Here is a 57,671-nt window from a genome sequence, read left to right as displayed (position 1 = left end):
GGGTGAGTTCCACAACCCAGCATCTCGACGCGCAACTCGCTCAGCTTCAGTCCTTTGGGTGCGAGAAAATTTATCAGGAGAAGACCTCGGGTCGGACGCTCACGCATCGCACCCAACTCGCCGCCTTGTTGGACACCGTTGGCTCGGGCGATGTGCTGGTGGTGACCAAGCTCGACCGTTTTGCCCGCAGTACCCAGGATGCCCTCACCACCATCGGCCAGCTCACCGACAAGGGAGTATCATTGGTGGTGTTGAACATGGGCGGTGACGTCGTGGACACGCGGACAGCGGTGGGAAAACTCCTCATTACGCTGCTGGCCGGCATCGCCGAATTTGAAGCCGACATGATCAAGGAACGCCAAATCGAGGGCATCGCGGCGGCGAAAGCCCGCGGGGTGTACCAAGGGCGCCCGCGGACTTATACCCGCCATCATAAAGGGCTCGCGCATGCCCTGGAGCTCTTTGAAGCCCGCGACACCAACCATTTGACTGTTAACGACATCTGTGCCATGACGCAGATTAGCCGGGCTACGTTATATCGAGCCGCACGCCAGACGGTTCACGATACCCACGAACCGATCCGTTGATCCGTTAACCGTTAGGGCTGGTGTCTCAGGCGATACCATTTGCGGAAGGCAATCCCACTCCATACCGTCTCCACCACGCCGAAAGGCCACGTGCCAGCCATAAGCCCATAACTGGCCGATCCTAAACACGCGATGCCGAACGCGAAAGTAAACCACAACGAACGGGATTCCAGGGCGTAAAATATCATCATCAGGGTGACAATCAGGGCTCCGTAGGCAGTCAGCATCGCATGCCCGGGCCTATCGACATGGGTACCGGCGGGCGCCCGGCCAACAATCCTGGTCGGGGGGCCGCTCCACGTGACGAAGCGCCATGCGTCGCCGATCGGTGGACGCCTGCCCGTCGATCATCCCCAAAGCGTCTTCCGTGCTGACGAGGTCCTGGACGATCTGGTCAAATTCCGGTTTCGCGATGAGACCCTGGGCATACCGTTCGCGGGCCACGGCCAACGGATCGGGGGACGGAGTATTCGAGGACACGTGCAGATGTCCCCGGAACGCGCGAGGAAGTACGACCCCGCCCACGAAGGCCATCATGACCATCAACGATAGCGGAAACATCCACCAGAGACCAAATCCGAACATCATCGGCATATGACCCACGTCCCTTCTTTAATGGGCTTGCATCGCTCCGTGATCCTGTATGCCTGCGAGGCGGCCGTTCCCGTCGTTCCATCCGGGACGTATTCACAATGCCGCCCCTGAACATCTGATGCACTCTTTGGTATGATAGCGAGGGAATGGTCAGCTCCCTCACCGATGATACGGACTATCCGTGATTCTCAGGATGCGCCTGAATCCGCCGTTCCAACTCCGCCAGTTGGTCCTCCAGGTCAGCTTTTTGCACTTCCAAATGCCGTCGAGTCCGTCGTAACGCCAACAGGCTGGCACCCTCGACCGGCAAGTCGACCGCAGGCCAGCCACCTTTGGGGGTGGCGGCCGATTCGGCCTCTCCGGACGCCGGAGCCGTCCTTCCGCCGTGACAACCACAAGCCTGATTCATCATCATCTGTTCCCTCATCATGGGGATGGCCTCCTTCAAAGAATCCGAGCCGTTCCACGGCTCCTCGGGACCGGGATACACCTGCTGTTCGAGCGCCGTTAAACCCTCCCAGCTTAACACCGTCCCCGGCGGCATGGCCCCGGTCTCGGTGAGGTATCGAGCCGACAATCCCAGGTATTGGGCCGCCATCTCGACCGTAATCGGTACCGTGCGATCCCACGCCGGTTCGTCCGCCACATAACGGCCCGTTCGGGTAGCGACGTGCTGGAGGTCCGGATACCGAAATCGCCGATGGGCGACCTGTCCACGCCCCACCCGGTAGGTGGGCAACCAGCCTTGCAGCGAATACCAGCGGATCGTGGCTGGGGATACCCCCAAGAGCGCCGACTCTTCTTGGACCCGCACATAATGGCCGATCATCGCGCTCACCTCACACGCATCGTACTAGCTAGTCAATATTGTGCTCACGTTCTTTTATCGTGGCTGGGCCGCTTCGGTGGCCGGTGGACTGAGCTGGGCTGCTCAGGTGGACACGCGCGGCCCGAGCGTCGCCCATTCATCCGCCGTCATCAACAGGGTGGCCATCGGCAGGACCAGGGTGTCGCCACGCCGATGCAAGGCGGAGACGACCCAATCGGGCGTGCACCCGCGGGGGTCATTTTGGGCGATCTCCAATGCGGGCAACCCCACCGCCTCCCGCAATGACAACTGGCGCCAAGGCCGTCGTTGCCAGGTCGCCAACAATGCCCGCCTTTCGGGCGTGATGCCCATCGCTCCCACCTCCAACGAATTCGGGGACGACGCAACTGCCGCCATTAACAACAGCCTCCACCTGACCCCCACCAGCCCTCTAAGAGGGCCTCCTGCCAGGCGGCGGGATCCGCGCCCGATCCCACCCAAATCGCGGTGTCGTCCCACCAGAGCGCCCACGGTCCGGACGTCGGCGAGGCCAGATCAAACCAGGCGTCTAAGCCCGTGGCGGCCAGCGCGGCGGTGAGCTGGGTTTGCGCGACCGCGGTGGCTTCCACCGGGACCGACAGGCGCAAGCGAAACGGACGTTCGGGTTTAGCCGGGGGTCGCATCGTATCCGGCTGCCTGCACCGCCTGGCGCAAGTGATCGACCACGATGGTCGGATTCTCCACGGTGACCTGCGCCCGTCGCTTCAAATAGTGTACATGGGCGGCCGTGACGCCCGGCACCGCCTGGAGCGCGGCTTCGACCTTGTGCGCGCAATCCACACAGTGCATCCCCGTAATTTTGAGATCATACGTCAACATGCTATCCGCCTCCTCGATTCATCCTGACCCGGGCAGGGCGGTGTCCGCCGCCCGCCCGATAGACTTTTACTTGCCGTGTCCGCAGCACTCGCCATAGGGCTCCCCCGATCCGCAGGGGCACGGGTCGGTCGGCTTCGGCTGCGCCGGATCGAGCGCTGCACCGCCTCGACAGGTCATGACATCACCTCCTTTCCTCGGTGTCACGGTTTGAGGAATGCTGAAGGAGCGATGAAGCGCCCCGCAGCGGAGCTGCGTCGGCGTGGGGCCGGTGTCGGCCGGCGGGGGCGATCCCCGTCCCCGGAGCTAACCATCCCGCCAATCCCACAAACCAGGCCGCGCGCACCCCCATCCCCCACGCGAGGGACCCATGCCAGGTCAGGATTGCCGCCGCCAGAGCGCCGCCGGCGAGCACCCAGACTCGGGCCGCGGCGAGCGTTCCCGCCATGTAGAGCAAAATGAGGATCGAGAACGCCCACGGCACCCGCAATGAAATCTCGAAACCCATGGTGGCTAACGTGAGCACCAGACCCTTGCCGATCATGAGTCCGAGGCAGAGCGGCCCGCTCCACTGTCCTGGCTGTCGTGCGATCAGTCCCAGCCCGGTGGCCATGAGCGCCCCGTCGACGAATCCCACACCGAGCCCTCGGGTGAAGAGCCCGGGCGACAGATTCCATGCGGCCAACCCGAGCGCCCCGACGGCGCCGACAACCCGCCACGCCCTTTGCGGCGCCATCGCCCGGGCCTCGCTAACTGCCGGCGCAGCAGGAGAGCTTGCTCACGTCCTTATGAAACGTGATGGCGGCCAACTTGATCCCTTCCACCATGGTGAGATAGGGGAAGAAGAGACTCGTCACGTCCGCCAGGCTCATTTCATACTTGACGGCCAGCGTACCCACCTGAATGATCTCGCCCGCGTCGGGCGCCACCACATGCATCCCGACAATCCGTTCCGTGCCCTGTTCCACGACCAGCTTAATGAAGCCTCGCGTATCCCGGTTGGCGAGCGCCCGCGGCACATAGGCCCGATTCCGCCCCCCAAATTTGGACATTTGCGATCTCTTTCACGCGGATACGCATTGGGACATCATATCAGCCCTACGGGCTGGGACTGGGGGACAGGGGGCCAGGGCGTCACCTCGCCCCTGTCCCCCCGTGCAAAAGTCGCTAGCTTTTCTACACTGTGACGGGCATCCCGGTCGCTTGCCCTCCCGCGACGCGTTGTCGCATCGTCGCCGGGGACCAAAATTCTCAGCTCCCATGCAGCCGATCTGGGTTATAAAAGGCAATCCATCGCGTTATGGCCGCATAGGCCTCGCCATATGTGGCCAATGCTTGAGTGAGACACTCGCGCTCCCACGGAGCATGCCACGACTCAATAAAGGCGTTTTTATTCGGCGTGGCCACCGGAATGCGTTCATGTTCCAGACCATAGGCGGCACAAGCCGTTTCGAATGCCTCGGCGATAAACTGGGGGCCATTGTCGGTCCGCAGAACGGGAGGCGTCTGCCATTCCGATTGACGCTGCATCACCGCGTGTTTTAAGGTTCGCACAACATCCGTCGCCTGACAATGGAGTCCCATGTGGTAGGCAATAATCATGCGGTCACACACATCGATAATGGCTTGGAGATACAAAAACCGATCCTCGCCCGCGATATACACATAGGTAATGTCCGTTTGCCAGAGCTGGTTGGGAGCCGTAATGATGCGGTTCCGCGCCAGCCGGCGCGGATGCCGGATGCGGCGTTTTCGCTGAGGCCATAACAAGTGCCATTGTCGAAGGAGGCGATACACCTTTTTGAAACTAATCTGTAGATGATAGCGTCGTCGCAAGACCCATGTGATTTTATGATACCCATAGGCCGCGTTCTCCGTCGTCAGAATATCGGTAATCCAGTCCATAATCTGGCCATCGGCGATTTTCTGGCCATTTTGTGTGACGCTGTATCCTCGCGGAGGTCGACCCGGCGCCTGATGGCGCCGATCTGGTTCAGGATGGCGTTGGCGATGACGCCACGCATAAAAGGTGGCCCGTGAAAGGCGAATCGTCGCACACCATCGGCGAAGGGACACCTGGGGAGCGCGGTGATGCCAGTCCATCACGTGTTCACACAATTCTGTCACGGACGGATCCCCTTTTTTTGCAGCAGATCTTGAAGCATGGCAATCTGCAGATCTTTTTCCCCGAGTAATTTCTTTAATCGTTCATTTTCGTCTACCAGACTCATGAGATCGTGGGGATGGTGGGCCGCCTTCACCGCCTCACGCACCCAGCGACGCACCATGGATGGACTCAGCTGATGACGACGAGCGACTAATGTCGCATTTTGCGTGTCTTGAGCTTCTTGAACAATCTGTTGCTTGAATTCCGGTGAATAGGTTTGACTCATCGTGCACACTCTCTCCTCTGAACTGATAATTATCCTACCAGGAGAGATCGCGATTGTCTCGTCTTCTTAAGGGGCTTAAAAGGAAAGGCGGCGCGGGTAAGGGCCCGTTCGTCCGGGGGACGGGACGCCTCCCAGGCTTCCGAGGCAGTGAGGAGCGCCTTATTCACGATTCGGCACCGCCGGACGACTCACCACGGCACAGGTGGCCACCCCGGCCCAATGGTCGCTGAAGATGGCTTCGCCTAAGTCCAATAAGGCCGGCACGCGGTCATCGGCCATGCGATAGTACACGTAGCGCCCCTGCGCCTCCGTCGTCACCAGACCGCAGTTTTTGAGGCAGGCCAGGTGATTGGAGAGATGCCCTTGACCAATTCCCACCCGGTCGACCAGTTGCCCCACGTTGAGCTCGCCGTGCTGCCGGAGGGTTTCCAACACCCGGAGGCGAATGGGGTGGCTCAGCGCCTGCCAAAAGTCGGCCCACAATGCATACGTCTCAGTCGTTTTCTCGGCCATCATGACCCTCCTTCGATTTCTTCATGGACAGTCAACCCATCGGCTCCTCCGCCCGTTACGCCTGCGCTTGCGTGATCAGCCGGTGGAGTTGGGCATTGGAGGGCAACGCCCCATCATAGAGGAGTTGCCCATTTTTGGCGATGACGGCGACCATATCCAGTTGGGTGACGTGATACGCATTAATGATGGCATTCGTTCCGAATGCTTGCGGCCAGTGGGCCCCGGTGTAATGCGCCATACTGAGCACCGCTTTCGCCGTGTCGTAACCGGGATCGACATCCAACGACACCCATTGGACCGTCGGGGCGGTCTGGGCCGCCAAGCGGGCGAGCTGTTGCTCCCCGCTAATACAACTGCCGCAGCCTGCGGACATAAAATACACCACCGTCGGTCGTCCATCGGGCACGGTGACGGTTCCGGCATTTAACGAGGCGACATGAAACGGCGGCGCGCTCGCTGGGGACGCCGTGTTCGTGGACGTGGCCACGGCCGTTGGTCCGGTCTTGGCGACCGCCACCGGGCGCGTGGGCCCAGTCCCCGGGGCGGATCGCGTGAGATGATAGCCCACCCCGACAATCGCCGACAGCGTCGCGAGTCCGCCAATCCACCACGCGGTTTTCATGGACATCTGCTCCTTTCCATGCATGCCCGGCAGATCAGGCCAAGAAGTGGCCGGGTCCCCAGAGCCAATAGTAGCCGAGATAGGCGCCGGCACCGACAATGATGAGCCCGAGCGCAGGGTTCAGCCAGGGACCCACCGCCCGGATCGCCCGGAGTAGTCCATCGCGGGCGAACAAGGTCACTAACCCCACGCCGACCAACACCACGGCGGTCCCGAGCCCAAAGGAGCCGACAATCTGCACAACCGTCGGCCACCCACCCGCCACCGCCGGCGCGAGGGCCGCGAGAAAGAGGGGCAAGGTGCAACTCAGCGCCGCCACTCCGTACACGATCCCGGCGACGACCAGGGTCCAGATGGAGCGCCCGGCCGGCGTGATGCGCCCCATCCCGGTCCAGCGATCGACGGGGAAATGGAAGAGGCCCAGCGCCACCGCGCTCCCACCCACAATCAGGAGACCACTGAGGGCAAGCATTACTGTATGGAGGATGGGGGACAGCGCACTGCCAATGCCATGCACGACGACGGCGAGACCCGCCACCACGGCCGTAAAGCCGACGGCCATCAAAATCCCCGACTGAATGCCACGACCCACACGGGTCGGCACGGTCGCCGTGCCGCCCACTGTGCCGCCAATCCAGGCGAACGAAGCCGGCAATAAGGCGATGCCACAGGGGTTAAAGACTGCGGCGATGCCCATATAAAACGCGAGATTCATGGGGAGGGCCTCCTGCTCAGTGATGACTTATTGCAATAATACAATGTAACAATGCGTCGAGCAAGCCGCTGAACGAAGTTTTATAAACGACGCCGGACTTCAGTCCGTGAGAACTCTTCTTAAGCAGCGTGAAATGATCGAATCAGGGATTTCATTAGGTTACTTGCCGTTCGGGCCCGATCACGGGCTCTTGATGGGCTATTGCCATTTTCGTTCCATTGCTACAGAAACCCCGATCCGGGTGCGTCGTGAGGAAATTTGTGCGCAGACGGGTCTGTCCGAACGGACCGTACGCCGGTATGTCGCCCAATACCGGGCTCAAGGATTCGCGGGATTGCAACCGCGTCCGAAAGCGTCTCGGCGATCCGAAGACGCCGTGCCCGAAGCGTTGGTGCAAGAAGCGATTCTCTTACGGCGGGAAGTGCCGCGGCGCAGCGTGAGTCAGATTATCCAGATTCTCGAATGGGAAGGTCGGGCGGTGCCCGGCCAGATCAAGCATTGAGCCGTGGACTATCCCAGGGCCGGTGAGATGGCCCCATGACGATTGCCGCAAAATCGCATAAAATAATAAAATAATAACGATAGCGACAGGGGTGAGCGCACGCCATGATGGCAATGATGTGGGTAGGAACGGTGATTTGGTTGGGCATTTTAGTCGTGTTGGCCGTGGCGGTCTCGGTATGGTTTCATCATGTCCAAAGCTGGCGCCAGGCTCCGGATGATCCGCTATCCATCTTGCAGTTGCGCCTAGCCCGCGGAGAAATTTCCCTCGACGAATATCAAGAACTCCGTCGACACTTGGAAACGCGTTAGTCGGTCCGACCGGGGAGGCGTAGGCACACCCGTGCCCCACCCCAGGGACTGTTCCCGATGGTGAGCGACCCGCCGTGCGCTTGGAGCAACGCCGCCGCGACCGCCAACCCCAAACCGACGCCCGACGACCGGGGATCCCGATAGAACGGTCGGGTAACCAGCGTGTGTTGCGCCACCGGAATGCCGGGCCCGCTATCGTCCACACAACATTCCACTCCCTCGGGCAAGCCACGCCACGTAATGGCAATTCGTCCCCCTTGCGGCGTGTGACGCAAAGCGTTATCCACTATATTGGTCAACACCTGGTCCAGGCGATCCCGGTCCGCCTCCACCTCGACGGGCTCCCCCGTCCCGACCAGGGTTATCTGCTGAAGGTCCGCCAGGGGTCCAAACTTCAACAAAACCTCCTCAATTTGTGCATCCAAACGATAGGGCGTCGGATGCAACGAAGCGGTCGGAGATTGCATGGTCTCAATCAGCAACAAATCATTCACCAGTCGGGTGAGGCGATGCACTTCCCGGAGGAGCGTGGTCCATCGTTCCGGCGTCGCACGCAACGCACCCGTCGCCAAACCCTCCAGGTTCGCACGTAACACCGTCAGCGGCGTTTTCAATTCGTGCGCGACACTGGCCAGAAACATCTCGCGCTCGGATTGGGCCATCGCGAGCCTGCGGGCCATTTGATTCAAGGCATAGCTTAATTGCCCCCAAGGCCCAGTATCGGGAACTGGCAGCGGCTCCCAATGCCCTTCCTCTAACTGATTAATCCAGGTGACGATATCGAGCCAATCGCGCGCTAAGAGCTGGTCCACGCGGCGCACCACCACCCAGCCGATCCCGGCCAGGCTGATCCAGACCATCCCCGCCACCAGAAGATAAATCTCGGCAATGGCCCCACTCCGCCGAGATGTCAACCCCGCCCAGAGCGTTCCGAGCCCCACGGTCAGCCCCAACGCGAGACCAATGCCGATGGTCAGGACCAACCAGAGACCTAGGGCCCACCGGGGCCCGGATCGTCGCGCCAACGGTATCCCACCCCCCGAATCGTGTCAATATACCGGGGCGTCTCGACGGCGTCTCCGAGTTTTTTGCGTAAACGCGCGATCTCCATATCGACTGCGCGATCAAACACCTCGCCCACGTCGCCCCAAATCCGGTCCAGCAACTCCTCTCGGGTCCACACTCGGCCCGGGTTGGTCGCGAGATGCCTCAGCAGTTCAAACTCCAAGGTGGTGAATTCAATGAGAGCATCCCGACGCCAGACTTGCCGTCGTGGGATGTCGATCACTAAATCCTTCGCCTCGACGCGGTCACGCGAACCCTCGGGCCGATCCTGCCCCCGGCGGCGCAATGCGCCACACCGCGCGAGCACTTGACCGGGACTAAACGGCTTCACGACGTAGTCATCCGCGCCGAGCTGCAGCGCCCGAATAATGTCCGCTTCCTGATCCCGCACCGTCAACATCAGAATCGGGATGGCCGTGTGCGCACGCAGGGCCCGAATGGACGCCAGACCGTCACTATCGGGCAGTTGCCAGTCCAACACAATGACCTGGGGGACATGATCCGCCAAGCGCGATAACGCCTCCGTGAGCGAAGCCGCCGTCGCCACTGACCAGCCCCACGGTTCGCCATACGCGGTCAACACCTCAATAATCCCCGGATCGTCGTCGATGATGAGGAGAGAATCTTTCGCGGAATATTGGGTCGCATCCATAGGTTTCTCCACCTTGAGCCGATATCTCTTGCACTGATCTTAGTATACCATGGATGTTAGTCTAAATTGTGGACACCTCGAATTGAGACAAGATGATACAATAATTCTCAATTGAGGTGAATCCGATGGCCAATCAATATGATCGAGCGTTTAAAGAACAAGCGGTTCAACTCGTGTTGACCCAACAAAAAAGTGGCGCGCAAGTGGCGCGCGAACTGGGCATTCCCAGCAAAACCTTGTATGCCTGGGTCGCTGCCTACAAAGCCGACCCGGTCGAACCCTTTGTGGGTAGTGGGCATCTGAAAGCGGAAGACCAAGCCCTGCGCGATTTGCAGCGACGCATTCGGGATCTCGAAGAGGAGAATGCGATCCTAAAAAAAGCGATGCGCATCTTCACCAACGATCGGAAGTAATCTTTCCGTTCATTCATGAACACCGCTTCACCTTCTCGATCACGAAGATGTGCCAAATCCTCGACGTTTCGCGAAGCGGGTATTATGCGTGGCGCCATCGCCCTCCCAGTACTCAGGCGCAAGTCCGGACCCGGCGGGTCGAACGGATTCGGGCGGTGTTTACCGCATCAGGGGAACGCTACGGCAGCCCCAAAATCACCGCCGTGTTACGGCGGGAAGGCGAGCGCATCAGTCAAAAAACGGTGGCACGGTTGATGCACGACCATCGATTGCGCTCTCGCGTGACACGGAAATATAAAGCCACCACCAATTCTCGGCATACGTTGCCGGTGCATGAGAACGTGTTGAATCAAACGTTTACCGCGGATCGGCCGCATGCGGTGTGGATGGCAGATATTACCTACATCCCCACCGAGGAAGGATGGCTCTATTTAGCAAGCCTCGAGGACTTGTACACCCGAAAAATTGTGGGATGGGCCGTGGATCGGCGCATGACGCAAGACTTAGTTCTCCGGGCCTTAGACCGCGCGGTCAGGCACAGCCGGCCGCCGGCCGGGGTGTTGCATCACTCGGATCGGGGGAGCCAATATGCCGCGACGGCTTACCAAGAGCGCCTTAAGCAATACGGGATGACGGCCAGCATGAGTCGGAAGGGCAATGGCTATGATAATGCCATGATTGAATCATGGCATAGCCTCCTGAAAAAGGAGCTCATTTACCTGACGAAATTCCGAACCCGGGCAGAAGCGGAAGTTGCGATCTTTGCCTATATCGAGATTTTTTATAATCGGCAGCGCGTCCATAGCGCCCTAGATTATCAGACTCCAGCCGAGGCTGAGGCGGCATATCAAGCGTGATCGGGATAATGTCTCAATTTCGGGTGTCCATTTTATTGACATAGGTCCACCATGGGATCTTCAAGGGTTCGTGGGCCGTGATCCGAAGCGCTGGAGACAGAGACAGCGCCCACACGCATTGGGCGGACGGTGTCCGTGTGGGGCGGCGAGCCCAAATTCCATCCCCCAGAGAGAGTCCGCACGGCAGAATTGCAATAGTCACCCCGTCCCGCTCATGGAGTCAACGGCCCAGATCATCCACCACGGGCAACGACGCGCTATTCTATGTTTTTCGGGGTGTCCAAGACACGATTGCCCACCGATGAGACGAAGGCGTCAGGGTGCCCCCCCGAGTCCCCCAACCTTCCCGCACGAGGGTAGCCAAGTGCTCCCGCTCCGCATCGGTGTCAATTTGCAACAGGTCCGCCAACCCGTCCAGCACTTTGTGCGGATCACGCCAAAAACCGTCCCGTGGGGGATCCTCCACGACGCGCACATCAGCCACAATGCCCTCATTCCACAGCAAGGTATAGACGTCGCGAAACACCGGAGAGGTCGGCGAGGGACGATCCGGATGGAAAACCGCCCACAAATCGTCGAGTCCCGAAAACATGTGATCCACATGGATCGCCATCACACAGCGGACCGTCGCCGCCACCTCCATGGCCTGCACGAATTGCCGGGGGTCGGGGGAAAATTGAATCACGAAGGCGGCCAAGGCCACCTCGACCATCGGCACCTCCACGCCCGGCCACAATCCGGCGACCGTGTGCACCCTCGAGTCCAATTTGTTGGTGATTAAGGCCTGGTGCAACTGGTCTCGCATCAGGGCCGACGGTTCAATCGCCCAGACGTCACACCCCATGGCCGCCAGCGGAACCGTGAACCGGCCGATACCGGCCCCAATGTCCACCACGGTGCGCTGAGGGCCCAGATGCGCCATGACTTCTTGGGTGACGGGATGATCTTTCAGATCGTGGTCCGACGGGCTCCGAAGCGCGTCGGCCATGCGGTGCATCGACTTCTCGGGGATGACCACCGCTTTCCATGGATGTTGCTCGCTCATTGTCCCATTCCCTTCATCATTTCTCCGCGTTCCTCACGCTGGGCCTTGCCGTTCCGCCATCAGACAATTGCCCGAGTGTTCTCAGTGAATCTCGCGAGGGCGTCCTCTGAAACCCCACGGGCATCGTGTGTGAGCAACCCCCTGTGATCGTGCGAGCGCATGGGAACCCCATCCGTTTGCGCTGGGTGGCTCCTGACAGAATTCCCTCATCACCCGCCGATCGTAATCGCGCGTCCTTCGGATTCAACGGCTCTTCATGGCGCGGCCACGAATTATGGGGAGGAGCCCTCCCGCACGTACCGTCTCACAATAAGTCAATGTCAAGGGGGACTGCCGTACGGCAGTTTCCACATCACGGATCAACCGACACCCTCCGCCCAGGAGCCGCCACACCGGTTCGATTCCCTGTTGCACCATGCCGGCCAGTCGATGGGGATTGGCGATATGCTCTAAAAAGAGATACTGCCCACCAGGTACCAGCACGCGTGTGATTTCTTCTAACACGCGTGCCACATCTCCAACGCTACACAGCACCAGGCTACTGATGACCGTATCAAACGTCCCTTCGGTGAAGGGCATCGCCTCGGCCGACGCTCCGACAATGGCCCACTCCGGAAACCTACGGAACAGGGTCCGGCGCATCGTCGCATCCGGTTCCAGCAGCACGACATCCGTGGCGCCGCGTCCTAAGACCGGCACATCCAATCCCGTACCCGCTCCAATAATGAGCGTCCGTCCCGACGCCTGCGCATTTTGGGCTCGTCGCGCGTCCCCTAATGCCAGTTCCAGTGCCCATTCTGCCAGGGGATACCCACGACTGAACCACGGGTGATCGACGCGAGCACGGGGTAAAGCGTCATCGGGCTCAGTGTCGGGCATCGTTAGGACACCACAAACCGGCCGGCCATGCCTTGCGCCGCGTGGCCTGGCACGGGACAAATGTAGGAGTAAGTCCCCGCCTTGGTGGCAGTAAATTGTGTGCTCCGATGATATTGGCCTTGGCTCGTCTCCGGTAAAATGGGCATAATAAAGGCCCTCGAGAATGTGGCAGGTCCTTGCATCATGGCCATCTCACGAAAGGGAGGGCGCGCCGTCGTCACCTCAAACCCATGCATATAGCCCTGGTCGGCATTGACCAAATCCACCGTGATCTGAGCCCCCTGCGGTACCACCACCTTGGGGTTGATGAGCCCGTCAATCTCCCACTGCATCCCCTTAATGTGTAGCGCCGCCGGGGCCGCCAACGGTACGAGCAGGTCCTGCGTGCTGTGATACGTAATGGTGTTGGTCGTCCGGTCGATGGTGACCCCTTGTTCACTCTGCTGCACCAACTTCGCCACTTGGGCGGGGGTCCACACCGATCCCGAAGCCGCTCCCATCATCCCTCCGCCGCCGGATCCGACATAGCCCATCGCGGCGTGCGTATTGCCCAGGTATTGGTTCATCGCCGAGGCCATCATGCCGCCGAGACCCGAAGACGCTCCCGCGCCCGACCCCCCCATCATGGCGCTAAAACGTCCCAAACTTCCCGACTGCGGGACAGACCCCGGCGTCGATGTCGATAGGGCAGAGCCGTGGGTAGCAGCAAAGGCCACCCCGCCTATCGTGCCGGCTGCCATCAATCCTAGGCCCACGACAAGGCCGTTGACTCGCTTCATGATTCTCCACTCCTTTTCCCATGCTCTTCGTTTCGCTAATTCTTTAGTGTTTCGATGGATCGCGACCCATCCCAAAGGTTCACACTCGTCAACGACGCTATCGTCCCATCATCCCATCATCTCCCCACCGCTGAATCCCATACAACCCATCGCGATGCGCGCGGTCCCCATGATGCGGCCGCTTATCCTTGCGGCTACGCTTGATTTCGCCGTTAAGCGACTACTCCACCTATCGTGCCGGCTGCCAACAATCCTAGGCCCATTACAAGCCCGTTGAGCCGCTTCATCGTCCTCCACCCCTTGGTCCCGATTTTCACTCACCGACGCTTAATCGCGTAGGTGGGCGCGCAACTCCTCGTATTCATCGGGCGTAATCTCCCCACGCGCTAATCGCAATCGCAATTGCGTCAGGGGATCGACCGCCGCAGCGGGGGGCCCCGACCGGTTGGCCGGAATCAAGGCCCGAATGGCCCATACAATGACGACGATGACACCGGCCAGAATCAACAGGCCCAATAGCCCCATGATCCACATTCCCGCCAAACCACCGCCGACCCCGAATCCCATCATGATCCCTGACCTCCTTCCGTTCAGACCATTGTGGTCATCTTTAGGGTATCCACCTTTTGTGTCAGCCGTATATCCTCCGTGTCACAGAACGGTCACATTCCCTCAACTGGTGGTTTTCACTCGATGGAGCGTTGCGTGTAAGCAGACTGCTGACGACAATGGGCAGACCAATTTCCAAGTGCACAGCACACTCCGCAAGTCTCAACGCACGACAGGTTCCCTTGGGGAGAGCAGTCCCAGGGAGCATGAGCTCCGAGGATGCTGTGGTCGTGGTCCCGGTGCCATCCAATCCTGCACCAGGCTGGATGTAGACGGTAATTACCAGGCCCTGAGGATCTCTCAGGGCGGGATTCGGGGCTACCGCAGGAGTCCTTCTCTGACGTTAACCACCTCCGCCCTCTCTATGAACGCTCGACCGGCCTGTTCTCGCGCTTCCACTGGTCCATGCCCCCTTTCAGGTGTTGCACATCGGTAAATCCCATTTTCAGCAAGTCCCAGGACGCCGCTTGACTGCGGTGGCCCGTTTTGCAAATAAGCAACACGGGAATATTTCGATCCACTTTCTCCATTTCCCGCGCCATAGTGCCCAGTGGAGCCAGCATCGCGTCAGGAAGATGGCCGCTTTGATACTCTTCTGCCCTACGGACATCAACCACCGTGGGCTGCGTCTGCTGAATGAACCCGTCAATCTGCGCGGGGTTCAAATCTTTCAATTGGCGCGGATGTCTAAATAAATTCATCAAATTCATGAATGCCCCGACCTTTCTTATGGGTTCAGAGTGGCTTCTCTCTCACTCTCCTGAGTGATCTCCCGTTTATCCTGTCACAAGAATGTGAAACAGCGCCGTAAAGAGATGGGTGGGCAAGCTGTCGAAAGTCATGGGAAGTCCTGTGATTCACCAGAATCGTGACTGCCGGGTCTTTGCACGTCCTCGCCGATGCTCCCGGATGAGTCGGCATGCGGGGCATCCGCCACGGTGGAGAACATCGCCAGTCACCTGGGACTCCTTCCCTCTAAAGCAGATGCCTGAGCCTTTCGTATTCGTCGTGCGAAATTTCCCGCCGCTGATACCGAATGCGCAGAATGGCTAAGGGATCGTCGCGGTGGCGCACCGCCCCGGAATCTCGAAGCCACAGCCCCAAACCCACCAGTAACCCGAGGTTGACCACGAGCCACAGCAGCGCACTGATCACCATCCATCTCCCCATGGTCCCCATGACGTGCCCCCTTTGACCCCTGTGACCCCGATAAACCGATAGGAAGACGGCTCTCCGGCCAATGGATTCGCGCCAGTTGTGCGCACCCCAGGCAACCCGTGCTCTATTCGCCTAGCGGGAAGTGGGCTATGGACCGTATGGGTGAAACCTGGCCAGGTCACGCCGCGCTCTTTTATGATACAAGCCTGCGCGACCATCCTCAGAATGCCACACCCATGTGTCCGGTCCATGTCAGAACGGTCACAATTCTGTCACAACCTCCGCAACGCCACCCACGAAGAGGTCATGCCGGGCTGATTAATGCCCTTTCTGCCCCCGTTATCCCAGCCCGAGGCGAAGCGTGGTGTGGCGTCGACGAGGCCATTTGTCGATATCCTGTCGGTTCTCACGTTATTTGGCCGGAAATGCACGTGTTTTTCTCAACTTTCTCCGCCGCATCCAGACTCTCTGTGGACGCTCTCTCTTGAGGATACCGCCCGGGGCAGTCGGCGGTCCAGAGTCCGCACAGCCGCATCCATGCGCTCTGGACCGCCGACTACCGCGGGCAAAAGTACTCGTCAAGAGCCTCCACCGGTTTGCTTAGCGACCAAACGCCTGCCCCCATACTCGGCCAGCTAAGTCGAGACTTGGGTGGCCAAATAACGTAAGACATAACAATATCCACAGAACCCTGGACAACGAATACCGTCAACTGCTGGGCATTATGTGATAGCAGAAACACCGCACACCCTGAAAAAATGGACCCACCATCGTTCCTGGTGGCCATGATCAGTGCAAAATCTCAGGATCAGACCCCTCCACACTCGGTCTACGTTCGATGAGGTTAACTTATGTCCACCCTAGTAGGGTAATAACCTGGCGCATTCACAATCCCTGGGAATTAACGCAGACAATACCGCTATTCAGCATAAGTCCGCCAGTGCAATCCAGAACCCCCACGGTTCGATGGGTTCACACAATTCCCGGCCCTCTCGCTTTGAGGCGGGATGACTTGCCCGGATCCCACCCCTCCACGAATCCGAGCCCTTGTGCAGCCGCATCCGATCATCGGACGGGCTGCACAAGGGCCTCGCGTATTATCAGACTCCACATCATAAGGTCACAAAGAAGAGGGGTTGATTGTCCGGCGAAGCAGTCCGTCATGCCGTGTTGCGCGGGCCCCGGCCCGAGATAAATCGTTGGTCAGACTCCCGGATCTCTCGCGTTTTCTTTCAGGGCTCGGCCGCCAACCATCAGAAAGTTTTTCCTCGACCACGGGTTTCTGATTCCGAGCCTGTCCATGCTATTGAGGTGAGGGGTCAGGTTACCCCGATAACGCCCGTAGGGCCATAAAATAGGTGGTAAACGCCGAAAGCCACCCGACCGCCATGGTATAGGACGCGCTATTATGCTGACCGTTCATAAAAAACGTGAGCCCTCCATATCCGGCGGCCAGCACCGAGATGAGTCCAATGACGGTGATGATCATGAAAGGAATTTGTTTCACACGGACGGCCATGATCACTATCGCGATCGCCCCGAGCGCCAAGAGCATCCCCACAATCATATGCACCATGAACACGGGATCCGAAAACCCCACCGACATCATGCGTCCCATGCCAGGCATCAAAGCCCCCGTTCCTTGCACGGTGACTCGGGGAAGGGCAATAAACAAATTCGTATACATCCCCAAAAGGAATTGGATCAGTAACGCGATAATCATCATCACCGCCATCATCCGCACGGGGGATGCCAGGGGGGATTTATGTGTCACGCCAACACTCCTTTCCGAACACAACACTTCTATGATTCCCTCTTTTTGCCTCGATCTATCCTGCAGCATTCTGCGGTGTGACGGCCCGAACGCGAATCCTCGACGTGGGATGGGCGCGCACGGGCTCATGGGCCTCAACGAGACGGGTATGGCGGCATATTAGTCCCTAGGACGCTGCCTAAAAGGGGTCATGCCAACAAAACGCGCAAGAACCGTGCTAGAACTGGAGGTCAACACCCATGACAAGACCTATGATCCTGCGGGTGTCTCAATCAGTAAACCAAAAAACCTCCCACTGAGGTCTGAGGACCCCGTCTGGGCGATTGACAAGATGGGTGAGCATAAAAGGGTCAATATCCACGACCATAGCGAGGATTCTTGTCTGCACTCTCCAGTCAATGGCACAGATACCGTGGAAAATTCGCGCGTTGTGTTGGCGGCACTCCTTCAAGGAATGGGTATCTGTTCGGTTTCCAGGGCCCCGACCCAATACGCCAGGCGCAGGACGAAAACGGCAGGAACAGAGCTCGACGGGCGTGGCCGCCGCAAGCCGGGACACCCCATCACTCCGTTCGTGGCCCCCAGCCTCGGGCCACGACGCGAGGACGGCGGTTTAGCCTGTTGTCCCACGCATCCGCGAACACCGGGCCCCAACCCGTTTTATGCGATGACTCCCCACCATCACGTGCGAACGATACAAAAGCCACTCGCTACACGAAGAAATTCCCACACACCACAAAGATTGGTCACGGCAACGCAAAATAACGGGAGAAAACCAGGAGCCGAAACCCCGGACATGCAGGGCAGACACATCGTCTTGATGATCGCGCCATCCGTTGAGTGTTGAGCCGATGGACAGAAGATGAAGCCACTTTGCAACGACTTCAGCCGCCGCCAAGTGGCCCCCAGGGTTTTTACTCGACCTGGTACCCTGCTGTCTGGACCGCCCGGGCCAAATCCGCGCGGGACGCCTTGGTGGGATCAAAGGTCACCTTCGCCCAGGCCCCCTCCAAATTGACCGCGCAGCCCGAACGCCCTCCACACTGTTCAACGCTTGGGTCACCGTCATCACACAGTGATGGCAGGTCATGCCCTTTACGGGCAGTTCCACACGTTCCATCCTGGTTCCTCCTCTCCATCATGCCTTGTTCTCGACCACCGTCAGATGTGTTGTCCCACCGGCTGGGGGATCTGCGCCTCGCCGGTGGGCAGGCGCATGCCGCGTAGCAACAACGAGTTGGTGACCACCGACACCGAACTGAAGGCCATCGCGGCCCCCGCAATCATGGGGGACAGGAAACCCAACGCCGCCAGGGGGATCAGAATCACGTTGTAAATCATGGCCCAAAACAGATTTTGCCGAATCTTGCCGAGCGTCTTTCTGCCGATTGTCAGCGCCCGCAGGATTCCCGAAATTTCGGGCGCCATCAAGGTGATGTCGGCCGCCTCAATGGCGACATCGGTCCCCGAACCGACGGCCATCCCGACATCCGCCGCGACCAATGCCGGGGCATCGTTGATCCCATCCCCGACCATGAGCACATGGTAGCCTTCGTGACGCAATTGTTCGATCACCCGTGCTTTGTCCTGCGGCATCAATTCGGCAAAAATCCGATCCACGCCCAGCTTGTGACCAACGGCCTCGGCCGTCCGGGTTTGGTCTCCCGTCAGCATGGCCACCTGAATCTTGCGGCGATGCAGAGCCTGGATGAGGTCTACCGCGTCATCGCGGACAAAATCGGCCACCGCCAGCGTGCCCACCCACTGGCCGTCCCGCGCCACCCACACCACGGTCGCCCCCTCTTGTTGCCATCGGGTCCATGTCTCCTCCGGGTCTGGCGGCAAGGACACCCCATAGGCGTGGAGGAGAGCAGCATTCCCGACCAAGACCTCGGCCCCGTTTACCGTGCCGACCACCCCTTGGCCTGCCTCGGTATACACATCCTCCGCTGGGGGTACGCGAACCCCCTGCTCGGTAGTCGCCCCCACGATGGCCCTCGCCAAAGGATGACTCGACTCCTGTTCTAAGGCCGCTGCCCACCCCAAGACCTCGGCGTCTGCGACATCTTCGGTCGCCCGCATTGCCTGCACGCGAGGACGCCCTGCCGTTAAGGTGCCGGTCTTATCCATCGCGACCAAGGTCACCCCCGACACCTTTTCCAGGGCCTCCCCACTCCGATATAAGATGCCCCGTTTGGCCCCGACGCCAGAGCCCACCATGACAGCGGTGGGAGTGGCTAATCCCAAGGCACAAGGACAGGCGACCACCAACACGGCGACCGCCGCCAAAATGGCATGGCGCCAATCGCCGGTGCCCAATCCCCACGCTCCGAGGGTGATCAGCGCAATGCCCATCACAATGGGCACAAAAACACTGGCGACGCGGTCGGCGAATCGTTGCACAGGGGCTTTCGTCGCCTGCGCCTCCTCAACGGTGCGCACAATGTGTGCCAAGGTGGTGTCGTGCCCTACCCGCGTCGCTTCGATGATGAGCGTCGTCGACCCGTTGACGGTTCCCGCCGACACGGTGCTCCCTGGGTGTTTCTCTTGGGGCATCGGCTCTCCGGTCAACATGGCTTCATCAACTGCCCCGATACCTTCCACTACCTCACCCCGTCCACCGGAATTCGATCCCCGGCCCGAACTTGGATCTGATCTCCCGCTTGCACGCTGTCCGTCGTCACCGTCTCCCAGTCCCCCACGGGGGTTCTGCGCCGGGCCTCGTGGGGCTGCAACGCTAATAATTCGGCAATGGCCGCGCCCGTGCGGCCTTTGGCCAGGGCCTCAAAATATTTGCCCAGGATAATCAGCGTGATAACCGTGGCCGATACGTCAAAATACAATCGCCCGCCAACGCCCCAGTCATAGACTGAAAGTCCCCAGGCGTCCAGTGTGCCCAGCGCCACCAACACATCCATATTGGCATTGCGATGACGCAGGTTCATCCAGGCCCGCCGCGTAAAGCCCATGCCGGGGCCCCATTGGACGACGGTGGCGCTCAGCGCCACCACAATCGGCATCGCGAGCCATGTGGGGCCAATCCCAAGCAGCGTGTGCACCATAGCCACCCAGACGGGGAGGGTAAAGATCAGGGCCATCCCGAAATTTCTTCGGGCGCGGGCGAGTTCCGCCCGACGCGGATCAGACGAGGAGACGGCGGGCGCGACTTCCGCGTCAAAGCCTCCCTGGCGCAAGGCCGCTTGCACCGCATCCAGGCGACCCACGCCGCGCACCAAGTCTACGGTGACGGATCCCGTGGTCATATTGGCCCGCACGTTTGCCACCCCGTCCAGAGCCTCCAGCATCGATTCGACCCGTTGACGGCGGGGCTCCTCATCGATGCCTGGGACCCATAGCGTCACCGTATCGTGGCGGACCGTGTAGCCCAGTTGCGTCACGGCTTGCATAAGTTCGGGCAGGGCCACTTGACCGGCGTCAAATCGGATATCCGCGCGTTCCAGCGCCAGATTCACCTGGGCCTTGGTGACACCCGGCTGTTGCTTCAACGTCTTTTCAATACTGAGGGCACACGTGGCACACGTCATTCCCCCGATTTCCAGCGTCACGCCGCCTGCGGCCGACCCCGAGGGTGCGCTCACTCCGTTTCCGTGCTCTACAGTGTCTGTGGCCATTGTCTATCCCCCTCCCGTATTCCCATCCCACTTCCCGCCACGCGGCCTAAGGCATCGCGCAAAAATAACTTGATTAACTTGAAATGCGGATCCAAGTGTTTATGGCTTTCAAATCCTCGTCCTGGTTCAGGTAATTATGCGCGCTGCCTAACGGGCTTTTGGGGCGTGTTATGCTTGGGATAGGGGCCGGGATCCGCCAGGAAGGCTCGGGCACAGCCTTCGCAACAGAAATAGTACGTTTGACCCTGATAGTCCCGTGCCATGGCCGTGATCGGATCCACGGCCATCTGACACACCACATCGTGCTCCATTGAGATCCTCTCCTCACCGTGTGCTTATCATGCGGTCCCCCGTGCTCGTTACCAGGTTTTCCCCTCCGTTTTCACGAGCCTTTCGACCAGAACGTCAAATTCATTTTGGGATATGAGGCCCTGGGCGTACCGCTCCCGCGCGATCATCAAAGGGTCTTGGCGGGAGGAAGCCGTTGGGGGCACGGATTCACGGAATTCCGCGCTCACATCCGCTCCGCATGCTCTGGGGGGGCCGCATTCGGGGCCAAACGAGACCGAGTGCCGATGCCGTGGGCTTTGTGACCCCATCACCCACCGAAAGACGAGCATCGCGGCGATTCCGAACACCGGAAAAATCCACCACCACCCGTAGGGCAGTATTATGGGCATGGCTTATCGCGCTCCTTTCTGGACGTCCCATTCAATTCGGCAGACGCTGGGGCATGGCACCCACAAAACGTCCCCTCGACCAAGGAATGCAAGGGAGCCTTCGGCTCAATGGCATCACCTGCGCTAAACGGCATGTACTTCAGAGCTTCCATCAGTTCGGCAATAATCTCGGACCCCATACCGTGCTGAATGGCGTCGGAAACACACGTCCGCAAATGATTTTGCAACAAAATCCGCTGGACTTGCTCCAAACTCGCTTGGACGGCCGACACCTGCTTCATATGGTTACGCAATAGACGTCGTCGTCGACCATCCGCCGCACACTTTCCAGATGGCCGGCAGCCACTTTGAGCCGGAGCGCCGCCGATTTTTTGAATTCCGGTTCCATCGAATCTCCTCCATCCCACCCCACCCCGGGTGGGGTTAGCGTCATTCTAGATCCTCACCTCTCCGTTGTCAAGGATCTGCCCCGACCTGCATCGCGTCCTCGCTCACACGCGTCGTCCTCGCTCGACAGACAATGTCTCGGCACCCCGCTTAGCACGAAACCAGGGAATGAACCGAAGGGCAGGAACATCGGCAAGGGGTTTTTGACTCCACGCCGCCGTCCCCAACAGTAGCGCGAAGACGGGGGCGGTATTCGGGTCGGTGCCCACGCCCCCGAGGACGCCAAAATCCTGCCCCAGCCACCATAACACCCCGAGCCACCCCATGGTGACCGCCATCGTGCCACGGCCATAGGGTCGCCATGCCCACAAAAGCGCGAGGAGACTCATCATTCCCACGATGACGCCATTGGCCACCAGACCGTGGTGCGTGACCCAGTGGGCGGTGGCGTAAATTGGCCCTGACAGCCAGAGCGGTTGCGCATTTTGGGCAGCATTTTGGAAGAGAGTTCCGAGGGCGGGTCCCGACCAAAATCCCGCCCCCGGCCACGCCTGCACCAGAGCCCCCCAGAGCCAGAGTCCCACGACGCCCCATCGCACCCCACGGCGCACCTGTCCGGCTAACCACATCGCATCCGGCAGGAGGAGCAATCCGGCGCTCGCCATATAGAAGAGGACCGATCCGGGATCTCCGATGACCAGGGACGCCTGGCCGGTCAGAATGCCGCCCATCCCTTCCCCTAAAATCCAGACGAATAGACCCCAAAACAGGGATGTCCACAGGGCCCAGCGCCCCCAGGGGCGCCAACGACCTGCTAACAAGGCTAGTCCTATGCCGAGTTGCACAAACACCGCGACCACGTCGGCCGTGATCGGCGCATTCGACCAGGCTTGAATCCCCCACCCCATCACACGTACCACCCAGCCTGGCTGTCCCAACAAATTGGGCGCGATCACCATTTCTAAAAAGGCGTAATTGGGCATAGCCGGCTGTAGTTGTAAGAGGCCGTCCAACACCCACAAAGCCCCCAGTGCCCGCCAGAGCCCCTCTTTTCCCCATATTTTCGGCGCCCGATCGCAGAGGTCCTCCCGCGACACGGACGGCGATTCAGATTCCGCAATGAGCCGCCAAACCCAACGGATCAGCACCACCGCCAGTCCGATGGTGATCAGCACTACGACCACGGTGAGCACGGCATGATAAAATTGTGCCACGACCTCTGGTTGAATCATGGACGCTAATGACATGGATGCCTCTCACCTCCTTACGACCGCGTATTCTTAATGGGGTTCGGGTAGTAACGGAACGAAAAATGCAGTAGGCACTACCGCCGGGTGAGCCGCCTCAACGGCCGCAGTCGCCCTTGAGCCACCGATTCGGGCACCTGAAACGAGTATTGGCCCAACATGGTGATGTGGTGATGCCCCGAGGATCACGGAGTCAGTGCCCGCCGGACGGCGGCAATCACGCGCGTCATCGCAATGTGCATGGTATGCGGGGACACCATGGCAAACACAATCGTCCCCCGAGGATTGATGATAAAGATCGCATGGGTGTCCATGGGGAATGGTGAGGTGCCGTTGCCGGGCCAGAATCTTGTCGTGTGGCAGGGAGCTACCGGAAATGGCATACGTCTTCACTCCTCGCGACTGAAACAGCGCCTGTGCCTGTTGCAACTCGACCAGTTGCTGAAGACAGGCCGATCACGTATCGGCCTCGTAGAAAAAGACCACACTAACGTACCCCACAGGCGGAAACCGTACCGGCCCCAATGATGAGAGGGCGCGAAACGCGGGAACCCGGGAGGCCATCGTCCGATCCCCCACACGGCCACCAGACTGAGTAGGCCCAAAAGAATTCCCACCAGGCTCCGAGACGGTTTCAACGGCGCCACATCCTCCCCTACGATGATTATCCCCGAGGTCGCCTAGCGGACACCCCTCGATCCCATCACGCCTCCCGCCAGTGATAGCCCCCATGCTATCGCCAGACCAGGAGCCATGCGATAAGATCGCCGTCTGTTGCCACCCTGACTACGATTATCCTGGTTAATCGTAGTCAGGCAATGTATCACGTCAATAACAATCCTGTAACCGTAGTGTCACACCGGACGTTTTGTTCGCCACCCATGCTATGATTTTTGGGGTATCCGGATTTTGGTGTGAAATTACCTTTCTCGACCTTTTGAGAAATCCCCCGATTCGCCGGAATACCGTGTGGAAATCCTGATGGGATAACATCCATTCCTCGACTGGTCATGTCCTTTGATATGACCTGACCCTGTCATGGGTGTTCCGTATAAGCAGGCATAACACGCTCCTTGACAACTCTCCTGCATCAGTCTATAGCTGATCTACCCTCGATCGCTTATGTAAGAAAACATGAAGACAGTATTGCACCTGAATCATCGACATTACACCATGTTGGAACGGGTTCCCCACATGATCCGTGCCCAGTCCGTCAGCAAGGCGGCCCACCGTCGTGGAGGACGAGACAGATGGCGAAGAAGATGATAGTGGGAGCCCCATTGCCGATCTAAAGCGGAGCCATTCCACCCGCCCTCACGGAACAAAAGAGAGGGCAGCAATGTTTTAATCTCGTCCTGATCGAGAATATTGGCCACAATGAGCGTCGAAATGGGATATTTGTCTGGTCGAGCAAATTCGAGAATAGTGGCTTCATCCCCGGATGGTAATACCACACGCACCATAGCCACTCGTCGAGGCTTCCCGTCGACCGTCCAAAACCCCTGCTCACCGAGGCTATCAAAAACATGGACGGCAACATACCCTTGAGCGTCCTGCTTCATCCATTGGATCGCCGGCCAAAAGTCGTTAAGCCCGTCGTCGCTATCCCTCTGCAACAACTCCCCCTGTGGACTCTCCAAGGTGACGTCAACGGACTGCCTCTTGGCCCCGGAACCCACATCAGCGCCACTCACCCTGAACTCTGTCCGTTCTTTCGTCAACACACGCCAATTTCGCGTCCTACGACTCTCCACCGCCCACCGCCGGACTTGAATCCTATGAGTATCACGGATGGCCCCCATGCCATCAACCAGAATTGACCCAGAACCAGTTGCGGCAACCCGTTTGTCGAGCGCCAGATCTTTTCCGGCCGCATCCACACGGTGCCACCGGATTTTGGTCTCATTCCACTCTGGCTCAAGCTCGCTTTGGGGATGGCGCCAAAGTACCTGGTGAACCGGCAAGGGGTACAACTTGGCCTCAAGAACTTCATAGACCAATAGGGTAGCTGCCAGCATCGGTTGACCCCGAACGACCAAGTTTCGTACATCAGGGGGAGGACATGCCATGCGGCCCGAGTCTATACGTCGCTGATACGGGTATAAGGCATCCCAACATCGGCGAAGTGACGGATCCAGCAAAAGATGAGCTAACTGCAACACCGTGGCTCGCGTGAGCAGCCGAACCGGCATATCCTTACTGAACTCCATGTACAGGATGTCCCCTTTGATGTCGTAATCTCGCACGATGGTATCAAGAAACGATGGTTGCAGACATCCCAAGGCGAGAAATCGCGTGGGAGCCACCACGGACCGAACGGCTTCGAATTGGGGCACCACGACCGTCCGTGCCCCACGAGAATACACCCAACAGAACTCGGCCAAATTCATCGCCGTTCGAAGCGGATACCCCGTTCGGGGAATGACCTGGCCGGCTTCCGCTATTTGAACATCCCATTGATCCAAGTCGTCTATCGCGATGAGGCACCCTTGCGATGCATCCCGCACCGGGACCCCGTTGCGATATAAGCGCCCGAGCTTGAGCCAAGGCAAAAAGCCCCAGGGAACCGACACCTCGTGGAGGCGTTGGGCATCATCCTGAAAGACAGCCGTCGTCATCCATTGACCACTCACGGGGTCGCGCTGGGGCGAACGAATCCAATAAAGGGTGACCACTTGATTGGGGGCAAATGGCCAGGGACTCCAATGAATCCTACGAGTCGGCATAAGTGATCGCGACCACTGGGTCACAAAGCCGAGCTGCTGTATTTTGGATTTCTGAAAGGCGGGCCAAGTCAGTTCGGATTCCCGCCGAACGTAGTAGCTCCCATGGGTTCGGTGTGCGGCCTGTGCGCCAAAAATCCGTCGCCACTATATCTAAACGTCGCAAGGCAAACGCGATCCGATCCTCCACCACTTCGGCAATGGTTTGGATGGTGAGAGGAAGTTTGTCGTGATGGCGCTCAAGCCAACTGCTGTGACCCAATTCCCGAAAGATGGCTTTGGCCGTCACACGGACGATGGGGTCTTCTTGTTGCTTCAAACGGGTGACAATGGCAGGAACTTGGGCAGCGCAGTCACGGTCTCTCTGAGTCCAGTCCACACGGCTTATCCGTTCAGGCCGCAGTGTTGGTGCGGCAGAGGGCTGATGAGCCATGAGCCATTCCCGATCATGGCAGTACAGCCACGACCAAACCGCCGGCGCCATCTGACGAAGTGCAGTACGTCCCATCTCCGGATACTGTGCTTGCACATCAAGCCAATGTTGGCGGTAATCTTCGATCGAACCTTGCTGAGGAGTCTTACCGGGAGAGAGAGGTCGTTGCCATCTTCCCAGCTGCAATCGGGTGGCGTGATATTTCACTGTCGCGGGATCCACGCCTAAAATCCGCGCCGCCCCGCGAAGGGACACCGTCGCGTCCTCGCTCAGCTTTTTAAGTTTTGCTTCCCAAATAGGGCCAAATTGGACGACCTTCGCCTCAAGATACGGATCTTCACCGATCGCGCAACGGTAACTAAAGCCACACGAACAGGTGAAAACACCTACCTTCCCACCACTTGTCTGTCGAAGCTGGGTTTGTGCCTCCGATATTAGAGGTTGCCCATAATGGACGGCTACTCGATTAAGACACGGCCAGAGCCGATTAAGGCGGAGGGAAGGCCTTTTAGGTTCCAATAACGCGTCCATCGTCATCCCGAGAAAATGCGTCAACAACAGATGCTTGAAGGGATGTTGGGAACCTTTGGGATGGCGGACCATTCGTAAGACCCACGCTTGCTCACCGTCCTCGGTTAGCCCGCAACCCATCGCTCGCAGCCAATCGCGGCCATAAAACTGCTCAAATTGTTGCACAAATTCCCGTGCCCGAATCCGACCGTTCGTGTTCGCCAGATCCCGGTTCTGCAACTGTTCCATGTAGCGCTGTCTTAACGCATCCAACCCTACCGCCACGCGAGATTGCGAAAGCAAACCCCAACTTTGGTGGGCGACAAAGGTATTCAGATCGGGTTGGGCATTGGCACCAGGGTATAATACAGGTTCCTTATATGCCTCTGGTGTCGTCGCCTCCAAGATATCAAAGCCCTGACGTCTCCCCGAACTATGAATGGCCACCTGACTCGGGTAGATCGACGTCCCGGAATGATGGGGGCACACGGTCAAACCAGGGAGTTGGTGCACCCGATGCCAATAGGCCTCTCCATAGGCCGTGCGGTCTGCTTCCACGCATTGTGGACAGTACTGTAACACTTGCGGCGTCTTGACGGTTGATGCCATGATGCCGGCACGTCCGGAAATCCCCGATCCCGACCCACGTCTCATGGCAAGGCGGACCCCTTCCAGTTGGCTTGCCGCAAGAAATGGAGAAAAATAGGGGAGCAAGGTGTGACGATCGATGATTTCGTCGGATGAGTACCGATGGCCTGCCGGCAAATGGCTTATTAAGGCGTCCACGTGCCCAGGTAAATCCACAACCGCCACTACCGTGTTGCTTCCGAACAAGTCTTCCAGTGTCGTTTTCTGATTGCCCCACATCATCCGTTCCTGATATCTGGCACACACGCTATAAAGCAATTCATCCGGATACGGATCGGGAAAGACTGTAATCATGCCATCCTCCGCTTAACTAACAAACGCCTCCATTGATTGGATCCATCCTGCATTTTTCAACGCGCCGTAGGCCGACCTCCCCGCTTTGAGACCTGTTTGCACGACCGATTTTAGGACCAAACTCTCAGGAGCACCCTCTTGCTTCTGAGAGGGACGTTTTTTCACCGCTTCCGGCATCTGCGCGCTCGGTGAATCCTCGGAGCCTGGCGTTGATTGCATGAGAGCTCGTGCCTTCTCCAACGCATTTTGCCTGTCATCAAGGAGAGAAGTGGCTTCATCCGACTGGATGAATTCTACCGCCTGTCGGGCCACTATCTTAGGTACTCCTGCCTCGATCAACCACCCGACTAAGGCGGACTCGCCCGTAACCGATGAACTCTGGTCAGCCGGTTTTCTCAGGGAATCAAGCCGTCCCATGGTCGTCACGGACCGCTCGGCCTCTGCAAGATACCGTTCGACATCCAACGGCACCACATCGTCGACGCCTTGCAACAAGCGGATATTGCCCGTTCGAAGCGCTTCTAAAATGGGGGACGCTAGCCGCAAGCTGTCTTTGGCCACCGATCGAATCAGAGCTGGGGTGATGGTGTCATCATTTCGGGTAATCGCCCGTGCTTGCGCCAGCATGTACAACTTCACCGCAAAATCGGTGATTCCCTGGCTGGCATCGTACAATGCATCTCGCAAGGCTGGCGTCAAGGGAACGAGCCGTCGCGTATATTGAAATCGCCAGAGGGATTCGACGAAGAATTGCCACACCTCATCATTGGCCATGCGATCCCAGATAAAGTCGCCCTGACCGGTCCCTCGACGCGTTTGCCGAAATTCGCCACTTAAGAGCGCTTGGGCCTTGTAGGTGCCCACCAGAACTACGGGAAGGCCGATGGTGTTGACCAGTTGGACAAAGAAATTCAACATCTTGCGGGAACCACCACTTTTGGCCTCGCTGAGATGCTGGATCTCATCAATCACCAGCACGCCCAGACCGTGCAAGGCCGCCACTCGGGCCATGCGCGGCAATAATTCATCCACGGTGTGCCGACCTGAGGCATAGCGCTCATAATAGCGGGAGCCCAACAAATCATCGATTGCCTGAAAGAAATTCAAGCAGAGCCCCTTAATGGAGCCATCAAACGGGCAGTCCAGCTTAAGCCAGACCACCTGCATCACGGTCAGCGGCCGCCCTGCATATTCGTGGTGCCCAATGAGTTGAGGGTAGAGTGACAGAACGCGCTCGACCGACGTGGTTTTCCCCACTCCGCTCATGCCCAAGATGGTAAATCCCGTAGCGGTCGACCGCGTTGCTGACGAGAGACTGCCCTCGTTTGCGATAAGGTCGGCATTTTCGTGCAATTGGGCCACAAATCGGGGATCGCGGGGATTGCGCGCCAAATAGCCAATGCGAATCATCCGCGAAAAGCGTTGTTCCAGTTCCAAATGCACCGGCAAGGGTTCAAAAAATTGCAAAGTGTTTTGAATGAGATGAAGCCGATAGTGGGCTGGCATGTCCCGATCCTGCAAAGAATAGAGCGGGGCATAGGTTAATTGTTGACCCACCTCTTCCTCCGACCAGATGGGGGGCAAGGCCTCAATGAAAGGATTTCCTTGGTACGTCGCAATCGGCGGAGTCTGATAGTCAGCGTCGATGCGACGCCCTTGGCCCACTAAAATCCGCAGTTCGTCGCTCATTTTGACTCCTCCCCAGGCTTTTTTAGCCTCCGAAGCAGGGTAATCCGATCAGGCGGGGGCACATAGACCTCCTCATCCGACAGTTGGGCGGAGCTAGGATCTTGGCTTCCTCTTGTCCGAGACGCCATCCTTGGGTGCCGCGGTCTTCATCGCGCTCAATCTGACGATTGGCACGAATGGACTTCACCCGAGCGCGTTTACTGCTGCCGTCACGCGTTTGCTCGGTTTCGGTCTGGGCTTGTTGGACCACTTTGGCCATTTCAGCATGCAATTCGGCTTGTGCTTGGCGTTCTCGAGTCTCGCGATGGACCGTACGTTCTGCCTGCGCTTGCTTCCATGCCTCGTAATCCCACCACGAATACCCGCGAAACTGTTGATTGCGATCCAATAAGGTGCCCGGTTCAATGCCCATTCCATTGTCATCGCGCAAGTAGATGACGTCCATTACCCGGGGATCGAATGCAATAGCTACACGAAATGTTCCGCGAGCTCGAGCCCGTTCATACCACTGTTCGCGAATGGCGCGCTCCGTGGTATAGAGAACCCCCCGAAACTGGATGCCCCGCGGCGTCACCGAAGCCTCAGCTCCCGGTAGTAGGTTTAACCGAAGGACATCATGAGGCACCGACCGTAGATGGCCGGAACGATGGGTAATCCCCCACTGCCATAGATCCCACGGATACGGCTCCACGTTGTCCCCCATCATATCCTCGGTCATAGGATAGGACTCCAATCGTTGATACAGGTTATGGTCGCGTACCGACAAGACCAACAGATGGGTAAATTCGTCCAATGTTAGCACCGCATCGAGGCGATAATCCGGTTCGCCCCGTTCCCGGTCCTTCACCACCGCTCCAGGCAACTGACCAACGAGGTTGAGATTCATCAACCGAAAGTTCTGCTCGATAATCGCTTTCAAGTCCCCACGATAGGGCGGCGTGTTGGCCACGCGAATCGCCAACGCATTGACCAACTGGTCGGCATTATAACCCTCTAGTTCGCCCCGGTCAGCCAAAATGGCATCTGGTAGGTGTTGCACCGGCCACCACGAAACATCCTCAATGCCAAATCGGCCGCAAAATCCCGTTTTATCACTCGCCGCGTTTTCCAATGCCAACATCGCGCCCAACCAACTCGGTCCTTCCAGGCTGACGGACAAGCCGACAATCATGCGACTAAAAACGTCTTCTACCATATACACCACGGGTCGACCGATCACGCGGTTACGGTCCCATCGGCTGACTAAATAAACATCGGCAATGGTAGCATCGATCTGATACAAAGCCCCAGGGCCTTGGGCCATTTGCGTAGAATCCCCCGTAATAGGCCGTCGACTTAGAGCGTATCGCCGTTCACCTAAACGCCGCTTTTGGGAAGTTTCCCAATCCCGTTCCTTTTCGTACCAATAACGGAATTGACCAAAGCTCGGAAGTTCGGTAATTGGTGGAAGGACGGGCACCAAAATATCGCCCCGTTTGTCATACCCCTGATGGAATAAATGTTCCAACATGAGTTGATATGCTTCTTTCAGCGTGCGGGTCTTCCGCGTTTCATAAAACAGACGGATCCCGCGGCGAAATTTTTCCCGGATTCCCTCATCCACATTGATTCCGAATTCGTCTGTGACCGTGTCCGTCCGTCGGGGCGGTCGGCCTCTCTTACGGTCGCTGACCCTTTTGGTCTTACCTCGTCCACCACGACGTTCATATTCGGGTAACAAGGCATTTTTCGTTTGACCACCACGCCAATAACGCCGAAGATATCCATAAATCGTTGTCTTCGTGACCCCAGCACGCACTGAAATGTCGGCAATCAACGGTCCTCGCGTCTCTGGGCGATAAATGGCCTCGTCCGCCATTTCCACCAACGGCTGAATAATCTGCCACGCTTGATCCCGTTGAACACGTTGGGATTCCGTTACCAGGTCATCCGGACGCATTCCCTTTAAAAACGGGTCTTCCGCCAAAACCCGAGCTATGCCTTGACTGACCGCACTCTCCAAGTCTTTGAGGCGACGCCAGACAGGCAGCGCTTTGGGATCCCGGACATTGAAAAGGTATACATCGGTATAAGAAAGATCCATCCACAGTAGCCGCTCCGTCAGGGGATCGCCGTTTTCCCCAAGCCATTCAATGAGCTGGTTGACTGCCCAATTCATGAGACACCCACCTCCGAGGAGAGCTCGCCCGGACGTTGCAAGACAAGCGGTTGGCTCAAATTAAACGGTGCCATCCAATTTGTTCGCCACGCACGCGTCGCCAACAAATGGCGGGCAACGGACAAACTCGTTCCCGGATCCAATCCCAGCCGATCATCGACAGCCCGTACAACATCCGATAACGGTTGAACCTTCAGCAAGGCCTGTTCCAAAACCACGCGGATACGTTGGATATCGGACGACGCCAGCGGTGAGAGAACATCGGAAAATCGATACGGCTGGAGCCACTCCAAATTATCAGCCAAGCTCCTGGGAATATCCTGTTCCGTGACAATATGCCACGGCACCTGGCGCTTTGCCCAATATTGGCGTTCCAATTCGAGTTTTTCTAACACTCGTGGGCGAGAGAGTTGATTGGATGGCTTGATACTGAGGACTTGTTCTCCTGTTCCCTCTCCCTGTTTGACGGTAATGAGAAAGTCGGATGTGAGCACTGTAGGAATTTGGGTTTTGGGATCGCGAGGATGTTTAATCCCCAGAGATTCCGCTAAAGCTAGGGTTTCGTCGAGCGGCAAAAGCGGAAACTGTTCGCGAATATCCGTAATCCGCTCCGACCAATCCAGAATCAAAAAACACCGATATTCAAGTTGACTTAACAGATGATGGACGCGGCCAGTCTTTACACCCTTCACCCGGCTGGCTAATCCTTGGGACGGGACATCTTGCACCAAAAGCCACGGCTTATAATCCACCCCACGTCCGGTGCCCCGTCCTTCTTTGGTTCGCCGTTCAATGGTGTTAGGAGTGCTTTCTCGTTTACGTTTGGCCAATGTCGCCCTCCTTATAATTAAAAAACAAAGAGGTACAGTTAGAACAAGCGTTTTCCCTTGTTCCAACTGTACCATGTTCTTCCAACACAGTCTAGATAATTTTTTCTCAGTCTAGGTAATTTTTATCGAGTCTAGCTAATTTTTTACTCTCAACAACCATGTTCGCTCTGAACGGCCTCTATTCTACAGTGACAGATTTGGCCAAATTTCTCGGTTGATCCACATCGTGACCGCGGGCCACTGCCGTATAATAGGCCAAGAGTTGGAGCGGGATGGCCGCCAATACCGGAGCCAAAAGCGGTTCCTCAATCGGCACGGCAATGCGGTGATCAATAGGTAGGGTGGAAGGCAGCCAATCATCAACGATCCCCCATACTTCAGCACCCCGAGCTTTCACTTCCAAAATATTTGATACCGTCTTATCCGCAACTTCCCGTTCCGTCACAATAGCCACGACCGGGGTGCCTTCTTCAATTAAAGCTAAGGTCCCGTGTTTGAGTTCCCCTGCCGCATAAGCTTCGGCATGTAAATACGAGATTTCCTTAATCTTCAACTGCCCTTCCATCGCTAAGGCATAATCGAGACCGCGGCCAATATAAAACACATCATGCGTCTTAGCCAATCTCTGGGCCATGCTTTCAATACCTTGGTTCATACGGTCTAGCACTTTATGTCCTAATAGCGGCAACTGTAACATGCGCCGGACCAAATCTGGTCGAGGATTGCCGTGAACTTGCGCGAGTGCTAATGCTAACAGCGTCAAAACCAGTATTTGGGTCGTATAGGCTTTAGTCGATGCCACCGCAATTTCTGGTCCCGCTAGGGTATAGGCTACAGCATCGGATTCCCGTGCCACCGTGGACCCTACCGTATTCGTAATACTATACGTAAAGACCCCCTGTTCGCGGGCCATTCGCAAGCAGGCCAAGGTGTCTGCCGTTTCTCCCGACTGCGATATGGCAATGACCATGGTGTCCTTATCTAATATCGGATGAGCATAACGAAATTCAGAGGCTACATCGACATTAACGGGAACTCGCGCCAAGCGCTCGATTAAAGATTTCCCAATCAACCCTGCATGATACGCGGTACCGGCCGCAACAATTTGAATCCGTTTCACCCTGGTCAGTAACTCGGGCGTCAACCCGATTTCTTTGGGAACAACTTGGTCTTCATGAATGCGTCCTAAAAGGCAGTCTCCCCAGACATCGGGCTGCTCCATAATTTCTTTTAACATAAAGTGCGCATAACCGCCGCGTTCCGCTTGCTTAATATCCCAATCGACGGTGATAACGGGGCGTGTAATCATGTCGCCAGCCAAATTCGTAATGGTTACAGAACGCGGGGTCACCACCGCCATGTCGCCGTTCTCTAGAATTTGAGCGCGTTTCGTCGCGGCTAAAAAGGCACTGAAATCCGAAGCCAAATAATTCGCATCTTCGCCCAATCCAATAATCAAAGGACTCGTACGCCGCACGGCCACGATCCGATCAGGATGCCTTGAAGAAATCGCTAAAAAGGCATAGGCCCCTTCAAGCCGGCTTTCAGCTTTACGCACGGCTCCTTCTAAATCCTCAGCGCCTCCGTATTCTTCAAGCAAGTGCGGAATGACTTCCGTATCAGTCTCTGATTGAAACACATGGCCTTTCGCCATCAATTCTTCACGCAGAGCCTGGAAATTTTCAATAATCCCGTTATGAACCGTGGCAATTTCTCCCCGGCAATCGGTATGCGGATGGGCATTTTCATCCGTGGGACGCCCATGTGTTGCCCACCTGGTATGCCCAATTCCACAGGGAACTCCTGATGGTAAGGATGCCAATAACTCGCCTAATGCCGCGAGTTTTCCCCGGGTCTTCTGAATAGCAATGCCCGATGAGGCGGCCAAAGCAATACCCGCCGAATCATATCCTCGATATTCCAACCGTTTTAGTCCATTAAAAATAAAGGGGAGGGCATCGTCTTTCTCCCCAACGAATCCTACAATGCCACACACTTGTCATCGCCTCCAAAAGGATTGGAGTCGGTCCCAACTACACGTTTTTGTGTCGTCTTTACAAACGACCTTTGTTCGTGATTTGACGACTGTCGGGAAGCCGGAGGTCACCCGCCGAAGACTTCGAGATCCCTCACCTCGTCAACCTTTCGTCTCAAACCCATATTCTTGGCTTTCTTTTCATTCTCGAACGAAAGGTTCCGGCGCTACTTGGGCCCTATGCAGGTTATGCCTTAGCCGACTCCAAAGCATGCTGCACGACCGATTCTAAACGGTCAGCCCACATTGTAATCTCTTGAAGATCACGTCCCTCTACCATAATACGCAACAAAGGCTCTGTTCCGGAAGGCCGGATGAAAACACGCCCATCACGACCTAGACTGTGTTCAGCCTCTTTGACCAATTCAACAAGTCCGGGAATACTCTCCCACTCTGCCACGGTCTTTTCAATTCTTACGTTACGCAATATTTGCGGGTAACGTTCCACAGCCCCCACAAGTTCCGCTAACGATTGATTTTGCCGGCGAATCTCTGCTAAAAGGGCTAGAGCCGTCAATAGTCCATCGCCAGTGGAAGCGTACTGAGCTAAAATCACATGCCCTGACTGTTCACCCCCGAGCACAAAGCCCTGTTCCCGCATGCGTTGTGCGACCCAGCGGTCACCCACAGGTGTGCGCTCGAGAACAATCCCTTCTTTTTCCAGAGCGCGTTCTAAGCCGAGATTCGACATCACGGTGGCGACGACGGTATTTTGAGCCAACAGGCCTTGTTGCTTGAGACCCGTTGCCAAAACATATAAGATCTCGTCCCCGTCTACAATATGTCCTGTATGATCGACAGCAATTAAACGATCTGCATCTCCATCAAAGGCTAGACCTAAATCCCACCTATTCAATAACACTTGGTCTTGCAACGTCGATGGATCCGTGGCACCGCAACGGACATTAATTAAGGAGCCTTCAGGTTCATGAAACAAGGGATGGACATGCACTCCGAGATTTCGTAGAACCCTTTCTGCGGTTGCCTGGGCCGCTCCATGTCCTAAATCCAGTCCCACATGAAGCTCGGGAATCAGTCCGGCAAATAAGCTCTCTAAATAGCGAAGGTAATGGCCGATGGCTGTTGTCTCATAATGAAAGACGCGTCCAATATGAGAATCGCCAACGGCTTGAAACTCTCCGGAGAGAACCATCTGCTCGACGAGCGCCTCTTGCTCAATCGGCCACTTCCGTCCTTGGTGATCTAATAACTTGATTCCGTTGTATTGCGGTGGGTTGTGCGATGCCGAAATCATGACTCCAGCTTGGCAATCCATTTTACTGATTAAATATGCCAATGCCGGCGTAGGGAGCATTCCGACTAACAAGACATCTACGCCGCTTGCAGTAAATCCGGCTGTTAACGCCGCTTCTAACATCGGGCCCGAAATACGTGTGTCCCGTCCAATCAGGACGCGAGCGCCAGAGCCCAAGGACTTGGCAGCAGCTCTTGCAATTTTCGTGGCTAAATCAATCGTGAGGTCCACATTCGCAATACCCCGAGCCCCATCCGTACCAAACAACGACATGAACGACAGTCCCTTCAATCCGTTAAATGAACACCTGCTTATACCCTATTATCCCGCTTTAGTAATGGTGACAGTCACGCTAACATCTTGTTGTTTGACTCCTGAAACCCCAGAAGGAAATACCAGTGGCACTGCCGCTGATACGGAACTCGTATCTCCGGAGACATTAATCGGAATCGTATAGACAACCGACACCGCATTAATGGCGCTTTGGCTGCCAGTAATGGTAACGTTAGCGGGCCGCACGCGAATATTCGTAATTTGATAACCTGATGCTGGATGACCACTTAATTTCGCCACCACGCCTACGACCTTTTCCGGCGGGCGCTTCTTGATCGTCGCCGAAGCAGAAATCATGGCCGGTGATACCTGCACATGCTGAACCACGCGATCATCCGCGTTTAAGGGTAACAGAATTACTTGTTCTTGAAAACTTGCATCGCGCCCACCTACCGGCACTTCGGCAACCACTTCATGAACCATGTTCAAATCTGTCGTCGGACCTGACAATGTCGCCGTTTGCGTATTACTGGTTAACTGCTGCAGCTCATAGCCAGGGGCTGGTGAGCCAATGGGGCGCAAGTTAATGTTCATATGTCTGGTGCCCATCTCATCCACCACCACGGTAACTTTGTTGGGGACAACATTTACAAAACTCGTTCCCGTGGGAACGGAAACCCGGACCGGCAACGTATATGTTCCCGAATGGGTAAGTCCTTGCATGTCAACAAAAGCCGCAATGGCATGGGGATTGACCTGGTTTATAGATTGGACGGGTCCTTTGATTTGCACGGTGACCGTATTCGGGTTCATAGACATGACGGTCAGATTAGATTTGGTGGGAGGAGTATATTCCAAGGGTACCGGGCCAATCGGACGATCTGCCACCACTTGGGCATTGGTGGAGGTCACTTGAAACCATAAAAACAACGCGACGATTAAGGAAATGATCTTCAAGATTGTATCATTTTCCAAAAGACGGTCCATCACGAATTCACACCCCTCCGCCAAATTTTTAAGGGCGCATGAGGTTTAGTGATCAATAAACGACTTAACATATCCCTTAGGGCCCGGTCATCGAGTCGCCGATATAATTGCCCTTCGACGGCCACAGATATCCATCCGGTCTCCTCGGAGACAGCCACACTAATCGCATCGGACTGCTCACTAATCCCAATGGCGGCACGGTGACGGCTCCCTAGTTCACTTCCGGGCTGCGCACTATCCGTTAGCGGCAAAAAAGCTGCCGCAGCAATAACCCGGTCCCCGCGAATAATGCATGCCCCATCATGCAACGGGGTATTAGGAACGAAGATATTCTCCAAAAGCGGTGCGGACACGATGGCTCCAATCGGGGTTCCCGTTGCCGCGTATTCATTCAACCCTGTCGTCCGTTCTATAACAAACAAGGCCCCGGTCCGGCTCCGGGAGAGATGATCACAAGCCCTAGCCAGTTCGTCAATGGCCTTGGCCATATCGGTTTCTTCGTGCACTAAAATGCCTTCGGAAAAAAACCGTCCTTGACCAATGTGTTCAAGGGCGCGCCGAAGTTCGGGTTGAAATACAATAGGCAACGCCACGACAAGCATCACCTGAATTTGCTGTAACAGAAAATGTGTCGTGTATAGATGCAGCCAATTGGACACGGGCACCGCCACCAACAAAATGATAATACCTTTGATGAGTTGTACCGCCCGCGTTCCCCGAATGAGTAAAAAGAAGCGATAGAGTCCGTAAGCCACAATGGATATATCGACCACGGATAGGAGCCATGATGACCATGACATATTTTGTACAAATGATAACACCGGTTCCACCCCACTTACTGACCCCAATATCCTGTACCCTTTTAAGCGTACCATATTCTTCACGTCAAATCTTTTGGTCAGGTGGCAAGTCCTGACCAAAACCCGCGTCCATCCTCTACCTGCTATGATAGACTAGCCGGGAGGGGGAAATCACGTGCCATCTATGACCCACGAGAAAGAAGGCGCCCTGCCAGCAGCTCAGCTCAGCTGGACGAGGGTTGTTCATCGCATTTACCGTGTCGTGACATTATTCGTTGGCATAATCCTCCGGATTGGCTGGGCCGCATTCTGGCACCGAAATCGTCCCGATAGTCCGGAAAAAGACGCCTTTTTCGAGCAACTCTATACGCGCCAAGCCATAAAATTTCGGCAAACCGCTGAACAACTTGGCGGATTAGTGATTAAGGTTGGGCAATTTTTGTCGAGCCGGGTGGATTTATTGCCCAAACCCTTTATCGATCAACTTCAAGCCCTGCAAGACAATGTCAAAAGCGCCCCTTGGTCCCAGGTTCGTCCTATTCTAGAACAAGAGTTGGGCCCGTTGCATGAATCCTTTCTCATTTTTGATGAAAAGCCTCTGGCCGCGGCCTCATTAGGACAGGTCTACCGGGCCGCACTCCACGACGGGACGGAAGTCGCCGTAAAAGTGCAGCGTCCCTATATCGAGAGCACCGTACAAGCCGATCTCAAGGCTCTCAGTATCGTCGTGAATCTGGCCACACGTTTTACCCGATTTGGTCAGGCTTTTGACCTGTTCACTGTACTTCGGGAATTTCGGCGCGTCGTCACTGAAGAACTCAACTACCAACAAGAATTGGCCAATACCGAACTCATTCGTCAAGACGTCCGGCATCTTGGTTATGTTATCGTGCCAAAAACATACCCCGAGTACTCAACCAGTCGTGTCTTGACCATGGCCTTTCAAGATGGGATTAAGATAAATCAATTAGAGGAGCTCAAGCAGCATCACATAAATCCCACCGTCGTTGCCGAAGAAGCTATCCATTTATATTTACATATGGTGATGGAATCGGGTATTTTTCACGCGGATCCGCATCCAGGCAATATCCTCGTAACAAAAGACGCGAAACTCATTCTGTTGGACTACGGCATGATTGGGATTATTGATCAAGCCTCACGCAAACAGATTCGGCGACTCTTTGTGGCCGTGTCCAAGCGCAATGCCACCGAACTCCAAGCCAGCATGGAAGCGCTTGGAATGGTTCGCCCTGATGCCGACCGGGCCCAATTGCGCCGGCAGATCCAATACCTGTTAGACCGTTATTATGCCGAAACCTTGGACGAGTTAAAATCGCTCGATCTCGTCGCGTTGTTGCGGGATTTTGAAAATTTATTGCGCACGCAGCCCATTCAAGTGCCGGGACAATTCGCGTTTTTGGGACGCGCAATTGCCATTTTAGTGGGATTAGCCACCGGTCTTGATCCGGATATCAATCTCGTTGAATTATTTGCACCTTATGCGAAGCGATTCGTCACCGAAGACCGCGGTGGGACATTGGGCTATGCCAAACACGTCGTCATGGACATGACCAAAACGCTCGTAGATCTCCCGGAATTGTCTCACCGTATTCTCAAACAAGTCGAGAATGGCGAACTAGAAGCCAAGGTCGAATGGAAACAGGGAACCTCCCAACTACACTCTTTATACCGGGGGATTCGAGGCCTTATTCAGTCGATCTACGTGGTCGGATTTTCGCTAATAGCCACCTTATTACTCGTCCATCATCATGATGTGCTGAGTGGCGGATTCTATCTCTTGGCCTTTTTCGCCTTTTTATATGGCACCCTTTTTCATGGTCGCCATCTGCCGTAATATCAACTAGATAGAACCATCTTCATGCCGATAACGGAATCCTTGAAGCTAACATTCTGCTACCCATACAACATAAATTTTCTTCTCTTGGGGCACGCTCACCAAAGATAACATGCGGGGAGTGAGAAACGTGTTTTGGCAAATCTTTGGTGCGACCCTCTTAGCCTTGGCGCTTTTTAGTATTGCAGTGGCTTTTTTAATGCCGACATTAGAAAAAGCCTTATTTAATTATTTGTCGGATCAAGCCTTACAAAAAGTCATGAAGAGCCGGTACATGACCAGCCTCACCTCGGCATGGTCTTTATTGCGCCGTGCCAATCCGCAAATTTTCTTGGAAAATTCGCTCAGAGCGACGCAAGATCAAGCGATTGGTCGGCCCATGGGCACGCCCTTAGTTTTTTCACATTGGGAAAATCTCGTTTTCAATCCGGCGCAATTGGCGCATATCCCCACCAGACGCCGAGAAGAGGTAGAACTCAAAACCGTGATAGGGCCCAAAACGGCGCGTCCCCTCGTCACCGACATCCCAATCCTGATTGCCGCCATGAGTTATGGTGGTGCCCTATCCATGAAAGCCAAAATAGCCTTGGCCCTGGGCGCCAATATGGCTGGCACGGCCACCAACACCGGGGAATCCTATCTTCCCGAAGAACGCGATGCCGCCAAGCGGCTTATCGTCCAATATCACCGCGGCACATGGCCGCTTTCAGCCCAGAACCATCCGGAATATTTGGAATCAGCCGATGCCATTGAAATTCAAATTGGCCAGGGAGCCCAGGCCGCCAGCGCCATGATCACCAAACACGTGGATCCGGAAATGCAAAAGTATTTTGGTCTCAAAGACGGAGACAAAGCGGTTATTGCCGCGCGCCTACAGGGTGTGGAGACTCCCCAAGATTTCGTTCGCCTCGTGCATCAGTTAAAAGGGCGCTATAGCGTGCCCGTAGGGGTCAAAATTGCCCCATCGGGATGGTTAGAAGACGATTTAGCCGTCATTTTGGATGCCCATGTCGACTTCATCGTGTTGGACGGTGGAGAAGGAGGCACGCACAGTGGTCCTCCTATCTTACAAGACGATTTTGGCATTCCCACCATGGCCGCCATTTCCTGGGCTGACCAATTTTTGCGCGAAAAAAACTGCCGCCAACGAATCACGCTTATTGCTGCTGGCGGTTTAAGGAGCCCAGGAGATTATTTGAAAGCTATGGCACTGGGCGCCGATGCCGTTTATATTGGCTATGCAGCCTTAATGGCACTATCCGCCTATCAGGCACAAAAAGTGTTGCCCTATGCCCCACCAGAAGATCTGTTATATCACAAAGGTAAACATCATCATGAATTGGACGTCGACCAAGCTGCACGCCACTTGGCCCATTTTCTGCGTTCCTCTTGCGACGAACTCCGTTATGGAGTCCAAGCCGTCGGAAAAACCAATATCCATGACGTCAATCGAGATGACCTAGTCGCATTAGATCCTTGGACAGCACAAATAGCTGGCGTTAAAAGCCTGGTACAACCGTGGATCAGCCAAGGAGGTCCCGGAGTCTTTCCCGAAGCTCCTCACTTTCAATTTCGTTCGCCCAATGAGGGCGGAAACCATCCCGTCCACTAATTACTCACAAAATGGTGGAGCTTGTGCGGAACGGCGAAGTTTAATAGGGATAACGCCTTCCGCAACGCTCACGCCCAAAATAATCAAGACAGCCCCGCAAGCTTCCATCACATTCATGGCTTCATCAAGTACCAACCAGCCAGCGACGGCAGCAATGACCGGGACTAGATACAAGTAAAGACTGGCTTTGCCGCCGCCTACGGCCATCACGGCGTTTTGCCAAAGGGATAGTCCCATAATCGTTACAAACACGACGGTATAGCCTAAAGGAATAATCACCACCGGATGCATGGGAATAACGCCATGCCATGAAATGAACGGCATGATCCCCAGTGTCCCAAAAAGACTCATCCAGCCAGTCAGGGCAATACCTTTTACCGGGACATGAAATTTATCGGTCAAAATGGTGAATAAAGCCCACAGAAAGGCCGCTAATAGCGCTAGACTATCCCCTAACAAGGAACCACTACGCGAGGCTCCCACCAATAAGGCGACACCGACAAGAGAAATTCCTGCCCCAAGGAACATTTGCGGACCGGAAGGACGCAGCTTTAATAGACGCTGACCGACCAGTGTCATCAAAGGGGACACATCAAAAAGAAAAGCCACATTGGCGGCTAAGGTATCATGCAACGCCGTGGTAAATGCCCACTGGTAAAATGACACCCCCGTGAAACCTAATAAGGCCACTTGCGCATATTGACGCCAAGCCCCAGGACGGGTTCTGAGCATCCAAGGCAAGGTAATGACCGTGGTCGCCAAAAACCGCCAAAAAACAAAATCAGCCGGGGGAAAATGCCCCACGCCGATTTTGGTGACGACATAATTGAGCCCCCAGCTTAATACCACCAGGGACATGCCCACATAAAATCCACGCCGATTCATAAACGATTCGGAGCCTTCTGCCCCACGAAATACGATAAGGCTTGCATTTCCAATGTGAGATCAATCGGTTGCACAAAAACTTCAGGATGTCTGGTACACACCGCAACCGGGGCGAAATTCAATATGGCGCGAACTCCCGCCTCGGCCAGCCGATCGGCAACCAAGACCGCCGCTTCCTTGGGAACCGTCAACACGCCAATGCCGATATCTAGTTCGTGCACCAACTCTTCTAACCGCTCGACTGGCTCAACCCGTAAAGAGCCAACTTGCGTTCCAATGATGGCTGGGTTATTGTCGACCAATGCCATAATTTTGACATCTTGGTGGCCTTGATCCACATAACGCACAAGAGCGGTCCCTAAATGCCCCGATCCCACAACAATGGCACGTACACCCTGGTCTAATTTGAGTATGCGGTAAATTTCATCACGCAGAGCGCTCACATCGTACCCTACACCCCGGGTCCCAAACGCTCCAAAATAGGCCAGATCTTTACGAACCTGCTCCGACGAATAACCCGTAGCCTGACCTAACATGACTGATGTCACACGTTCTTCTTCACATTCGGTAAGCCAGCGCAAATACGCAGGCAGGCGTCGAATGGCCGCATCGGGAATCCGTTGCAAGACGATCGCTCCTTATTGCCAGTCCCCATCAATACTCTCGAGCCAAGACAAACTCTGCCAGTTCTTCTAATGCTCGTTGGGCAGGGCCACTGGGCAATTGCCGGCACATTTCCAGGGCCTTATCGATATGATGACCCGCTTGAGTCTTCGCATATTGTAAGGCTCCGCTCTTCTCCAAGAGATGCCTGAGTTCTTCTACTTGGTTTTCGGGATGCGGACCAGATAAGATTTTTTGTACCTGGCTTCCCACGCGCTCTTGCCGCAAAGCGTAGATAATGGGCAATGTATAGACTCCCGCTGCCACATCTTCCCCCACTGCTTTTCCTAAGGTCTCCGGATTAGCTAACCAGTCTAAGAGATCATCCACGACTTGATACGCTAAGCCGATATGATGACCGTACTGGCCTAGCAGGGTTTCTACACGCTCTGGAACTCCCGTGGCAAGGGCGCCTAACCGACAACTGGTCTCGAGAAAAAATCCGGTTTTGGCTTCTATACGCCGCCAGTAGGCTTCTTCCGTAGCAACTTGACCATGATCCATGTTCTGATAAATTTCACCCACGCACATCACATGAACAACCTTGGCGGCTATATCCACAATAGCTAAATCTCCCGCGGAAGAAAAGAGGCGAAACGCCAAAGCAAAAAGAAAATCTCCCGCTAATACGGCAATCGTATTATTAAATTGCGTGCGAACAGCTGGCATACCCCGTCGCATCACGGCGTCGTCGATAATATCATCGTGCACCAGCGTGGCCATATGAATCATTTCTACAGCCGTAGCCACTTCGATGAGCTTTTGCAACCGGGCAGCGGATAATTCCGTTCCAAACTGCCCGGCTAAAAGCACCAACGCTGGTCGTAGCCGTTTACCACTAGCCACCAGAAGATATTGGGCGACATTTTCTATGAGTTCATTGCCCGTCAAGAGCTGTTCTTCCAGCAAGCTATTAACTTGCCGGAGATAGGGTTCGACCAACGAAAAAAACTCCAAAATAATCTCCTCTCTACCTGAGAAGGGTGTGAAATAGGCGCCACTTATCTTCACAATTTTAACACACCATAAGATGTTCTTAATCGAATTCTCATTTAATGAAGCCAGAAAAAGTTGGCAGATTGATTAACCCAGTGAACCACGGGTGTCGGATAAACACCAAGACCAATCGTTCCCACCACCGCGACCACGAGTACCACAACTTGCGCCCAATTCACATTCCAAGTAGCCATCTCTGGATCCGTTTGCCGGCGTCGGAACATCGCTTGTAAGGGTCTCAAATAGGCGCCTAATCCCAAGAAGGTTCCCAGCACTAATCCGATAGCCAGTCCTGGTTGATGAGCGAATAGGGCCGCTTGCAACAAATAAAACTTGCCCACAAATCCTCCGGTTAGGGGAATGCCCACAAATGATAACATAAAAACGATGAATAAAGCGGCTGCCCACGGTTTTTGACGCACAAGACCGTGTAGGTCGTTAATTGTGACGGTTTCTTTTTCTGATCCCATCATCGTCAAAATAGCGAAGGCACCAATCACGGCCAGTCCATAGGGCAAAAGATAAAATAGCATAGCCCTGGCCCCGATGACATTGTGCACAGCCACCCCAATGAGTAAGAATCCCGCATGGCCTATACCCGAATATCCAAACAGCCGTTTTAAATCATTTTGTGGCAACGCCAAAAGATTTCCCACAATCATCGTTAAAAGGGCCAAATATCCTAAAACCGGTCCCCAATTTTGGGGTGACATATAAAATCCATACGCTAAGAGGCGGAGTAAAATGACTGCCGCTCCCACCTTGGTTCCAAAAGCCATAAAACTTGTCACCGGCGTGGGTGAACCTTCATAGACATCCGGGACCCACATGTGAAAGGGGACAATTCCGAGTTTAAAGAGTAAGCCCACGAGCGTTAACATCAGTCCTGCGGCCAATAACGGCGAATTGTTGTTAACCGAGGAGGCAAAGTCGATGAAATTCATGGTGCCCGCTGCTCCATAGATTAAGGCCAATCCAAACAACAAAATGCCGGAAGAGAAAGCGCCTAATAACAAATACTTTAAGCCGGCTTCGCCTCCTAACGCATTTCGATGTGAAGCGGCTAAGACGTATAACGGCAGAGACAAGACTTCAATGCCTAAGAACAGGGAAATCAAATTGGCCGCCATCCCTAGACTCATCATTCCCAGTGCAGCAATCAGCACCAAAATCGGAAATTCTTCATGCTCTTGTTCCCCAGTCCATCCTAACAGCAAGGTTGAACCCGCCGCGATAAGAACCAAAATATTCACAAACAAACTGTAATTGTCAACGGTTAAACTTTGGTTATAGAACACCATCGGCTTTATATGTTGGGTCCACAAATCGATCGTGGCCCACAGCCCCCCCAGTGTCCCGATTAATGCTACCCAAGAACTCAAAGTGCCCCGTTCATGCCGAATCATCGCAGCAATCATCGTCACCAAAATCGTAATTCCGATAATATAGTCCGGTAACAAAGCGGTGGTCGCACTCATAGTCCCTGGCCTCCTTTCGTCGCGATAAGGTGCACGGCGTGATATAAAGTGGGAGCAGCATGCGCAGTGATTCCCGCAGGCCAGACCCCTAAGAGTACAATCAAGATCGCTAATGAGGCTATATAGCTAACTTGCCCAGCTGTCATGTCGGTGATGGGTCCCGCTCTATGTTGCGCCTGCATGACCCCTTGGAACAGCCGTATCATGTACCATGCTGCCACCACTAGCACGATGGCGGCAATAATGGCAAATACCAGGTCATGGCCGACAAGTCCTTGGATAATCAAATATTCTCCAACAAAACCTGGCAATCCCGGCAATCCTAACGCGGCTAACGCAAAGAATAAGAAGTAGGCACCCAGTCTCGGGGCGTCCTCGTTGAGACCCCCTAAAACTTTAATATCGCGGGTCTTGGTCCGTTCTTCCACAAATCCTAGAACAATAAATAGGCCACCGACAATGAGTCCATGAGCCACCATCAAAAATGTCGCGCCCAAAATGCCCGCGGTCGTCAAGGAAAACACGCCCAGCGCCATCATGCCCATATGAGACAAGGAAGAATACGCACTGATCATTTTCATATCTGTCTGCCGAAGCGCCATAAACCCGCCATAAACTAACCCAATGACGGCGAAGATTAAGAGGCCCACTTGATAGTGCTGCATTTGCGGCATAAATATGGGCAACATGATGCGAAGAAATCCATAGATTCCGGCTTTCGACATTACCCCCGACAAAAGTGCAGTAACGGGAGGTGGCGCCTCTCGATAGCTGTCCGGCATCCACCCATGAAAAGGCCACAAGGGTGCCTTAATCGCAAATGCGATGAAGAAGCTCGCAAAGACCCAGGGAGCCACCGCAGGATTCATAGTCAAGTTGCTGAGTTGATTAATTTCGAAGGTTAACGAACCAAACGGCGCCGCGTGAATCACCGCCACGGCCACAATCCCAATCAGCATAAATAAGCTGCCGACTAAATTCATGATCAACCATTTCATGGCGGCCCCACGTCCTTGGGGACCAGAATATCCCGTCAGCAAGAAAAAGATCGGGACCAAAATCACTTCCCAAAACACGTAGAATAACACGAGATCCAACGATTCAAAGAGCCCGATCGTCCCAAATTCCAAGAATAACAGCCAGAAAAAATAGGCTCTACCAAAGGAAGCAGACGACGCCAATATCGCCATGAGGGTTAAGATTGCTGTGAGTCCAATAAGAAACATCGACAGCCCATCAGCACCCAAGTGAAAACGCACGCCCCAAGAGGGAATCCAAGAGCGATTAAATGCCATAGGCCCATGAATGAGTAAGATGAGAAATGCCATCAGTTCGATGAAACTGACGATGACGCTGAGCCCTTTGGCCAAACGGTTGCCGCTAAATAGCACAATAAAGCTGCCAATTAGCGGAATTGCCATCAACCACACTAAAACCATTACCTAGCCTCCTCACCTTTATGCACTGTCAGCGGGGGATGTCATCCATCACACGCGGATAAGATAGTAGGCCAGCAAGGCACCTAATCCCACCATGATGGACAGGGCGTAACGCCTGACATATCCGCTTTCTAAGGGACGCAAGTCTTCGGCCCAATCCCACACAAGGGTACCAATCCCTTTCACTGTCCCCAAAATCCCGCCCTCTATTTGGCGGACGCTATTTCCAATCATCTTGAAGGGTACAACAACCAAATACATCCACATGGCATCGACATACCATGCGTTATACGCCCACAACCCGACACCCTTTTCCGTCGCGGCATTGGTTGGGGTTTCCTTGCGAATATATAAGGCGTACGCGATGATAAAGGCAACGACAGCCAAGCCCACCGTAAAAGCCGTGGTCCAAAAGGGACCTTGTTCAAGACTGGCATGCGGTGCACCCAAGTACTGGCGAAAAGTGGGTGACAACCACCCGTTCAGCCACGATCCCAAAAACCCTCCGATGACGGCTAAAACCCCTAAAATCACGACGGGAATCGTCATCACAAGAGGCGCTTCATGGGCATGGGCATAGAGAGATTCATCCCGTGGCTTTCCAAAGAATGTCAAGAAGAAAAGACGAAACATATAAAATGTGGTCATCCCCGCCGCAATCGCGCCGACCAACCATAAAACTGGGTGCCCGAGATTAAAGGCCTCTCCTAAAACGGCTTCTTTTGAATAAAATCCGGAAAACGGTGGAATCCCTGAGATAGCTAAAGTTCCGGCGAGAAACGACCATGTGGTCCATGGCATTTTCCGCCATAATCCTCCCATCCGGTTCAAATCCTGTTCACCAGCCAATGCATGAATGACACTACCTGCTCCTAAGAACAAGAGGGCTTTGAAAAAGGCATGCATCATAAAGTGAAAAACTCCAGCGGTATAAGCGCCCACGCCGACGCCTAAAAACATGTACCCTAGCTGGCTCACTGTGGAATACGCCAAGACTTTTTTAATATCCCGCTGAAAAATGGCACTACTCGCTGCCAAAATCGTCATGAACGTCCCAATTGCGGCAACGATATAAGCCATCGTTGGAGCCACGCGTAAAAGCGGGTACAGTCTTGCCATCAAGTAAACACCAGCCGTGACCATAGTCGCAGCGTGAATGAGAGCAGAGACTGGCGTGGGACCTTCCATTGCGTCGACCAACCACATGTGTAGAGGAAACTGCGCCGACTTGGCCATGGCCCCGATATAAAGCAGAAAAGCTGTCCATTCAAAGAAAGCCGAGGAATGGGATGCGTCGAATATTCGAAATAGACCGGGGTATGACACCGTGTGGAAATGAGCATACAATAACGCCAATCCCACTAAGATACCAGCATCCCCCAAGGTATTCATCACAAAGGCCTTTTTGGCCGCACGCACCGCTGATGGACGATAATACCAAAAGCCGATTAAGAGGTAAGACGCCAACCCGACTAACGCCCAACCAATAAGCAAAATGAGCAGGTTGCCCGCTAAGACCAACAAAAGCATGGAAAACACAAAGAAGTTGAGATACGAAAAATACCGGTCTTGATGAGGATCATCATGCATGTATCCTATGGAATAAATGTGAATCAGCATGCCGACCCCGGTAATCACGAGTAACCAAACCCCTGACAACGGGTCAAGATAATATCGCCAATCAATAGCGGGTCCAAATCCAGTGACCCACGGAAAGAAAATACCGGTAATCACACGATGATTTGAGGGCAGTGAAGCCAATTTCAGGTCCATACTAATACTCACCAAGAAACTAATCCCTACGAGCAAGCTCGCCCAGATGCCGGGAAGTTTCTTTGGCATTATTCCTTTAAATATCCCAATGGTTATTGCGCCAAACAAAGGCAATAGCACAATTTCCGCCACACCTTGCATATCCGCCGCTCCTTACTGGACACTCTTTTGGTCTGTTGTGTCCGCTATCATTCGTCCATTTAACCTTTCAGACGGGAAATTTCATCAATATCCAATCGATGCCGTTTGTGATAGACACTGACAATAATCGCCAGCCCTATCCCCACTTCGGCCGCAGCTGTCGCGATAATCAAAAAGGCCATAACTTGTCCATTCATGTCATGAAGTTCCCGGGCATAAGCGACAAATGCCAATGCTGCTGCATTCCACATCATTTCTGAAGCCATGAACATAATGAGAGGATTTCGTCGAAACATGACACCAATGGCGCCAATCGCAAAGATAATGCCCGCTAAGGCTACAATCCAATTGCTATAGATCATGAGCCAGTCCCCTCCTGCTCTTTTTTAGTGCTGAGGTTTTTGCTCTGTTCTTGGGATGCCGCAATTTGAGCCCGGCGCCGCCTGGGAGGATTCAATACCAATACGCCTAAGGCGGCTGAGACCAGCATAATGGCCACCGCAATCAAGTACAGAAAATCGGGGCCCCATAATAAGCGTCCAATGCCGGTAAGATCTCCAAAATGAGCAGGCAAAGGCGCCTGAATCGCTGAGCCTGGATATTTGATGGCTAAGGCGACCAGAATGACGCCCACAACAACAGACAAAATCCCTGCTGTGAGCCGTTGACCAGGCAAATCCTCAGGAAGTTCTCGCTCTTCTTTCCCCGCTGTTAAGAGCGTTACCACAAAGAGGAAGAGAACCATAATGGCACCAGCGTACACAATCACTTGAGCGGCCGCCAAAAATTCCGCTTTTAAGATCAAGTACAAAAGCGCCAACGCCAAAATATTTCCGACAAGATATAACGCACTATGAACAGGTTGACGTGCCGTGACAACCCCAATGGATGCTGCAATAGCCAATATGGCCAATATACCTATGCCGACCATGTGCCGAAATCACCTCATTTTCTGACTGGCGGATGGAGTAATTCTTCTTTGTCTGCAATCATATCAAGACGGTCCGAGGCCGCTAATTCGTTGAAGGGAGTCAGTCTAACCGCATTGGTCGGGCATGCCTCTTCACACATCCCGCAGAAAATGCATCGAATTAAATCGACTTCATAATCGACCGCATAGCGATTGGTCCACGAGATCGCTTTTCCTTCTGTGGCTTCAGCCGCCACTACCCGTATCGCATGAGCCGGGCACACCGCTTCGCATAAGCCACAACCCACACACAATTCATGCCCATCAGCATCTTTAGCAAGCATGTGCTTCCCCCGAAAACGTGGGGAATATTCCCGGCGTTTTTCTGGATACTGGATGGTATCACGAGGTTCGCCTAAAGCCTTAAAGGTGGTGCCAAGTCCCTTGGCTAAGGCCTTAATCCCTTCGAACATGAATGAGTCCCTCCTTTAAAATCTGGAATTTTGCGTATGAATTTGTTAATGGATCACAAGTCTAACTGTGTTCTCAGACTTTGGGTCATCTCACATCATCAGCTAAACAAGTTAGGTACTAGATCACACCGGAAACAAATGCCGCCGTCGCTAGAAAATAGACAAATGACACGGGAACAAGGAACTTCCAGCCAAATGACATCAGTTTGTCATAGCGAAAGCGGGGAAAAGTGGCGCGAATCCAAATGAAGATGAAGATCGATACCCCAACTTTTAACAAGAACCAAATAATGGGGGGCAAGAAACTTGGACCTAGCCAGCCTCCAAAAAAGAGGGTGACCGCAATTCCACTTACCGCAATCATGTTGATGTATTCTGCAACATAAAACATGGCAAAACGGAACCCGGAGTATTCGGTATGATATCCGGCAACGAGCTCGGATTCCGCTTCAGGCAAGTCAAATGGGGTTCGGTTGGTTTCGGCAATAGCGGTGGTATAGTAAATCAAAAACGGAATAAATTCTGGGATAAAGAACCAACCATGTTCTTTTTGCGCGAGCACAATTCCCTCTAAATTAGCGGTGCCTGCCAGCATTAAGACCCCCAGCACTGAGAGCCCCATCGCTAATTCATAAGAAATCATCTGCGCTGAGGCGCGAATCCCTCCCAGTAGCGAATACTTGTTCTGGGAAGCCCACCCACCTAAGACAATTCCATAGATCCCCAAGGAACTAAAGGCAAATGCAATGAGAAGTCCAATGGACGGATTGGCAATGTCCAAGGAGATGGTCGTCCCAAAGAGATGAATCGGTGCCCCAAAGGGGATAACCGCATCAACCGACAAAGCGGCAAAGAGCGAAAACACCGGCGCCATGCGAAAAACCCATTTATCAGCACCATAGGGCATCAGATCTTCTTTCATCGCCATCTTTAGACCGTCAGCCAATGGCTGCATGAGTCCAAAAGGTCCCACCCGATTGGGCCCGAGGCGCAATTGAAAAAATCCCAATAAGCGACGTTCTAAGAGCATGGTATAGGCAAACCCACCCATCAACAAGCCGATCAACAAGATGATCTTGACGATGAGAATAATCAGCTGCAATATCACAGGCTTTTCACCTCCTCACGCCGGCTGAGTCCTTTCACGTCGTGAAGATCGGTTATCCAATCATAGTGAGAGGTTCTCGGAACCCATAATGTTCGAAGGGGAATCGCGTCATCAGGTCTAACGCCTAACGTAAATGTGCCGAAGGAGGTGATTACATCCACATATCCACCCTCTTCGGGTATTTGCAAGATTTTCGCCTCATCAGGATGGATGCGGGCAATAAACGGCGTGAGACGGGGTTCGAGAATTTCAGACGGCAAACCATTTTCAAAAACCCATTCGCCTTGAATAACCCGCCATAGAGCAGGATCGTCAGAAGACGCTGGCCGCGTAATCGGCACGACACGCGATTGTTCCATGTCTTGATCGCGGGGAATTAAGTCACCCGCTACATCATCAAAGAGATCCCACAAGTCTTCCGTGCCAAAAACCTGTTTGAATAAGCGGGCCCAACCGACCAAATACGTTTTGGTTGGACGAGACTGACCAGGCGGCTGCACCCCAGCAGACGCCAAGGCAATGCGTCCTTCCATGTTGACATAGGTTCCTTCCACTTCTCCCCACGTTGCGACCGGCAGTAATGCATCGACATAGGGCATATCCAAAGGTGGCCGGATTTGAGCGGAAATCACGTAATCCACAGCCTCTAAGGCCTCCTTCGCCAGGACCTTGTCGGGGAAGTCACGTAATAAATCTGCGCCCCATAATATCAGCATGCGAATTTCCCCATTTTTGGCCTTCATCAATAAATCTTGCACCGCTTCGTAACGAGTGGGAATACCAGCCCATTCATAACCACGCCAGTTCATGGGTCCAAACGTCGGTAAGATGGCGGTAGGGTTTTCGCGCATGCTACGTAAAGCTATGAAGATTTGCTCCATCTCCGGATTTTCGCCATCCCATAACAGCGTTAAATACGGCGAGTTAAGAAGTGATTCTCCAAACGCTTTTAGTACATCGGCAGATACTGGCAAAGGATAATCTTTCACCTGTTGCACCAGTCCTTGAGCGATAGGGTCATCCTCTTTGGCCATAAATAATGCTTGAGCAAATAACACGGCTTCATCTTCGCTGGGCACGATGTAATTTTCTCCCGGTAGGGTTGGACGGGTTAATTTTCTCGGCCCGACGCCAATGACCTGAAGTGCAGGAAAGTGTTTGTAGCGGTCTCGCAACTTGAGATGAACCACCGGTACAGCCTCATAAGGATCAACGCCGACGAAAACTACGGTATGACTTTGGGCGATGTCCTCAAAGGTGCCATTTAAACTCATAGGAAGATATCCTGGCACATTGCGCACCGTGGCTAACTCGGGACTATGCACAACCTCCTGGGCAAATTGTTTGATCCAATACGCCTCCTCGGAGGTAAAATGTCCGCCTAGGATAAAGCCAATGCTGCCGTATCCATATTCCCTCAGCGTTTCCTTCATCCATTCAGCCGTATCGCGCATCGCTTGAGCACTGGATAAGGACTCCCCATGGACGACTGAATCGAGAACACGCAACGGATGATACCCAAAGTCATAGCCAAAACGTCCTCGGTCACATAAAAAGCCCCAGTCCCGCTCTGGAATCGGCCGGCCTTCCATTCGGATGATATGGCTTTCCCGCGTGGTCATTTTACTCGCGCAACCGACCGGACATTGGGGACAAATCGTTGTTTGCCGATCAATATTCCAAGGACGACCTTTGTGGTGATACGGTGCAGACAATAACGCCCCAACCGGGCACAAGTCAATGACATTCCCGGTAAACACGCTGGTTGCTGGCTCATGGTTCACCGTTGTTACGACTGTTTCAACACCACGTCCTTCTAACAACAATTGGCCTTCGCCGACATATTCGTTCATATAACGTACGCAGCGTTGACACAACACACAACGTTCTTGATCGATTAACACGAATTCGTTAATGGGCCCATCTTTAACTTTTTGAATCTTTGGCTCTTGAAAGCGTCCCCGGCCCGGACCATATTCAAATGTATAATCTTGAAGATAACATTCTCCACCTTTGTCACAAACCGGACAATCTAGCGGGTGATTAATTAAAAGAAACTCGAGAACACCCTTTCGACCTTTTTCAACCACGTCGCCTTTGGTATGCACAACCATACCTTCAGCCACTGCCGTGGTACAGCCGGTGACCAGTTTAGGCATTTTCTCGACCTGCACTAGGCACATACGACATGCGCCTAAGGGACCTAAAGCTTGATGATAGCAGTAAATCGGTACGTCAATGCCTAATTTGGCTGCGGCATCGACAATCATAGTGCCTTCCGGCACGGTGACTTCTTGGCCATCAATGGTTAACCGTATCATATAATTTCGCTCCCATCGGACATGCGTGTTCAAAGACATGTGCTTCGAACTCATCACGGAAGTATTTCATGGCACTGACCAGCACACCCAGTGAGGCATCACCAAGTGGACAGAAACATTTTCCGCCGATATTGTCGGCAACATCTAACAGCGTGTCGAGATCGGCAGGTGTGCCGAGACCGTGTTCCACCCGTTCGAGAATATCGGTCATCCAGTACGTTCCTTCCCGGCACGGGGTACACTTGCCACAAGACTCTTCCCGATAGAATTTCACGAGTCTTGCGGTGGCGCCTACGATGCACACCTGATCATCGAGCACTATACAGCCTCCGGAACCCAACATGGAACCCGCTTGCAAAACGGATTCATAATCCAAGGGGGTATCCAATTTATCGGGTGTCAGGAGGGGCACCGAGCTGCCGCCGGGAATGACCGCTTTAATCTTGCGACCCGGCAAGACACCTCCGGCATAATCCTCAATCAGGGTACGAAGCGGAGTGGCAAGCGGAATTTCATAATTGTCCGGACGATTGACGCGCCCACTCACGCTAAAGATTTTTAAACCGGGACTTTTGGCGGTTCCCATCGAGGTGTACCATTCGGCTCCATAGGTCACAATCGCGGGGATATTGGTGATTGTTTCCACATTATTGACCACCGTTGGACCGCCATACAACCCTGCAATGGCGGGAAAAGGTGGCTTTAGACGAGGATTACCGCGCTTGCCTTCAAGGGATTCCAATAAAGCCGATTCTTCTCCACAAATATAGGCACCAGCGCCCCGATACACTTTCAGATCCAAAGAAAATCCTGATCCGAGAATGTTTTCACCAAGAAATCCCTGTTCATACGCTTCTTGCACAGCGCGCTTCAGTTGTTCCGACCCAAAGAGAAACTCACCGCGACAATAAATATAAGCTTCCCGCGCTTTGGTTGCGTAACTAGAGATAATAATTCCTTCAATAAGCTGATGAGGATTGCGTTCAATAATTTCGCGGTCTTTATAGGTTCCCGGTTCGGCTTCATCGGAATTGACCACTAAATATCGTTTTCGGCCATCATTGGGCAAAAATCCCCATTTCATACCAGTAGGAAAGCCCGCGCCACCTCGTCCTCTGAGTCCCGATTTCTTAACCAACTCGACAAGTTCTTCCGGCTTAAAGTCATTCAATGCTTTGCGTAAGGCCTGGTAGCCACCGTTGGCAAGATACACGGGCATCTGATCAATATCGGGAATTTCCCGGTTGCGTAATAAGTAATATTTCTGACTCACGACGTCACCTCTTTTTCGTCATCGGTCAACAGCGCATCCAATTTTTCGGCCGTATTAACCAGCCCATGGTAGCGCAAGTTGCGCTGGACGACGGGAGCCAGATTGCAAGCGGCAAGGCATTCCGCTTCTAATAATGTATACTCTCCATCGGGAGTACTCTGGCCTTCAGAAATCCCGAGTTTATGCTCCAATTCTTCCATAACCTTGTCTGCCCCTGCTAATGCACAAGACAGTCCGACGCAGACATGAATCACATTCTTGCCGACTTTTTCCCGGTATAACAACGAATAAAATGAGGCCACAGATTCAACATACTGGGTGGTTAAACCAAGGAGTGAAGCCACATCCGCTATGGTGTCATCAGACAACCATCCCTCGGCCTGTTGAATCCGGTGTAAAAGTGGCAGTAAACTCGAATTGGCTTCCGGAAATTGCTCTTTGGCTTCTTCAGCCCACTTTATCCATTCAGGCTTCATTTGTCGACATCCCCCAACATTATGTCTATGCTCCCAATAGCCGTAATCACGTCGGCAACAAGCCCCCCCTCACACATTTGTGGCAGGGATTGTAAGTTGTAAAAGGATGGGGTCCGAGCCCGCCACCGGTAAGGTTTCGATCCACCATCTGACACAATATAAAATCCGATTTCGCCCCGCGGGCCTTCAATACCCTGATAAACCTCACCAGCCGGCACAGGAAAACCTTGCGTCACCAACTTGAACTGATGAATCAACGCCTCCATATTGCCGTAAATCTCCTCTCGGGGAGGCAAGCTGATTTTTCGGTCACTCGTGGTATAAGGACCTTTGGGTTCAATTTTGTCGATGGCTTGTTCGATGATTTTCATCGATTCGTACATTTCTTCGACACGCACCCAAAACCGCGCGTATGCATCACATTCCGTGCGAATTGGAACATTAAACTCAAAATCTTCATAAGATGAATAGGGTTCATCTTTTCTCAAATCTAAGGGCATTCCCGTGGCCCGCAAATTCGGTCCGGTTACCGATAGCGCTAAAGCATCCTCCTGTGTCAATACCGCGATACCTTGAAGACGCTCGTTAATGAGGGGATTCCCGTCAAAAAGATGACGATAGGTTTTCATCCAGCGCGGAAAATCTTTAATGAAGGCATAAACTTTTTCATGAAAGCCTTCGGGAAGGTCATAGGCTAGTCCCCCAATGCGGAAATAGCTTGGGTTCATGCGGACTCCTGAAACCGCTTCAATGAGATCTAAAATGACTTCCCGTTCCCGCATGGTATAGAAAAATAAACTCATCGCGCCTAAATCCATTACATGGGTGCCGAGCCACACTAAGTGGCTGGCCACGCGCGTCAATTCCGCGAACAGAACACGAATATATTGAGCGCGTTTAGGCACTTCCACGTTCAACAATTTTTCTACGGCTAACACATACGCCAAGTTATTCGTCATCGGAGCCAGGTAATCTAACCGGTCCGTTATCGTATTACACTGCTGATACGTTAGATTTTCCGCCGTCTTTTCAAATCCTGTATGCAGATATCCAACCACCGGCTCGGCATGCACCACCCGCTCTCCATCGAGTTCAAGACGCACGCGCAGTACCCCGTGCGTACTCGGATGCTGAGGCCCTAAATTAATAATCATGGTGTCACTTCGTTCCGAGGTTTCTAGCAATTCAGGCTTTTCAGTGGCCATATCGTCACCTCTCAATCAACTCGTGTGCCTGTTAAGGGATAATCTTTACGCAAGGGGTGCCCATCCCAGTCATCCGGTAAATAAATCCGGCGCAAATCGGGGTGCCCTTCAAACTCAATGCCAAACAAGTCATACGCCTCACGCTCTGGCCAATTGGCGCCTGGCCACAGTGGTGTGACACTCGGAACTTTTTCATTAATCCCGGCGCGCACCTTCACCCGTATACGGGCATGTTTCCAGGGATTGTACAAGTGATAAACCAATTCAAAACGTGGGCGGTCTGGCAAGTAATCTACAGCCAAAACATCAAGACAAATGCGGTACTGAGCCTGATCTCGCAGATATTGCATGACAGCGAGTAGTTGCTCAAGTGATGTGGAAATCGTGGGCTGATCGACCGCCTCCACAACCGTAAAGGCATCAGGAAACTCGCCAGCTAAACGTTCTAATATATCGGGGTCATTATGGTTCATGGCGTGTGTCCCTCCATGGCAAGGCGTTGATATTTAGGAGGAATCCCTTGCATAATTTGTTCTTGCAATTTCAAGATCCCAAACATCAATGCTTCGGGGTTGGGGGGGCACCCTGGAACATAAATATCCACGGGCACCACATGGTCCACGCCTTGAATAATGGCATAGTTGTCAAACACACCCCCGGAGGAAGCACACGCTCCCATCGATATGACCCATTTGGGTTCGGGCATTTGTTCCCAAATTGTTCTTAGAACGGGGGCCATCTTTTGGCTGACACGTCCGGCAACAATCATCAAGTCGGCTTGCCTGGGGGAAGCCCGGAAGACCTCGGCCCCAAATCGGGCTAAATCATAGCGGGAATTGGTCACACTCATCATCTCGATAGCACAGCAGGCTAACCCGAAAGTTGCAGGCCACACCGAGGATTTCTGTGCCCAGCGTCCCATTTTCTCCACAGTGGTAAGTAGTAAGGATTTTTCGGCTTCTTTTTGTGTGAGGTTTAATCCCATTGAAATCCTCCTTTATTCCAGACGTAAGCAAACGCTAGAGCAACGACCACTAAGAAGATTAGGGCTTTAACGAATCCCGCTTGGTGAAGGCTAGTCAAACTAATGGCCCATGGATAAAGCGCCATGACAGCGACATCAAAAATCATGAAAAACATCGCGACACGATAAAACCGCACAGAAAAATATCCGACCGGCGCCTCTGGAATGATTCCCGACTCATAGGTCGTGCGTTTCAACCCGCCCGGCGCCTTAGGTCCCAGCAAGTCCGACGTAAAGGACATGCCGAAGGCCACAAGGAAGGCCACGATGATATAAATCAAAAGCGCGGTATAATGCGTAAACAAT

62 protein-coding genes and 2 pseudogenes (1 of these 64 cut by a window edge) are annotated in these 57,671 nt (G+C 54.5%); 6 read left to right on the top strand and 58 right to left on the bottom strand.

The features are described from left to right. A protein-coding gene (locus B8987_RS11290) for a recombinase family protein (RefSeq protein WP_084661584.1) crosses the window boundary here: on the top strand, window positions 1–587 show its 3' portion. 19 nt of this gene lie to the left of the window's left edge; 587 of the gene's 606 nt are visible here — the last part of the coding sequence; its start codon lies off the left edge, out of view; the stop codon is at window positions 585–587. Window positions 588–598: 11 nt separating this feature from the next. Here B8987_RS11290 and B8987_RS11285 read toward each other — a convergent pair whose 3' ends face one another. The 13 genes from B8987_RS11285 to B8987_RS11220 form a co-directional block, all read right to left on the bottom strand. After that, window positions 599–814, bottom strand: coding sequence for a hypothetical protein (locus B8987_RS11285; protein WP_084661583.1), 216 nt, complete (start codon window positions 812–814; stop codon window positions 599–601). A 13-nt stretch (window positions 815–827) separates the two neighbouring features. After that, window positions 828–1,181 carry an SHOCT domain-containing protein gene (locus B8987_RS11280; RefSeq protein WP_084661582.1) on the bottom strand — a complete coding sequence of 118 codons (354 nt, stop codon included), beginning with the start codon at window positions 1,179–1,181 and terminating at the stop codon, window positions 828–830. Window positions 1,182–1,356: 175 nt separating this feature from the next. Beyond that, a complete protein-coding gene (locus B8987_RS11275) occupies window positions 1,357–2,010 on the bottom strand; it encodes a MerR family transcriptional regulator (RefSeq protein WP_084661581.1) in 654 nt (217 codons plus the stop codon). Window positions 2,011–2,112: 102 nt separating this feature from the next. After that, window positions 2,113–2,508: a hypothetical protein gene (locus B8987_RS11270; RefSeq protein ID WP_176213235.1), complete on the bottom strand. Its 396-nt coding sequence runs from the start codon at window positions 2,506–2,508 to the stop codon at window positions 2,113–2,115. A 147-nt stretch (window positions 2,509–2,655) separates the two neighbouring features. Continuing rightward, the gene (locus B8987_RS11260) at window positions 2,656–2,868 is read right to left on the bottom strand and encodes a heavy-metal-associated domain-containing protein (protein WP_084661578.1); all 213 of its coding nucleotides are present in this window, start codon (window positions 2,866–2,868) and stop codon (window positions 2,656–2,658) included. Between the two features lie 66 nt (window positions 2,869–2,934). Beyond that, window positions 2,935–3,045, bottom strand: a complete 111-nt coding sequence (locus B8987_RS20245) for an SEC-C metal-binding domain-containing protein (RefSeq protein WP_084661577.1) — start codon at window positions 3,043–3,045, stop codon at window positions 2,935–2,937. 4 nt (window positions 3,046–3,049) lie between these two features. Further along, window positions 3,050–3,601, bottom strand: coding sequence for a hypothetical protein (locus tag B8987_RS11250; RefSeq protein WP_084661576.1), 552 nt, complete (start codon window positions 3,599–3,601; stop codon window positions 3,050–3,052). 13 nt (window positions 3,602–3,614) lie between these two features. Next, on the bottom strand, window positions 3,615–3,917 hold the full coding sequence (locus tag B8987_RS11245; protein WP_084661575.1) for an NAD(P)/FAD-dependent oxidoreductase: 303 nt from the start codon (window positions 3,915–3,917) through the stop codon (window positions 3,615–3,617). A 199-nt stretch (window positions 3,918–4,116) separates the two neighbouring features. Further along, window positions 4,117–4,992 (bottom strand): IS3 family transposase, encoded by an 876-nt coding sequence (locus B8987_RS11240; protein WP_084661574.1) that lies wholly within the window; start codon window positions 4,990–4,992, stop codon window positions 4,117–4,119. After that, on the bottom strand, window positions 4,989–5,258 hold the full coding sequence (locus tag B8987_RS11235) for a transposase (protein ID WP_076006230.1): 270 nt from the start codon (window positions 5,256–5,258) through the stop codon (window positions 4,989–4,991). Before B8987_RS11235 ends, B8987_RS11240 begins: the two co-directional genes overlap by 4 nt. A gap of 159 nt (window positions 5,259–5,417) precedes the next feature. Then, on the bottom strand, window positions 5,418–5,774 hold the full coding sequence (locus B8987_RS11230; RefSeq protein ID WP_242940665.1) for an ArsR/SmtB family transcription factor: 357 nt from the start codon (window positions 5,772–5,774) through the stop codon (window positions 5,418–5,420). Window positions 5,775–5,826: 52 nt separating this feature from the next. After that, window positions 5,827–6,393: a TlpA family protein disulfide reductase gene (locus tag B8987_RS11225; protein ID WP_084661572.1), complete on the bottom strand. Its 567-nt coding sequence runs from the start codon at window positions 6,391–6,393 to the stop codon at window positions 5,827–5,829. 34 nt (window positions 6,394–6,427) lie between these two features. Continuing rightward, window positions 6,428–7,108 carry a cytochrome c biogenesis protein CcdA gene (locus B8987_RS11220; RefSeq protein ID WP_084661571.1) on the bottom strand — a complete coding sequence of 227 codons (681 nt, stop codon included), beginning with the start codon at window positions 7,106–7,108 and terminating at the stop codon, window positions 6,428–6,430. A gap of 133 nt (window positions 7,109–7,241) precedes the next feature. Here B8987_RS11220 and B8987_RS11215 point away from each other — a divergent pair, with 133 nt between their 5' ends. Together B8987_RS11215 and B8987_RS11210 are read left to right on the top strand one after the other, a co-directional pair. Beyond that, complete coding sequence (locus B8987_RS11215; RefSeq protein ID WP_084661570.1) at window positions 7,242–7,610, top strand: helix-turn-helix domain-containing protein; 369 nt, start codon at window positions 7,242–7,244, stop codon at window positions 7,608–7,610. Between the two features lie 104 nt (window positions 7,611–7,714). Then, a complete protein-coding gene (locus tag B8987_RS11210; protein WP_084661569.1) occupies window positions 7,715–7,921 on the top strand; it encodes an SHOCT domain-containing protein in 207 nt (68 codons plus the stop codon). Here the strand turns inward: B8987_RS11210 and B8987_RS11205 are convergent. Both B8987_RS11205 and B8987_RS11200 read right to left on the bottom strand, forming a co-directional pair. Further along, window positions 7,918–8,946, bottom strand: a complete 1,029-nt coding sequence (locus tag B8987_RS11205; protein WP_084661568.1) for a sensor histidine kinase — start codon at window positions 8,944–8,946, stop codon at window positions 7,918–7,920. The two genes, B8987_RS11210 and B8987_RS11205, sit on opposite strands and share 4 nt — an antisense overlap. Next, window positions 8,913–9,638 (bottom strand): response regulator transcription factor, encoded by a 726-nt coding sequence (locus B8987_RS11200; RefSeq protein ID WP_084661567.1) that lies wholly within the window; start codon window positions 9,636–9,638, stop codon window positions 8,913–8,915. The genes B8987_RS11205 and B8987_RS11200 overlap by 34 nt, the downstream gene beginning before the upstream one ends. 125 nt (window positions 9,639–9,763) lie before the next feature. Here B8987_RS11200 and B8987_RS11195 point away from each other — a divergent pair. Beyond that, a protein-coding gene (locus B8987_RS11195) for an IS3 family transposase (protein ID WP_278281275.1) occupies window positions 9,764–10,908 on the top strand; the annotation gives its coding sequence in 2 pieces (ribosomal slippage) (window positions 9,764–10,010 and window positions 10,010–10,908; 1,146 coding nt in all). Window positions 10,909–11,170: 262 nt separating this feature from the next. Here B8987_RS11195 and B8987_RS11190 read toward each other — a convergent pair. The 26 genes and pseudogenes from B8987_RS11190 to cdaA all read right to left on the bottom strand — a co-directional run bounded on the left by B8987_RS11190 (window position 11,171) and on the right by cdaA (window position 37,754). Further along, window positions 11,171–11,953 carry a class I SAM-dependent methyltransferase gene (locus B8987_RS11190; RefSeq protein ID WP_084661566.1) on the bottom strand — a complete coding sequence of 261 codons (783 nt, stop codon included), beginning with the start codon at window positions 11,951–11,953 and terminating at the stop codon, window positions 11,171–11,173. Between the two features lie 243 nt (window positions 11,954–12,196). Continuing rightward, on the bottom strand, window positions 12,197–12,832 hold the full coding sequence (locus tag B8987_RS11185; RefSeq protein WP_084661565.1) for a class I SAM-dependent methyltransferase: 636 nt from the start codon (window positions 12,830–12,832) through the stop codon (window positions 12,197–12,199). Between the two features lie 2 nt (window positions 12,833–12,834). After that, window positions 12,835–13,611 carry a cupredoxin domain-containing protein gene (locus B8987_RS11180; protein WP_084661564.1) on the bottom strand — a complete coding sequence of 259 codons (777 nt, stop codon included), beginning with the start codon at window positions 13,609–13,611 and terminating at the stop codon, window positions 12,835–12,837. A gap of 327 nt (window positions 13,612–13,938) precedes the next feature. Beyond that, entirely contained in the window at window positions 13,939–14,181 is a 243-nt protein-coding gene (locus B8987_RS11170) for an SHOCT domain-containing protein (protein ID WP_084661562.1), read from the bottom strand. Between the two features lie 401 nt (window positions 14,182–14,582). Further along, complete coding sequence (locus tag B8987_RS11165) at window positions 14,583–14,930, bottom strand: rhodanese-like domain-containing protein (RefSeq protein WP_084661561.1); 348 nt, start codon at window positions 14,928–14,930, stop codon at window positions 14,583–14,585. 265 nt (window positions 14,931–15,195) lie between these two features. Further along, on the bottom strand, window positions 15,196–15,390 hold the full coding sequence (locus B8987_RS11160; RefSeq protein WP_139793533.1) for an SHOCT domain-containing protein: 195 nt from the start codon (window positions 15,388–15,390) through the stop codon (window positions 15,196–15,198). Continuing rightward, window positions 15,372–15,560 (bottom strand): hypothetical protein, encoded by a 189-nt coding sequence (locus B8987_RS19870; RefSeq protein WP_207651518.1) that lies wholly within the window; start codon window positions 15,558–15,560, stop codon window positions 15,372–15,374. Before B8987_RS19870 ends, B8987_RS11160 begins: the two co-directional genes overlap by 19 nt. A gap of 1,142 nt (window positions 15,561–16,702) precedes the next feature. Continuing rightward, the gene (locus tag B8987_RS11155; RefSeq protein WP_084661559.1) at window positions 16,703–17,152 is read right to left on the bottom strand and encodes a hypothetical protein; all 450 of its coding nucleotides are present in this window, start codon (window positions 17,150–17,152) and stop codon (window positions 16,703–16,705) included. 988 nt (window positions 17,153–18,140) lie between these two features. Further along, window positions 18,141–18,272, bottom strand: coding sequence for a heavy-metal-associated domain-containing protein (locus B8987_RS20020; RefSeq protein WP_242940664.1), 132 nt, complete (start codon window positions 18,270–18,272; stop codon window positions 18,141–18,143). Between the two features lie 41 nt (window positions 18,273–18,313). After that, complete coding sequence (locus B8987_RS20015; protein WP_242940663.1) at window positions 18,314–19,756, bottom strand: heavy metal translocating P-type ATPase; 1,443 nt, start codon at window positions 19,754–19,756, stop codon at window positions 18,314–18,316. Further along, entirely contained in the window at window positions 19,756–20,436 is a 681-nt protein-coding gene (locus tag B8987_RS20010; protein ID WP_242940712.1) for a P-type ATPase actuator domain-containing protein, read from the bottom strand. Before B8987_RS20010 ends, B8987_RS20015 begins: the two co-directional genes overlap by 1 nt. Window positions 20,437–20,589: 153 nt before the next feature. After that, window positions 20,590–20,697: pseudogene (locus B8987_RS20005) on the bottom strand (cation transporter); the annotation flags it as partial. 221 nt (window positions 20,698–20,918) lie between these two features. Next, the gene (locus B8987_RS11135; RefSeq protein ID WP_084661557.1) at window positions 20,919–21,095 is read right to left on the bottom strand and encodes a YHS domain-containing protein; all 177 of its coding nucleotides are present in this window, start codon (window positions 21,093–21,095) and stop codon (window positions 20,919–20,921) included. A gap of 48 nt (window positions 21,096–21,143) precedes the next feature. Beyond that, window positions 21,144–21,464: an SHOCT domain-containing protein gene (locus tag B8987_RS19655; RefSeq protein WP_084661556.1), complete on the bottom strand. Its 321-nt coding sequence runs from the start codon at window positions 21,462–21,464 to the stop codon at window positions 21,144–21,146. After that, window positions 21,455–21,777 (bottom strand): annotated as a pseudogene (locus B8987_RS11125) (metal-sensing transcriptional repressor). Before B8987_RS11125 ends, B8987_RS19655 begins: the two are co-directional and overlap by 10 nt. 178 nt (window positions 21,778–21,955) lie before the next feature. Continuing rightward, complete coding sequence (locus B8987_RS11120) at window positions 21,956–23,098, bottom strand: hypothetical protein (protein ID WP_084661555.1); 1,143 nt, start codon at window positions 23,096–23,098, stop codon at window positions 21,956–21,958. A gap of 185 nt (window positions 23,099–23,283) precedes the next feature. Beyond that, window positions 23,284–23,481, bottom strand: a complete 198-nt coding sequence (locus B8987_RS11115; RefSeq protein WP_084661554.1) for a hypothetical protein — start codon at window positions 23,479–23,481, stop codon at window positions 23,284–23,286. A gap of 783 nt (window positions 23,482–24,264) precedes the next feature. Continuing rightward, complete coding sequence (locus tag B8987_RS11110) at window positions 24,265–25,848, bottom strand: hypothetical protein (RefSeq protein WP_139793532.1); 1,584 nt, start codon at window positions 25,846–25,848, stop codon at window positions 24,265–24,267. Continuing rightward, window positions 25,811–27,706, bottom strand: coding sequence for a TnsD family Tn7-like transposition protein (locus B8987_RS11105; RefSeq protein ID WP_084661552.1), 1,896 nt, complete (start codon window positions 27,704–27,706; stop codon window positions 25,811–25,813). The genes B8987_RS11110 and B8987_RS11105 overlap by 38 nt, the downstream gene beginning before the upstream one ends. Window positions 27,707–27,718: 12 nt before the next feature. After that, complete coding sequence (locus B8987_RS11100; RefSeq protein ID WP_084661551.1) at window positions 27,719–29,395, bottom strand: ATP-binding protein; 1,677 nt, start codon at window positions 29,393–29,395, stop codon at window positions 27,719–27,721. Between the two features lie 22 nt (window positions 29,396–29,417). After that, window positions 29,418–31,553, bottom strand: a complete 2,136-nt coding sequence (locus B8987_RS11095) for a Mu transposase C-terminal domain-containing protein (protein ID WP_084661550.1) — start codon at window positions 31,551–31,553, stop codon at window positions 29,418–29,420. Further along, the gene (locus B8987_RS11090; RefSeq protein ID WP_084661549.1) at window positions 31,550–32,383 is read right to left on the bottom strand and encodes a TnsA endonuclease N-terminal domain-containing protein; all 834 of its coding nucleotides are present in this window, start codon (window positions 32,381–32,383) and stop codon (window positions 31,550–31,552) included. The genes B8987_RS11095 and B8987_RS11090 overlap by 4 nt, the downstream gene beginning before the upstream one ends. Window positions 32,384–32,561: 178 nt before the next feature. Continuing rightward, window positions 32,562–34,379 carry a glutamine--fructose-6-phosphate transaminase (isomerizing) gene (gene glmS / locus B8987_RS11085; RefSeq protein ID WP_076006721.1) on the bottom strand — a complete coding sequence of 606 codons (1,818 nt, stop codon included), beginning with the start codon at window positions 34,377–34,379 and terminating at the stop codon, window positions 32,562–32,564. Between the two features lie 226 nt (window positions 34,380–34,605). Further along, a complete protein-coding gene (glmM, locus tag B8987_RS11080; RefSeq protein WP_084661548.1) occupies window positions 34,606–35,946 on the bottom strand; it encodes a phosphoglucosamine mutase in 1,341 nt (446 codons plus the stop codon). Between the two features lie 48 nt (window positions 35,947–35,994). After that, complete coding sequence (locus B8987_RS11075; RefSeq protein ID WP_083659375.1) at window positions 35,995–36,933, bottom strand: CdaR family protein; 939 nt, start codon at window positions 36,931–36,933, stop codon at window positions 35,995–35,997. Continuing rightward, entirely contained in the window at window positions 36,933–37,754 is an 822-nt protein-coding gene (cdaA, locus tag B8987_RS11070) for a diadenylate cyclase CdaA (protein ID WP_026040561.1), read from the bottom strand. Before cdaA ends, B8987_RS11075 begins: the two co-directional genes overlap by 1 nt. Before the next feature lie 163 nt (window positions 37,755–37,917). Between cdaA and B8987_RS11065 the strand changes: the two genes are divergently transcribed. After that, complete coding sequence (locus B8987_RS11065) at window positions 37,918–39,588, top strand: ABC1 kinase family protein (RefSeq protein WP_084661931.1); 1,671 nt, start codon at window positions 37,918–37,920, stop codon at window positions 39,586–39,588. Window positions 39,589–39,718: 130 nt separating this feature from the next. Then, entirely contained in the window at window positions 39,719–41,200 is a 1,482-nt protein-coding gene (locus B8987_RS11060; RefSeq protein WP_176213234.1) for an FMN-binding glutamate synthase family protein, read from the top strand. Here the strand turns inward: B8987_RS11060 and B8987_RS11055 are convergent, their stop codons facing one another. From B8987_RS11055 to B8987_RS10975, 17 genes are all read right to left on the bottom strand, one after another. Further along, window positions 41,201–42,085, bottom strand: coding sequence for a DMT family transporter (locus tag B8987_RS11055; protein ID WP_084661546.1), 885 nt, complete (start codon window positions 42,083–42,085; stop codon window positions 41,201–41,203). Next, window positions 42,082–42,711: a redox-sensing transcriptional repressor Rex gene (locus B8987_RS11050; RefSeq protein ID WP_084661545.1), complete on the bottom strand. Its 630-nt coding sequence runs from the start codon at window positions 42,709–42,711 to the stop codon at window positions 42,082–42,084. The genes B8987_RS11055 and B8987_RS11050 overlap by 4 nt, the downstream gene beginning before the upstream one ends. Before the next feature lie 28 nt (window positions 42,712–42,739). Further along, a complete protein-coding gene (locus tag B8987_RS11045) occupies window positions 42,740–43,705 on the bottom strand; it encodes a polyprenyl synthetase family protein (protein WP_020374000.1) in 966 nt (321 codons plus the stop codon). Window positions 43,706–43,800: 95 nt separating this feature from the next. Next, on the bottom strand, window positions 43,801–45,222 hold the full coding sequence (locus tag B8987_RS11040; protein WP_020374001.1) for an NADH-quinone oxidoreductase subunit N: 1,422 nt from the start codon (window positions 45,220–45,222) through the stop codon (window positions 43,801–43,803). Continuing rightward, window positions 45,219–46,661, bottom strand: coding sequence for a complex I subunit 4 family protein (locus tag B8987_RS11035; protein WP_084661544.1), 1,443 nt, complete (start codon window positions 46,659–46,661; stop codon window positions 45,219–45,221). Before B8987_RS11035 ends, B8987_RS11040 begins: the two co-directional genes overlap by 4 nt. A gap of 48 nt (window positions 46,662–46,709) precedes the next feature. Beyond that, window positions 46,710–48,575: an NADH-quinone oxidoreductase subunit L gene (gene nuoL, locus B8987_RS11030; protein WP_084661543.1), complete on the bottom strand. Its 1,866-nt coding sequence runs from the start codon at window positions 48,573–48,575 to the stop codon at window positions 46,710–46,712. 59 nt (window positions 48,576–48,634) lie between these two features. After that, window positions 48,635–48,937, bottom strand: a complete 303-nt coding sequence (nuoK, locus tag B8987_RS11025; RefSeq protein WP_020374004.1) for an NADH-quinone oxidoreductase subunit NuoK — start codon at window positions 48,935–48,937, stop codon at window positions 48,635–48,637. Continuing rightward, window positions 48,934–49,506 carry an NADH-quinone oxidoreductase subunit J family protein gene (locus tag B8987_RS11020; protein WP_020374005.1) on the bottom strand — a complete coding sequence of 191 codons (573 nt, stop codon included), beginning with the start codon at window positions 49,504–49,506 and terminating at the stop codon, window positions 48,934–48,936. Before B8987_RS11020 ends, nuoK begins: the two co-directional genes overlap by 4 nt. Before the next feature lie 14 nt (window positions 49,507–49,520). Further along, entirely contained in the window at window positions 49,521–49,958 is a 438-nt protein-coding gene (locus B8987_RS11015; protein ID WP_084661542.1) for a NuoI/complex I 23 kDa subunit family protein, read from the bottom strand. A 118-nt stretch (window positions 49,959–50,076) separates the two neighbouring features. Beyond that, window positions 50,077–51,066: an NADH-quinone oxidoreductase subunit NuoH gene (nuoH, locus tag B8987_RS11010; RefSeq protein ID WP_020374007.1), complete on the bottom strand. Its 990-nt coding sequence runs from the start codon at window positions 51,064–51,066 to the stop codon at window positions 50,077–50,079. Further along, on the bottom strand, window positions 51,063–53,387 hold the full coding sequence (locus B8987_RS11005) for a 2Fe-2S iron-sulfur cluster-binding protein (RefSeq protein ID WP_084661541.1): 2,325 nt from the start codon (window positions 53,385–53,387) through the stop codon (window positions 51,063–51,065). The genes nuoH and B8987_RS11005 overlap by 4 nt, the downstream gene beginning before the upstream one ends. Beyond that, a complete protein-coding gene (gene nuoF, locus B8987_RS11000; RefSeq protein ID WP_020374009.1) occupies window positions 53,368–54,660 on the bottom strand; it encodes an NADH-quinone oxidoreductase subunit NuoF in 1,293 nt (430 codons plus the stop codon). The genes B8987_RS11005 and nuoF overlap by 20 nt, the downstream gene beginning before the upstream one ends. Continuing rightward, window positions 54,657–55,136, bottom strand: a complete 480-nt coding sequence (locus B8987_RS10995) for an NADH-quinone oxidoreductase subunit NuoE family protein (RefSeq protein ID WP_020374010.1) — start codon at window positions 55,134–55,136, stop codon at window positions 54,657–54,659. The genes nuoF and B8987_RS10995 overlap by 4 nt, the downstream gene beginning before the upstream one ends. Then, window positions 55,133–56,341, bottom strand: a complete 1,209-nt coding sequence (nuoD, locus tag B8987_RS10990; protein ID WP_020374011.1) for an NADH dehydrogenase (quinone) subunit D — start codon at window positions 56,339–56,341, stop codon at window positions 55,133–55,135. The genes B8987_RS10995 and nuoD overlap by 4 nt, the downstream gene beginning before the upstream one ends. Window positions 56,342–56,352: 11 nt before the next feature. Further along, window positions 56,353–56,814 (bottom strand): NADH-quinone oxidoreductase subunit C, encoded by a 462-nt coding sequence (locus B8987_RS10985; protein WP_020374012.1) that lies wholly within the window; start codon window positions 56,812–56,814, stop codon window positions 56,353–56,355. Further along, complete coding sequence (locus B8987_RS10980; RefSeq protein ID WP_020374013.1) at window positions 56,811–57,326, bottom strand: NADH-quinone oxidoreductase subunit B; 516 nt, start codon at window positions 57,324–57,326, stop codon at window positions 56,811–56,813. The genes B8987_RS10985 and B8987_RS10980 overlap by 4 nt, the downstream gene beginning before the upstream one ends. Then, window positions 57,317–57,670 (bottom strand): NADH-quinone oxidoreductase subunit A, encoded by a 354-nt coding sequence (locus B8987_RS10975; RefSeq protein ID WP_020374014.1) that lies wholly within the window; start codon window positions 57,668–57,670, stop codon window positions 57,317–57,319. Before B8987_RS10975 ends, B8987_RS10980 begins: the two co-directional genes overlap by 10 nt. Window position 57,671: the final 1 nt, after the last annotated feature.

The organism is Sulfobacillus thermosulfidooxidans DSM 9293 (assembly GCF_900176145.1).
Lineage (GTDB): Bacteria > Bacillota > Sulfobacillia > Sulfobacillales > Sulfobacillaceae > Sulfobacillus > Sulfobacillus thermosulfidooxidans.
The sequence above is the reverse complement of the archived record's forward strand: the minus strand, read 5'-3'. Positions and strand labels throughout refer to the sequence as shown.

What these genes read in the sequence shown, in the direction of transcription:
- B8987_RS11285 (WP_084661583.1), bottom strand. Translation starts at nt 814, where the DNA reads ATGCTGACTGCCTACGGAGCCCTGATTGTCACCCTGATGATGATATTT.
- B8987_RS11280 (WP_084661582.1), bottom strand. Translation starts at nt 1,181, where the DNA reads ATGCCGATGATGTTCGGATTTGGTCTCTGGTGGATGTTTCCGCTATCG.
- B8987_RS11275 (WP_084661581.1), bottom strand. Translation starts at nt 2,010, where the DNA reads ATGATCGGCCATTATGTGCGGGTCCAAGAAGAGTCGGCGCTCTTGGGG.
- B8987_RS11260 (WP_084661578.1), bottom strand. Translation starts at nt 2,868, where the DNA reads ATGTTGACGTATGATCTCAAAATTACGGGGATGCACTGTGTGGATTGC.
- B8987_RS20245 (WP_084661577.1), bottom strand. Translation starts at nt 3,045, where the DNA reads ATGACCTGTCGAGGCGGTGCAGCGCTCGATCCGGCGCAGCCGAAGCCG.
- B8987_RS11250 (WP_084661576.1), bottom strand. Translation starts at nt 3,601, where the DNA reads ATGGCGCCGCAAAGGGCGTGGCGGGTTGTCGGCGCCGTCGGGGCGCTC.
- B8987_RS11245 (WP_084661575.1), bottom strand. Translation starts at nt 3,917, where the DNA reads ATGTCCAAATTTGGGGGGCGGAATCGGGCCTATGTGCCGCGGGCGCTC.
- B8987_RS11235 (WP_076006230.1), bottom strand. Translation starts at nt 5,258, where the DNA reads ATGAGTCAAACCTATTCACCGGAATTCAAGCAACAGATTGTTCAAGAA.
- B8987_RS11230 (WP_242940665.1), bottom strand. Translation starts at nt 5,774, where the DNA reads ATGATGGCCGAGAAAACGACTGAGACGTATGCATTGTGGGCCGACTTT.
- B8987_RS11225 (WP_084661572.1), bottom strand. Translation starts at nt 6,393, where the DNA reads ATGAAAACCGCGTGGTGGATTGGCGGACTCGCGACGCTGTCGGCGATT.
- B8987_RS11220 (WP_084661571.1), bottom strand. Translation starts at nt 7,108, where the DNA reads ATGAATCTCGCGTTTTATATGGGCATCGCCGCAGTCTTTAACCCCTGT.
- B8987_RS11215 (WP_084661570.1), top strand. Translation starts at nt 7,242, where the DNA reads ATGATCGAATCAGGGATTTCATTAGGTTACTTGCCGTTCGGGCCCGAT.
- B8987_RS11210 (WP_084661569.1), top strand. Translation starts at nt 7,715, where the DNA reads ATGATGGCAATGATGTGGGTAGGAACGGTGATTTGGTTGGGCATTTTA.
- B8987_RS11200 (WP_084661567.1), bottom strand. Translation starts at nt 9,638, where the DNA reads ATGGATGCGACCCAATATTCCGCGAAAGATTCTCTCCTCATCATCGAC.
- B8987_RS11190 (WP_084661566.1), bottom strand. Translation starts at nt 11,953, where the DNA reads ATGAGCGAGCAACATCCATGGAAAGCGGTGGTCATCCCCGAGAAGTCG.
- B8987_RS11185 (WP_084661565.1), bottom strand. Translation starts at nt 12,832, where the DNA reads ATGCCCGACACTGAGCCCGATGACGCTTTACCCCGTGCTCGCGTCGAT.
- B8987_RS11180 (WP_084661564.1), bottom strand. Translation starts at nt 13,611, where the DNA reads ATGAAGCGAGTCAACGGCCTTGTCGTGGGCCTAGGATTGATGGCAGCC.
- B8987_RS11170 (WP_084661562.1), bottom strand. Translation starts at nt 14,181, where the DNA reads ATGATGGGATTCGGGGTCGGCGGTGGTTTGGCGGGAATGTGGATCATG.
- B8987_RS11165 (WP_084661561.1), bottom strand. Translation starts at nt 14,930, where the DNA reads ATGAATTTGATGAATTTATTTAGACATCCGCGCCAATTGAAAGATTTG.
- B8987_RS11160 (WP_139793533.1), bottom strand. Translation starts at nt 15,390, where the DNA reads ATGGGGAGATGGATGGTGATCAGTGCGCTGCTGTGGCTCGTGGTCAAC.
- B8987_RS20020 (WP_242940664.1), bottom strand. Translation starts at nt 18,272, where the DNA reads ATGGAACGTGTGGAACTGCCCGTAAAGGGCATGACCTGCCATCACTGT.
- B8987_RS11135 (WP_084661557.1), bottom strand. Translation starts at nt 21,095, where the DNA reads ATGGAGCACGATGTGGTGTGTCAGATGGCCGTGGATCCGATCACGGCC.
- B8987_RS19655 (WP_084661556.1), bottom strand. Translation starts at nt 21,464, where the DNA reads ATGCCCATAATACTGCCCTACGGGTGGTGGTGGATTTTTCCGGTGTTC.
- B8987_RS11120 (WP_084661555.1), bottom strand. Translation starts at nt 23,098, where the DNA reads ATGTCATTAGCGTCCATGATTCAACCAGAGGTCGTGGCACAATTTTAT.
- B8987_RS11115 (WP_084661554.1), bottom strand. Translation starts at nt 23,481, where the DNA reads ATGCCATTTCCGGTAGCTCCCTGCCACACGACAAGATTCTGGCCCGGC.
- B8987_RS11105 (WP_084661552.1), bottom strand. Translation starts at nt 27,706, where the DNA reads ATGATTACAGTCTTTCCCGATCCGTATCCGGATGAATTGCTTTATAGC.
- B8987_RS11100 (WP_084661551.1), bottom strand. Translation starts at nt 29,395, where the DNA reads ATGAGCGACGAACTGCGGATTTTAGTGGGCCAAGGGCGTCGCATCGAC.
- B8987_RS11095 (WP_084661550.1), bottom strand. Translation starts at nt 31,553, where the DNA reads ATGAATTGGGCAGTCAACCAGCTCATTGAATGGCTTGGGGAAAACGGC.
- glmM (WP_084661548.1), bottom strand. Translation starts at nt 35,946, where the DNA reads ATGTCGTTGTTTGGTACGGATGGGGCTCGGGGTATTGCGAATGTGGAC.
- B8987_RS11075 (WP_083659375.1), bottom strand. Translation starts at nt 36,933, where the DNA reads ATGGACCGTCTTTTGGAAAATGATACAATCTTGAAGATCATTTCCTTA.
- B8987_RS11065 (WP_084661931.1), top strand. Translation starts at nt 37,918, where the DNA reads ATGACCCACGAGAAAGAAGGCGCCCTGCCAGCAGCTCAGCTCAGCTGG.
- B8987_RS11055 (WP_084661546.1), bottom strand. Translation starts at nt 42,085, where the DNA reads ATGAATCGGCGTGGATTTTATGTGGGCATGTCCCTGGTGGTATTAAGC.
- B8987_RS11040 (WP_020374001.1), bottom strand. Translation starts at nt 45,222, where the DNA reads ATGAGTGCGACCACCGCTTTGTTACCGGACTATATTATCGGAATTACG.
- B8987_RS11035 (WP_084661544.1), bottom strand. Translation starts at nt 46,661, where the DNA reads ATGGTTTTAGTGTGGTTGATGGCAATTCCGCTAATTGGCAGCTTTATT.
- nuoL (WP_084661543.1), bottom strand. Translation starts at nt 48,575, where the DNA reads ATGCAAGGTGTGGCGGAAATTGTGCTATTGCCTTTGTTTGGCGCAATA.
- nuoK (WP_020374004.1), bottom strand. Translation starts at nt 48,937, where the DNA reads ATGATCTATAGCAATTGGATTGTAGCCTTAGCGGGCATTATCTTTGCG.
- B8987_RS11020 (WP_020374005.1), bottom strand. Translation starts at nt 49,506, where the DNA reads ATGGTCGGCATAGGTATATTGGCCATATTGGCTATTGCAGCATCCATT.
- B8987_RS11015 (WP_084661542.1), bottom strand. Translation starts at nt 49,958, where the DNA reads ATGTTCGAAGGGATTAAGGCCTTAGCCAAGGGACTTGGCACCACCTTT.
- B8987_RS11005 (WP_084661541.1), bottom strand. Translation starts at nt 53,387, where the DNA reads ATGATACGGTTAACCATTGATGGCCAAGAAGTCACCGTGCCGGAAGGC.
- B8987_RS10995 (WP_020374010.1), bottom strand. Translation starts at nt 55,136, where the DNA reads ATGAAGCCTGAATGGATAAAGTGGGCTGAAGAAGCCAAAGAGCAATTT.
- nuoD (WP_020374011.1), bottom strand. Translation starts at nt 56,341, where the DNA reads ATGGCCACTGAAAAGCCTGAATTGCTAGAAACCTCGGAACGAAGTGAC.
- B8987_RS10985 (WP_020374012.1), bottom strand. Translation starts at nt 56,814, where the DNA reads ATGAACCATAATGACCCCGATATATTAGAACGTTTAGCTGGCGAGTTT.
- B8987_RS10980 (WP_020374013.1), bottom strand. Translation starts at nt 57,326, where the DNA reads ATGGGATTAAACCTCACACAAAAAGAAGCCGAAAAATCCTTACTACTT.